This is a genomic window from Actinomycetospora lutea (genome assembly GCF_028737205.1).
Lineage (GTDB): Bacteria > Actinomycetota > Actinomycetes > Mycobacteriales > Pseudonocardiaceae > Actinomycetospora > Actinomycetospora lutea.
Genome location: NZ_JAQZAL010000003.1, coordinates 226,860 through 284,102, shown reverse-complemented (window position 1 = coordinate 284,102; position 57,243 = coordinate 226,860). Strand labels below are relative to the sequence as shown.

Sequence of the window (57,243 nt, the reverse complement as noted above, 5' to 3'; positions counted from 1 at the left end):
GGAGACGTCGGCGCAGTGGTCGGGGTGCAGGTGCGAGAGGACCAGCGCGTCCAGGTCGAACGGGTCCAGGTGGCGCTGGAGCGCCCCGAACGCCCCGTTGCCGAGGTCGAGCACCAGGGACGTGTCGCCCGCGCGCACGAGATAGCCCGAGGCCGGGGAGTGCGGGCCGGCGCCGCTGCCGGAGCACCCCAGGACGATCAGTTCCACGCGCGCACCCTACGGGCCCGACCTCTCCGTTCGCACAGGACCAGCACGACCTCACAAGTCACAGAACGAACACGATGTCCAGGGCTCAGGGGATGGCGGGCGTCCCGGACGGGCCGGCGCGCCGGCGGTCGGCCGCCACGGTGATCCGGGCGGCGAGCACCCCGCCGATCGCGCCGCAGAGGTGGGCCTGCCAGGAGATGCCGGGGTTGCTCGGCAGGACGCCGAGCAGCAGGCCGCCGTAGATCAGGAACAGGACCACGGCCACGACGATCTGCGCCGCGGAGCGCGCGAAGAAGCCGCGGACCAGCAGGAACGCGAACCAGCCGAAGATGATGCCCGACGCGCCGATCGTGGACCCGGGGCTGCCGATCAGCCAGGTGCCGACGCCGCTGACGATCCAGATGACGGCCGTGACCGCGATGAACTGGCCGAGCCCGCCCGCGAGCACGAGGAACCCGAACACCAGCAGGGGCACGGTGTTGCTCGCCAGGTGCTCGAAGCCGCCGTGCAGCATCGGCGCCCAGAGGATGCCGCCGAGCCCCTCGATGCTGCGCGGGACGATGCCGTCGTCGTCGAGGCCCTGCGGCGGGTCGAGCGCGACGACGACCGTGCGGTCGGCCAGCTCGACGAGCCAGAGCAGCGCCACGATCCCGACCATGAGGATCGCCGCGCGCAGGGGACGCTCGGGCAGGATGCGGGGTGACGGTCGCACCGGGCTGGTCACGCCCCCGACACTACGGTCGCCCGCGCCGGATCCCTGTGGGTTCCGACCCCGGAGTTCGCCGGGGTCGGCGACCCCCGGACATCGCGCCGCACGCGGCGCCGGCAGGCGGCAGGCCACGCGACGCTAAGCCCAGAGCTGGCCCTCCAGCGCCTCGGCGGCCTCCTCGAGCGTGCCCGAGTAGGCGCCGGTGGACAGGTACTTCCACCCGCCGTCGCACACCACCATGACGATGTCGGCCTCGTCGTCGGCGCCCGCGGCCTTCTCGGCCTGGGCGAGCGCGGCGTGCAGGATGCCGCCGGTGGAGATGCCCGCGAAGATGCCTTCCTGCTCCACGAGCTGACGGGTGCGGCGCAGCGCGTCGTAGGCGCCGACGGAGTACCGGCCGGTGAGCACGTCGGGGTCGTAGAGCTCGGGCACGAAGCCCTCGGCGATGTTGCGCAGGCCGTACACCAGCTCGCCGTAGCGCGGCTCCGCGGCGATGATCTGGCAGTCCGGCTTGTGCTCGCGCAGGTAGCGCCCGGTGCCGACGAGCGTGCCGGTGGTGCCCAGGCCCGCGACGAAGTGGGTGATCGTCGGCATGTCCCGCAGGATCTCCGGGCCGGTGCCCTCGTAGTGCGCGAGGGCGTTGGCCGGGTTGCCGTACTGGTAGAGCATCACCCAGTCGGTGTGCTGCGCGGCGATCTCCTTGGCCGTCGCCACGGCCTGGTTCGAGCCGCCCGCGGCCGGCGAGAAGATGATCCGCGCGCCGTACATCTCGAGCAGCTGGCGCCGCTCCGCCGAGGTGTTCTCCGGCATGACGCAGACCAGCTCGTAGCCCTTGAGCTTGGCCGCCATCGCGAGCGAGATGCCGGTGTTGCCCGAGGTCGGCTCGAGGATCGTGCAGCCGGGGGTGAGCCGGCCGTCGGCCTCGGCGGCCTCGATCATGCGCAGTGCAGGCCGGTCCTTGATCGACCCGGTCGGGTTGCGGTCCTCGAGCTTCGCCCACAGCCGCACGTGCGGCGCCGGCGAGAAGGACGGCAGGCCGACCATGGGCGTGTCGCCCAGGGCGTGGATCAGGGAGTCGTACCGGGTCATCGGCTCAGGTGCTCAGCGCCCGCCGGCCACGGCCGGCAGGATCGTCACGGTGCCGCCGTCGGGCACCTGCGCGTCGAGGCCGCCGCTGAAGCGCACGTCCTCGTCGTTGACGTACACGTTGACGAACCGGTGCAGCGCGCCGTCGGTGACCAGCCGGTCCTTGATGCCGGGGTGGTTGGCCTCGAGGTCGGTGATGACCTCCTGGAGCGTCGAGCCCTCGGCCTTGACCTGCTTCTCCCCACCGGTGTGGGTGCGCAGGATGGTCGGGATCGAGACGGTGGCGGACACGGATTCCCTCCGGTGCGTGGTGTGTGGAACGTGCTGCGGGTACTGCGACGAACAGCGTGCCACGGGGGCGCGGCATTCCGTGACCCGTCGGACGACGGGGCGGGCCGGCCCGGGCGGTCAGGAGCCGGCGTGGTCCGGGACGTCGGCCTTGTCCGGGACGTCGGGAGTGCCGGTGTGGGCGAACATGTAGTTCTCCACCACCTGCACCTCCTCCTCGGTGACCTCGCCGTCGAGGATGCGGTAGGACCGCAGCTCGTGCCGCTCGGGGTCGCTGGTGCCGACGAGCACGTAGTGCGCGAACGGCTCCTGCGCGAGCGAGATGTCGGTGCGCGACGGGTAGGGCTCGGTCGCGGTGTGGGAGTGGTAGACGACGACGGGGATCTCGTCGTTCGCGTCCATCTCCTTGTAGACCTTCAGCTGCTCCATCGAGTCGAAGCGGTAGAAGGTCGGCGAGCGCTCGGCGTTCTCCATCGGGACGAAGCGCTCCGGGCGGTCGGAGCCGTCGTCGGGGCCGGCGAGGATGCCGCAGGCCTCGTCGGGATGGTCCCGACGGGCGTGCGCGACCATCTGCTCGACGAGGTCGGCCCGGATCACCAGCACACCGCCAGGATACGTGGCGCGCGACGGCTCAGCCCGTCAGCGTCGTCACCCCGTCAAGGTGGTCACGAGGGAGTCCTGCAGCCACGTCAACCAGTGGTAGACGGGCAGGTGGTCGGCGCGGGGGTCGTCGGCGGGGAGCTGCTCGGGCATGTCCTCGGTCACCTCGAGCGCGACACCCAGGGCCAGGCGCACGTCGTTGACCGCCGCCAGCCACTCCTCGGCCTGCGCCGGCGCGAGCTCGACCCGGCCGCCGCCGGCCGGGCAGGTGGCGAGGACGGTGGCGATCGCGTCCAGCTTGGCCTCGATGAGCTCGGGTTCGTTCACCGAGCGCATGGCCGCGGACAGCTCGCCGGCGTCCTCCTCGCCCGACGAGGCGAAGTCGGGCAGCAGGCGGGCCAGCACCGGGTCGTCGGGCGGCGTGGACGGGCCGGTGCGGATGCCGGTGATGGCCGCGAGCTCGTCCTCGGGCGCCGCCTCGTTGCGGCCGGTGAGCATCTGCTCGACCTGGCCCATCAGGCCGCGCAGCACCGACGCCTCGGGGCGTTCGAGCACCGCGACGTAGCGGACGCGCTCGCCGCGCCCCTGCCTCTTCCACGGCTTCAACGGGGAGCCTTCACCCGCGCTAGCCCGCCCGCTGCATCGTCGCCCAGAGCCCCGCCGCGTGCAGGCGCGAGACGTCGCCCTCGACCTTCTCGCGGCTGCCCGACGAGACCGTCGCCCGGCCCTTGTGGTGCACGTCGAGCATCAGCGCGGTGGCTTTGGCCTTGTCGTAGCCGAAGAGCTTCTGGAACACGTAGGTCACGTAGGACATGAGGTTGACCGGGTCGTTCCAGACGATGGTCTGCCACGGGGTGTCGGCGAGGGTCGCCTCGTCGACCTCCGCTTCGGTCCGCTCGTCGACCTCGGGCTCGGCCGGGGCGGACAGGACGACCTCCATGGGGTCCATGGTGCCACCTAGGGTGGTCGCCGTGACGTTCCCGGGGCCGAGCACAGCGCTCCTCACCGACCAGTACGAGCTCACGATGCTCGACGCCGCCCTCGCCGACGGCACGGCGCAGCGCCGGTGCACCTTCGAGGTGTTCGCGCGCAGCCTGCCCCACGGCCGCCGGTACGGCGTGGTCGCGGGCGTGCCGCGGCTGCTCGACGCGATCACGCGGTTCACGTTCGACGAGGCCGAGGTCGCCGTGCTGCGCGACGCCGGCGCGGTGAGCGACCGGGCGGCCGAGTTCCTCACCGGGCACCGCTTCGCCGGCGACGTCAGCGGCTATCCCGAGGGCGAGCTGTACTTCCCGGGCTCGCCGGTGCTGTCGGTGACCGGGACGTTCGCCGAGTGCGTGCTGCTCGAGACCCTCGCGCTCTCGGTGCTCAACCACGACTGCGCGATCGCCTCCGCGGCCGCGCGCATGACCACGGCCGCGAACGGCCGCCCGCTGATCGAGATGGGCTCGCGGCGCACGCACGAGGAGGCCGCGGTCGCGTCGGCGCGCGCGGCGTACCTCGCCGGGTTCCACGCCACGTCGAACCTCGAGGCGCACCGCCGCTTCGGGGTGCCGACCACGGGCACCAGCGCCCACGCCTTCACCCTGCTGCACGACTCCGAGGCCGACGCGTTCCGGGCGCAGATCGAGGCGCTCGGGCCGGGCACGACGCTGCTCGTCGACACCTACGACATCACCCAGGGCATCGCCACCGCGATCGAGGTGGCGGGACCCGAGCTCGGCGCGGTGCGGATCGACTCGGGCGACCTCGGCGTCATGGCCCAGCGCGCCCGCGCCCAGCTCGACTCGCTGGGCGCGACGAGGACGCGCGTGGTGATCTCCGGCGACCTCGACGAGCACTCGATCGCCTCGCTGCGCGCGGAGCCCGTCGACGCCTACGGGGTGGGCACCTCGGTCGTGACCGGGTCCGGCGCCCCGACGGCGGGGATGGTCTACAAGCTCGTCGAGGTCGACGGGCGCCCGGTGGCCAAGCGCAGCTCGTCGAAGGAGTCGCGCGGCGGTGCGAAGTCCGCGCTGCGCCGGCACAAACCCACCGGGACCGCGGTCGAGGAGGTCGTGCACCGGCTCGACGCCGACGTCGAGATCGGCGAGCACGACCGCGTCGTCCCCGTCCCGCTGCTGGTCAAGGGCGACCCGGCCGGCGAGCTGCCGACGCTCGACGAGTCCCGCGAGCACCTGCGCCGCGGCCTCGTCGCCGTGCCCTGGGAAGGCCTCAAGCTCTCGCGCGGCGAACCCGCCGTCCCGACGACCTTCGTCCTCTGAGCCCCGCCCGCTCGTAGGCTCGGGCCCATGACGACCGCACTCATCGTCGTGGACGTGCAGCTCGACTTCTGCGAGGGCGGCTCGATGGGCGTCGACGGCGGCGCGGCGACGGCGTCGGCGATCAGCGCCTTCCTGGGGCGGTCGGCGGACCGGTACGCCCACGTCGTCGCGAGCCGCGACTACCACGAGGACCCGGGCGGCCACTTCTCCTCGACCCCCGACTTCGTCGACACCTGGCCGCCGCACTGCCGCCTCGGCCACCCGGGGGCCGCGTTCCACCCCGACCTCGACGTCCACCGCCTCGAGGAGGTGTTCAGCAAGGGCCGGTTCGAGGCCGCCTACTCGGCCTTCGAGGGCCACGCCACCGACGGGCACCGGCTCGCCCCGTGGCTGCGCGACCGCGGCGTCGACGCCGTGGAGATCGTCGGCATCGCCACCGACCACTGCGTGCGGGCCACCGCGCTCGACGCCGTCCGCGCAGGCTTCGCGACGACCGTGCACCTCGACCTCACCGCCGGCGTCCTGCCCGAGACCACCGCCCGGGCGCGGGCCGAGATGGCCGGGGCCGGCGTCACGCTCACCGGCGCTCCGCGACCCGCGTGAGCCGACAGGGAACCGATCGGGCCGCTCCGTAGTCTGAACCGTCGTGGGAGACGCGAGCACGGACACGATCACCGGGCCACCCCCGGTGGCCGCGCTGCTCGCGGCGGCGGTCTCGGCGCTGGGCGGCAGCGAGCGCGAGGGCCAGCAGCGGATGGCCGCCGCGGTGGAACGCGCGCTGCGCACGGGCGAGCACCTGGCGGTGCAGGCCGGCACGGGCACGGGCAAGTCGCTGGCGTACCTGATCCCCGCGGTGCGCCACGCGCTGGAGGGCGAGCAGGCGGTCATCGTGGCGACGGCGACCATCGCGCTGCAGACCCAGCTGGTCGACCGCGACCTCCCCCGCCTGACCAAGGCCCTCGAGCCCGAGCTCGGCCGGGAGCCGACCTTCGCGATCCTCAAGGGCCGCGCCAACTACCTGTGCCGCCACAAGATCTCCAGCAGCGCCCAGGCCGAGGACCCCGTCGACGAGCAGCTCTTCGACCCGTTCCAGGTCTCGGCGCTGGGCCGGCAGGTCACTCGGCTGCACGAGTGGGCCGAGAAGACCACCACCGGTGACCGCGACGAGCTCGTGCCCGGGGTCCCCGACCGGGCGTGGCGGCAGGTGTCGGTGTCCGCGCGGGAGTGCCTCGGGGCCGCGCGCTGCCCGGTCGCCGAGGACTGCTTCTCCGAGCACGCCCGCCACGCCGCGGGCGCCGCGGACATCGTCGTCACCAACCACGCGATGCTCGCGATCGACGCCATCGAGGGCCGCGCGGTGCTGCCCGACCACGACGTCGTCGTCGTGGACGAGGCCCACAACCTCGTCGACCGCGTGACGTCGGTGGCCACCGGCGAGCTCACGGCGGCCACGGTCACCGCCGCCGCGCGCCGCTGCGGCAAGCTCGTCGACCAGGGGCTCTCCGACGCGCTGCTCGACGCGGGCGAGGGTCTCGGGACGGTGCTGGAGGACGTCGTGCCGGGCCGGTGGGAGCGCCTGCCCGAGCCCGTCGGGCGGATGCTCGCGTCGATCCGCGACCGCGCGTGGGCGTGCCGCCAGGCGCTGGGCCCCGACCGCGAGAGGAGCAGGGACGAATCAGGGGAGCACGCCGATAGGGCGACGTCGCGGAGGTTCGCGCTCGCGCTCGTCGAGGAGGTCCACGACGTCGCCGGGCGCCTGCTCACCGCCTTCGACCGCGAGGACCCGGCGACCCGCCCCGACGTGGTGTGGTGCAGCGATCGCGAGGTCGGGTCGACCACCGTGCGGGCGCTGCACGTCGCGCCGCTGTCGGTGGCCGGGCTGCTCGCCTCGCGGCTCTTCGGCCGGTCCACGGTGGTGCTGACCTCGGCGACCCTCGCGCTCGGCGGCTCGTTCGACGCGCTGGCCCGGCAGTGGGGGCTGCCCGCGGGCGGCTCCGAGCCCGCTCCCCCCGACGACGGGTCCGGGCACGGCAACGACCCGGCGACCAACCTCGTGTGGCACGGCCTCGACGTGGGCTCGCCGTTCGCGCACGGGAAGGCCGGCATCCTCTACGTCGCCCGCCACCTGCCCCCGCCCGGGCGCGACGGCCTCGCCCCCGCGGTGCTCGACGAGATCGAGGGCCTGGTGCGCGCGGCCGGCGGGCGGGCGCTGGGCCTGTTCTCGTCGATGCGGGCGGCCAAGCAGGCGGCCGAGGACCTGCGCGGGCGCTGGGACGGCACCGTGCTCTGCCAGGGCGACGACTCGACGGGCACGCTGGTCACGAAGTTCGCCGCCGACGTGGAGAGCGTGCTGTTCGGCACCCTGTCGCTGTGGCAGGGCGTGGACGTGCCCGGCGAGTCGCTGCAGCTGGTCATGATCGACCGCATCCCGTTCCCGCGCCCGGACGACCCGCTCGTCTCGGCCCGCCAGCGCGCCGTCGACGCCCGCGGCGGCAACGGGTTCCTGACGGTGTCGGCGACGCACGCCGCGCTGCTGCTCGCCCAGGGCGCGGGGCGCCTGCTGCGCGGCACCGGCGACCGCGGGGTCGTCGCCCTGCTCGACTCGCGCGTGGCCACCAAGCAGTACGGCGGCTTCCTGCGCAGCTCGCTGCCGCCGTTCTGGACGACGCAGGACCCGGCCGTCGTGCGGGGCGCGCTGGAGCGGCTGCGGGGCGCCTAGATCGTGTGTGGCCGGGCTACGTCGTGCGGAACACCGGCCGGCCGATCTCGGTGCGCCAGCCGGCCGGGTCGTCGGTGTCGCGCGGGCCGACGAGGTAGGTCTCCTGCACCGGGCCGTCGACGCCCACGGCGTGCGCCACGAGGTGGGCGCCGAGCTCGCCGTAGGTGACGTCGATGTCGTGGTGCGGGCCGAGGTGCACCGCGACGGCGAGCTCGCGCGCGGGCAGCGTCAGCGGGCGGACGCGCCCGGCGGTCGGCGGCGACGCCGTGGGGACGTACACGACGGCCCGCCCGCGCCCGCCGGTGAACAGGGCGTCGTCGTAGAGGCCGCCGGGCGGGCCCGACGCGACGACACCCGCGGCGTCGATCTCCGCCATCGCCCGGCCGTACCAGGTCTCGGCCTGCTCGCCCTCCACGTCGGCGACCACGGCCGCGACGGTGCGCTCGGGCTCGGTGCGCCGCACGACGGGCGTCGGGGGCCGGTCGGGGTCGAGGAGGCGGCGCAGCGCCCCCACGGCGTCGCGGGTGGCGGCGAGCTGGTCCTCGAGCCGGCGCAGGTGCCCGGCGAGCAGGGCGTGGCGCTCGTCGACGTCGGTGGTGGCGACGAGCTCGGCGACCTCGGCCACCGGCAGGTCGAGCGCCCGGAAGCGGCGGATGACCTGGGCCGTCGCGACCTGGTCGGCGGTGTAGTAGCGGTAGCCGGTGTCCGGGTCGACCGTGGCCGGCGCCAGCAGGCCGGCCTCGTGGTAGCGGCGCAGGGTGCGCACCGAGAGGTGGCTCACCCGCGCGAACTCGCCGATCGTCATGCGTCCGGTCACGCAGGACAGCCTGGACCCTCTCCCCGGGAGAGGGTCCACGGTGCCGGTATGGACACCATCGAGCGCTACTTCGCCCTGGCCGCCGCGGACGACGTGGAGGCCTTCGTCGCCCAGTTCACCGACGACGCCGTGGTCGTCGACGACGGGCACCGCCGGGACGACCTGCGGGCCTGGCGCCGCGACACCCCGGACGTGACCTACACCATCGACCACGTCGAGGGGACGCACGCGGACGTCACGATCGCCGGCGACTTCCCCGGCAGCCCCGTCGGCCTGCACGTCGCGTTCGGGCTCGCCGACGACGGACGCATCGCGCGCCTCGACATCGGCCCGCGGTGAATCACCGGCGTGTCGCGCGGCGAGCGTGTGGCGATCCTGGCGTGAGACGCCAGCGATGCCGCATCGCTCGAACTACCCCAGGCGCGCGAGGAGGGCGTCGGCGAGGCGGTCGGGCGCGGCGGCGGCGCGGCGCAGGAAGAGCTCGGGCTCGATGAGCTCGAGCTCCATGACCACCGGCTCGCCGTCCACGCGGACCAGGTCGACGCGCGCGGCCGCGACGTCGCCGGGCGCGCGGGCCAGCGCCGCCTCGGCGACCTCGACCTCGCGGGTGGTCGGGGTGTGGTCCTCCAGGTGCCCGCCGTGCTTCTCGTGCACGAGGAAGCCGCCGGCCGCGGGGAGCTTGCGCACCGCGTGCGACCAGGCGCCGCCCAGGCGGATCAGCGACACCTCGCCGTCGCGCCCGATGCTCTCGACCGCCGGCTGGACGAGGACGTCGCCGCCGCGCAGGAGCTCGCCGACCGTGTCGCGCAGGTCCTCGGGGTGCCCGAGATGCGTGCCGCGCCCGCCGGCGGACACCGCAGGCTTGACCACCACGGGGCCGCGGCCGAGGTCGCCGGGCACCGCGGTGCCGTGCTCGAGCAGGGTCGTCGGCACCGTCGGCACGCCCGCCCCGGCCAGCTCGACGAGGTAGCGCTTGTGGCTGTTCCAGGTCAGCACGGCCAGGGGGTTCACGAGGGTCGTCGCCGCGTCGACCTTCGTCGCCCAGGCGAGGAAGTCGTCGCGGCGCTCGGTGTAGTCCCAGGTCGTGCGCACCACGACGAGGTCGGCGTCGGTCCAGCCGGCGGTGTCGTCGTCCCACGGGGCGTCGGCCGCCTCGACACCACAGGCCGTCAGCGCCGCGACCAGCGGGCGGGTCTCGGCGTCCGAGCGCTCGCTGCGCACCCGGGACCCGGCCACGAGGACGCGCGTCACGGCGTCCCCCGGGCCGCCACGCACGTGACCGTGCCCGGCGCGACCTCGGTGAAGCCCGCGTCGCGCACCGGGACGACGCCGTGGTCCTCCCAGGCCGCCAGGCCCGTGGCGTCGGCATCGAGCACGTCGACCCACCGCGCCCAGTCCTCCCGCGACGCCGGGCGCACCGCCGCGTCGAGCGCGCTCGCCGGGTCGCCGCCGGACGCGGCCAGCACCGTGGCGAGGATCATGCTCGCGTGCCCGACCTGCGCGGCGGCCTTGCCGACGGTCTGCTCGACCTCGGGGCTCAGCCAGATCACCGGCCCGGCGGGAGGGGGGCCGGGCTCGTCGGCGGGGAGGTCGGTGCCCCCGATCTGCAGGCGCCGCACCTCGTGGGGCACGTCGTCGACCGGTCCCGGCACGAGCGCCCGCACCAGCTCGCCGACCGTCACGCCCGGCACCTCCTGCACCGCGCGCCAGTGCGCCGTGCGCGCCCGCCGCGACAGCTTGCGGATGCGTCCGGCGCCCGCCCACGTCGCGACCGCGTCGAACCACTCCCCCTCGGGCGCGGCGCGCTCGTCGAGGCAGAGCGCGAGCGCGGCGGACGCGGCGGCCTCGAGCACGGCGGTGCGCCCGGCCCCGTCGCGTTCGAGGCGCAGGACCAGCGTCATCGCCCGCACGACGCCGTCGTCGGCGTCCCCGTCCCCGGAGCCCCACGGCGCCGGGTCGTCCACCAGCCACGGGCACACCCGCGCCGCCAGCGGAGCGAGCGCACGGAGCTGCGGGGACACCGAGGTCACAGCGGGACCCGACGTAGGAGCCCCTCCGCGGCGTCGGCCACCTCGATCTCGTCGCGGGTCACGCCGAGGATGAACAGCACGGCGTCGAGGTAGGGGTACGACAGCGCCGTGTCGGCGGCCGCCGCGACGACCGGCTTGGCGTTGAAGGCCACCCCGAGCCCGGCGGCCGCGAGCATGTCCAGGTCGTTGGCGCCGTCGCCGACGGCCACGGTCTGGTCGAGCGGGACGCCGGCCTCGTGCGCGAAGCGCTCCAGGGCCACCGCCTTGCCCGCGCGGTCGATGACCGGGCCGAGCACCCTCCCGGTGAGCCGCCCGTCGACGATCTCGAGATCGTTGGCGGCCGAGAAGTCGAGGGACAGGTCGTCGACGAGGCGGTCGATGATCGTGGAGAAGCCGCCGGACACCACGCCGCAGCGGTAGCCCAGGCGCTTGAGCGTCCGGACCGTGGTGCGCGCGCCCGGGGTGAGCTCGAGCTCGTCGGCGACCTCGTCCAGCGCGCTGACGGGCAGGCCCGCGAGGGTCTCGACGCGTTTGTGCAGCGAGTCGGCGAACTCGATCTCGCCGCGCATCGCCGCCTCGGTGATCGCGCGGACCTCGTCCTCGCAGCCCGCGCGGGCGGCGAGCATCTCGATGACCTCGCCCTGGATGAGCGTGGAGTCGACGTCGAAGACGATGAGGCGCTTGGCCCGCTGGGCGAGCCCGACGCGCTGGACGGCGATGTCGCAGCGGGCCCGGCGGCCGGCGGCGGCGAGCGCCTGGCGCAGCGCGGTGTCGTCCGGCGGGTTCACCGACGGCAGGGAGACCCGCAGCTCGAGCCCGGTGACGGGGTAGTCGGCGATGCGCCGCACCCGGTCGATGTTGACGCGCAGCGTCGCGAGCCCGCGGGCGACCTCGGCGAAGTTCGCCGCGGTGATCGGGCGCCCGAGCACCAGCACGACGTGGGTCGAGAACGGGTGCACCGCCGAGGCGTCGCCGCCGGTCTCGACGCTGACCGACAGCCCGAGCGAGGGCATCGTCAGGTCGAGCGCCGCCTGGAGACGGGCCGGGTCGCCGGGCAGCGTGACCAGCGCCGAGAGCGTGATCCGGTGGTGGATCGTCGCCTGCTGGACGTCGAGCATGGCCGCCTCGTGCTCGGCCAGGACCGCGAACAGGGCGGCGTTGACGCCCGGGAAGTCCGGCCCGGTGACGGTCACGAGGACCGGCACCGGGTCGGGACCGGGGTCCGCGTCGGGCGCGACCGGGTCGGCCAGCACGGCGGCCGGCTCAGGCAGGACGCCGTCGGTCGGGTCGTCGGGGACCGCGCGGCTCACTTGTTCCGGGGGTCGGAGCCGGGGAGGTGCTCCTGGCCGGTCTGCCCCGCCGCGGCCTCACCGATGGAGGCGTGCCCGGAACCCACGTGGGCCTCGAGCCGGATGCGCTCGGTGAGGTGCGGGTAGTGCAGCTCGAACGCGGGGCGCTCGGAGCGGATGCGCGGCAGCTCGGTGAAGTTGTGCCGCGGCGGCGGGCACGAGGTGGCCCACTCCAGCGAGTTGCCGTGCCCCCAGGGGTCGTCGACCTCCACCGGGCGCCCGTAGCGCCAGCTGTGGAACGCGTTCCACAGGAACGGCAGCGTGGAGGCCCCGAGGATGAACGCCCCGATGGTGGAGATCGTGTTCAGCGCGGTGAACCCGTCGGTGGCCGCGTAGTCCGCGTAGCGGCGCGGCATGCCCTCGTTGCCCACCCAGTGCTGCACCAGGAACGTCATGTGGAACCCGATGAACGTCAGCCAGAAGTGGAACTTGCCCACGCGCTCGTCCATCATCCGGCCGGTCATCTTCGGGAACCAGAAGTAGATCCCGGCGTAGGTGGCGAACACGATCGTGCCGAACAGCACGTAGTGGAAGTGCGCCACCACGAAGTACGAGTCCGACACGTGGAAGTCCAGCGGCGGGCTGGCCAGCAGCACGCCCGTGAGGCCGCCGAACAGGAACGTCACCAGGAAGCCGACCGAGAACAGCATCGGCGTCTCGAACGTCAGCTGGCCGCGCCACATGGTGCCGATCCAGTTGAAGAACTTGATGCCGGTCGGCACGGCGATGAGGAAGGTGGTGAACGAGAAGAACGGCAGCAGGACCGCGCCCGTCGCGTACATGTGGTGGGCCCACACGGCGACCGACAGGGCCGCGATCGACAGCGTCGCGTAGATCAGCGTCTTGTAGCCGAAGATCGGCTTGCGGCTGAAGACCGGGAAGATCTCGGTGACGATGCCGAAGAACGGCAGCGCGACGATGTAGACCTCGGGGTGCCCGAAGAACCAGAACAGGTGCTGCCAGAGGATCACGCCGCCGTGCTCGGGCGCGAACAGCTGGGCGCCGAGGTGCCGGTCGGCGGCGAGGCCGAGCAGCGCCGCGGTGAGGATCGGGAAGGCGAGCAGCACCAGCACGACCGTCACGAGGATGTTCCAGGTGAAGATCGGCATCCGGAACATGGTCATGCCCGGGGCGCGCATGCAGACGATGGTGGTGACGAAGTTGACGCCGCCGAGGATGGTGCCCAGGCCCGAGACGACCAGGCCGACGATCCAGACGTCGGCGCCGAGGCCCGGCGAGTGCACGACGTCCGACAGCGGCGTGTAGGCGAACCAGCCGAAGGCGGCGGCGCCGTCCGGGGTGAAGAACCCGGAGACGACGATGATGCCGCCGAAGAGGAACAGCCAGTACGAGAAGGCGTTGAGCCGCGGGAACGCGACGTCGGGGGCGCCGATCTGCAGCGGGACGATGTAGTTGGCGAACCCGAACAGGATCGGTGTCGCGTAGAGCAGCAGCATGATCGTGCCGTGCATGGTGAACAGCTGGTTGTACTGGTCCACCGACAGGATCTGCAGACCCGGCTGGGCCAGCTCGGCGCGCATCAGCAGTGCCATGAGCCCGCCGATCAGGAAGAACCCGAACGACGTGATCAGGTACAGGATCGCGATGTCCTTGGGGTCCGTCGTCTTGAGCATGCGCCCGACGAACGAGCCGCGCTTCGCCTCGCGCGCCGGGTACGGCGTGGTCGCGATCGGCTTGGGTGCGACGGCGGTCACGAAGGCCTCCTGCTCACGGTGCGTCTCCTCCACCCCGGCGGCCGTCGGCCGCTCGTGCGGACCCCGGAATCGTAACCGCCGTGCGGTCCCCCGGCTCGCCGGGTGAACCCTCCCACGACGACTCGTCGTAGACCACCGGGGGCCGGGCCCGGGAACGACGAAGGACCGCCGCCCGGTGGGCGACGGTCCTCGCGGTGGGTGGAGCTGAGGGGACTCGAACCCCTGACCCTCACACTGCCAGTGTGATGCGCTACCAGCTGCGCCACAGCCCCAACGCGACGCAACGTTACACGCCGACGGCGCCCGTCCGACGCCGGGGGTGACTAGAAGTCCCGCCGCCCGTGCTCCTGCTCGAGCACCGCGTCGAGGTCCTTGAGACGGTCCATCGTGGCCACGGCGCGGGCCGTGCGCTGGTTGCCCTCGAGCCGGCCGCGGTGCCGGTGCACGAACTGCCAGTAGCCCGCCGTGAACGGGCACGCCCGGTCCCCGACCCGCACCTTCGGGTCGAACGCGCAGTCGCCGCAGTGGTCGGACATCTTGTTGATGTAGGCCCCGCCGGACGCGTAGGGCTTCGTCGCGAGCTTCCCGCCGTCGGCGTGCTGGCTCATGCCGACGACGTTGGGCGGCATCACCCAGGCGAACCCGTCGACGAACGACGTGGTGAACCACTCGGACAGGGCGCTCGGGCGGTACTCGCGCTGCAGGGCGTGGTTGCCCAGCACCATGAGCCGCGGGATGTGGTGCACCCACCCGCGCTCGCGCACCCCGCGCAGCGCCGACGACAGGCACGCCGCGGTCACCCCGTCCGCGTCCAGCTCGGTCCACCACTGCGGGAGCTTCGCGCGGTGCTCCATCTCGTTGCGCTTCGCGTAGCCCTTCCCGAAGTGCCAGTAGAGGTGCCAGATGTACTCGCGCCAGCCGAGGATCTGGCGCACGAAGCCCTCGACGGAGTTCAGCCGGGCGGTCCCGTCGTGGTAGGCCTGCTCGGCGGCGTGCACGGCCTCGAGCGGGTGCAGCACGCCGAGGTTCTGGGGCACCGAGAGCAGCGAGTGCGCCATCCACGGGTCCTGCGCGAGGATGGCGTCCTCGTGGGGCCCGAACGGGTCGAGGCGGTGCTCGACGAACCGCGTCAGGGCCTTGCGGGCCTCGTCGGGCGTGACGGCGAACAGCCGCGGCCCGTCCTCGCCGACGGTCGGCAGGTCCATGGCGTCGAGGTCGCGGCGGACCTGCTCGTCGATCTCGTCCTCGGTCGGCCACCAGGGGTCCGGCACGCCGAGCGTGCGCGCCTTCTTCGGCGGCGGCTCGCGGTTGTCGTGGTCGAGGTTCCACGTCCCGCCGACGGGGCTCTCGCCCTCCATCAGCACGTCGAAGCGCCGCCGCTGGTTGCGGTAGAAGTTCTCCATCGTGAACGAGTTCTCGTCGCCTGCCCAGGCGGTGAACTCGTCGCGCGGGCGCGCGAACGTCGTCGCCGGCAGCACCGCCGCGACGAGCCCGTCCCGGCGCAGCTGCTCCACGAACTCGACGGCGGTGTGCGAGGTCGGCTGGTGCACGACGACCGGGCGCCCGACCTTCTCCAGCGCCTCGCGGTAGGTCTCGGTGCGGTGGTGGGTGCTGCGGTCGCCGAGCTCGGCGTCGAGGTGGCGCATGCCCGAGAGCACGAGGTGCAGCTTCTGGCGGTGGTAGCGGCGCCGGCGCAGCACCGCGGCCGACTCGATCAGCACGACCTCGCGCTCGGCGTGCTGCGGCAGCGCGTGCACGGCCGGGCCGAGCTGGTCGCCGAACACCCACAGCGGCGCGTCCGGGGGCGCGTCGGCCTGCGTGAGCGCGGCGTCGACGCTCTCCGTGTAGATGTCCTCCACGCCTGCGGGGACGGTGCTGCTCATGCGCGGCGGGTGCCCGCGTCCCCTGCCGACGAACCCGGCGAGGGATCCGGCGACCCCGGAGGTGTCCGGGGCAGCCGCTGCCACGCGACCAGGGCGACCAGCGCGATCGCGGCGCTGAGCGCGAAGGCGGCGGGGAACGACGCGCTCTCGGCCAGCGCGCCGGCGGCGATCGGCCCGATGATCGCGCCGACGTCGGCGGCCATCTGGAAGCCCGAGAGCGCGGGCCCGCCGCTGCGCCGCGAGCCGACGAGGTCGGCGACGGCGGCGCCCTGGGCCGGCTGCAGCAGGCCGGCCCCCGCCCCGGCGACCGCGGACGCGCCGAGCAGCACGACCAGGCCCAGGGCCCCGGGCACCTGCGCGAGCGCCATCGCGGCGGTCCCGACGGTGACGAGGGCCAGCCCGGCGATGACCACCGGACGGCGGCCCCGCCGGTCCGACAGCCCGCTGGTCGCCAGGAGCACCAGGCCGTCGCCGACCGCGAACACCGTCAGCGCGACCCCAGCCCACAGCGGCTCGCGGCCGAGCGCCACGGCGACGAACAGCGGCACGAGCGCCACCCGCACGCCCTGCACGGCCCAGCCCGTCGCGAGGCTCGACACCAGGGCCGCGCGGTAGGTGGGCAGCCGGAACGCGGCGCCGAGCGTCAGCGGCGTCTCCTGCGCGCCGTCCCGCCGGACACCGACCTGCCGCGACCGCGCGAGCAGCGCCCCGACCACGATCGTCGCCAGCACGAGCGCGACGGCGTAGACGACGAACGGGGCCCGCAGGTCGACGGCGACGAGCAGGCCGCCGAAGGCCGGCCCGGTGACCCCGCCGAGCAGGAACGCGCCGGTGAACAGCCCGCTCGCCTGGCCCCGGCGCCCCTCGGGGGCCAGCCGGAACATCAGCGAGAACGCCGAGACCGTGAACATCGTCGACCCGATGCCGCCGAGCCCGCGGAACACGAGCAGCTGGACGTAGCTGGTGGCCAGCGCGCACGCGCCGGTGGACGCGGCGACGACCAGCAGCCCGGTGAGGTACATCGTGCGCTCGCCGGTGCGGGCGACGAGCCGGCCCGACACCGGCGCGAACAGCAGCCGCATCACCGGCAGCGCGCTGACCACCGCGGACGCGGCCGTGACCCCCACCCCGAAGCTGCGGGCGAACACCGGCAGGGCCGGTGCCACGATCCCGTAGCCGGCGGCGACGAGGAAGCTGCCCGCGAGCAGCGCCCAGACCTCCCAGGGAAGTGACGTGCGCCGCGACCCGCCGGACGGGTGGTCGGGCGGGCGGTCCCGCTCCGGTGCGGCACCCATCGGTGTCTCGGGGGCTCCTTCGCACTCGGGGTCGGTGGCCCTGGCGGCAGTCTGCTCCCCCGCGGCCCGGTCCGCCCGGCCGGGCACCGGGGTCCGGGGCTCGCGGGGGCGGGGATCAGGGTGCGGCGAGCGTCGCCCCCCGCGCCCCGCCGGGGCGCGTCGTGGTGGTGGCGGTCGTCGGTCCGGTCGGCTCCGTCGGCCCCGTCGTCGGCCCCGTGGTGGGGCCGGTCGGCGCCGTGGTCGGCGCGACGGTCGTCGGCGGGACGGTCGGCGGCGCCGGCGGCAGGACGGGCGCGGGCACCGTCGTCACGTCGCTGGTGATCGGGCTGCGCGTGGTGGTGTCGCGCACCGGGGTGTCGTCACCCTCGTCGCCGTCGCGCTCGACGGTCTCGCCGCTGCTCGACGACGAGCCGGGCGGGGAGACCGCGACCGGCGCGGTGTCCGGCCCCGCGGGCGCGGTGCGGTCGGTGAGGCCCGCCTCGCGGGGCGTGCCCGGGTCCTCGCCGGACCACAGCACGAACCCCGAGGCGGCGGCGACCGCGAGCGCGGCGGCGCCGAGGGTCGCGAGCCGCACGCCGCGACCGGCCAGCCGGCGCCGGCGTCCGCGGGGTGCCCGTGCGACGGCGGGCCCGAGCACGGGCGCGACGACCTCGGTGACCTCGGCCGGCGCCGGCACGGGCGCGGCGACCGGGACGAAGCTCGTCGCGTCCTCGTCGACGTGCCGGAGGGCCTCGGCGACCCGGGCGAGGGATTCGCCGGCTCCGCGGGCGCCGACGCGGCGTTCCGCCATGTCGGCGAGGGCCTGCGCCAGGGCGGGAGCCGCCGGCGCGGCCGGGTCGAGGACGAGGGCGAGCGCGCGCCCGAGGTCGGCGACGTCGTCGTCGGGGCGGGGCGGCGTGGGCGCGGCCGGCTGCGCGTCCTCGTCGGGCGCCACCGCCGGCGCGGGGTGCAGCGCGGCGGTGAAGCCGGTGAGCCAGGCGTAGGGCGCGCCGGGCGTGCCGCCGAGGACCAGGCTCGCGGGCCCGATGTCGCCGTGGACCACGCCGCGGCCGTGGGCGTGCGCCAGCGCGGAGGCGACCTGCGCGCCGACCTCCGCGACCGTGATCGGCGCCCAGCGCCCGAGGTCGGCGCCCGGCTCGAGGACCCGCCCGGCGACGCTCTGCAGCACGAGCGTGCTCTCGGAGCCCTCGGTGAGGCCGTCGACGTCGAACACCTCGACGAGGTGGGCGTGGTGCAGGGCGGCCAGGCGACGGACCTGCTCGGTGCGCACGACGAGGTCCTCGCCGGCCGCCGGCGGCAGCGTGACCATCGCCACCTCGCGCCCCAGCACGGCGTCGAGGCCCCGGGTGGCGGCGTCGACCGCGCCGGGCCAGGACTCCGGCCGCCCCACCGGTCGGAGGCCGCCGTCCGGGGACGCGAGCGGCTCCCCGTCGGGCTCCGTGGCCACCGCGCACCCCCTCACCGCTCGTGCTCCTCCGGACGAGTGAGCACCGGGCGCCCACGGTAGCGTCCGCCCTCACGCTGAGTCGACCGGCCCATCGGACAGAGCCGACCGGCCGAAAGTCGGTGGTCAGCGCGACGAACGACAACGGGCCGACGAACGACGACGGGCCGGAGAGCGTGTGCTCTCCGGCCCGTCGTGCACTCCGGGGGTGGAGGTGCCGGGAATCGAACCCGGGTCCTCCGATCAGCAACCAGGACTTCTCCGTGCGCAGTCCGCGTCGTCTCTGCTCGGATCCACCGGTCCTGCGGACGGGCCGGTGTGACGATCCCAGTCACTGTGAGATGTCCCGACCGGACCCCGTGACCGGGTCCGGCGGTGAGTCACCTAGCTGATGCCGGCGACCGGGTCGGTGACGAACCCGGGCCGACAGACTTCCCTACTCGCTGTCAGGCAGCGAGCTGGAAGTCGCGCTGAGAACTCTCGGCGCTTATTTCTTTGCGACGCATGGTTAACGAGATCATCGTCGCCTTCCTCGGCACGCTTCTCCTGATGAACCACTCGGAGTCGAAACCAGTCACCCCCTCGGTCCCGCGCGGTGCGGGCCATCGATCATAACGCCCGTCCCCGCCCGTTTCATCCAGCCCGGTTCATCCCACCGGGACACCCAGCAGCCGCGCCGGGGCGTCGTGCAGCACCGAGCGCAGGAACGGGACGCCCAACCGGTCGTCGGCGGCCGCCCAGCCCGCGACGGCGGCGAGCTGCTCGTGGTAGCCGTAGGGGATGTTGGGGAAGTCGGTGCCCAGCACCACGCGGTCGGCGACGTCGGCCAGCCGCGCGGGCCAGTCGGCGGGCACCGGCGCGAACGCCTCCGTGTAGGGCGTCCCCACCATCGTCGTGTCGATGTGGACGTTCGGGAACCGGTCGAGCAGCGCGAGGGTCCGCTCGTACTCCGGCAGCCCGGCGTGGGCGATCACCGCGGTCAGGCGCGGGTGGCGCTCGAGCACCTCGACGAACACGTCCATGCCCGTGTAGGTGCCCTGCCGCGGCCCGTCGCCGCAGTGCACGATCGCCGGCACGCCCGCGTCGGCGACGAGGCCCCACGCCGCGTCGAGCCGCGGATCGCGCGGGTCGAAGTCGCCGACCTGGACGTGCACCTTGACCGCCCGCGCCCCGGCCGCGAGCGCGTCGCCGAGGTAGGTGGTCACCGAGTCCTCGGGGTAGAGCGTCGCGGTCGGGACCGCCTCGGGCACCTCGGCCGCCCACTCCAGCGCCCACGACGTCAGCCACGCCGCCATGTCCGGCTTGTGCGGGTAGACCAGCGGCGCGAACGTGCGGACCCCGAACCCGCGCAGCAGGTCGATCCGCGTCTGCTCGGGCTCGCGGTACCGGATCGGCCAGGCCATGCCGTACTTCTGCTCGGCCTGGTCGAAGAACGCCCACACCTTCTGCAGCATCCGGTCGGGCAGGAAGTGCACGTGGATGTCGACCAGGCCGTCGACACCGGTGGCGGCCACCCAGGCCGGGATGTCGGCGTCGTCGACCGGTGGCACGGCCAACGGGTCCCTGTTCATGGTCCGGCTCCGCTGCGCTTCGCGTCCCGGCGCGGGCTCACCACCCCTTGATCCGCCGGCCGACGATCCGCTCCGCCTCGCGCTTGGCGTCGCGCTCGGCCATCGCCTCGCGCTTGTCGTGCTTCGCCTTGCCGCGCGCCAGCGCGAGCTCGACCTTGCACAGCCCGCCGCTGAAGTACAGCGAGAGCGGCACCAGGGTGTGCCCGGTCTCGCGGGTCTTCCCGACGAGCCGCGCGATCTCCGAGCGGTGCAGCAGCAGCTTGCGCACGCGCCGGGGCTCGTGGTTGGTCCAGGAGCCGAAGTCGTACTCCTGGATGTGCAGGCCGCGCAGCCACACCTCGCCGTCGCGCACCTCGGCGTACGCGTCGTTCAGCGACACGTGCCCGGCGCGCAGGCTCTTGACCTCGGTGCCCTGCAGCGCGATGCCCGCCTCGTAGACGTCGACCACCGTGTAGTCGTAGCGGGCCTTGCGGTTGGTGGCGACGACCTTGCGCCGCTCCTCGGGGCGGTTGCTGCTGGCCTTGCTCGGGGCCGTCTTCGTCTTGGCCAACGCGCACCTCCCTCGCCGCTCACTGCCGGACGTACAGCCTCAGGGTGACGTACCCCGTGGCGGTGGCGATCACCGTTCCGACGACCACCAGTACCGGTCCAACGTATCCGAGCACGTCGCTCATCCCGATCGGCGGGATCGTGTTGGCCAGCAGCCGCCCGGAGAGCAGACGGTCGAGGAAGAACGCCTTCGCCGCGACGAGCCCGCCCGTCGCGAGGACGGCCCCGACGACGCCGGTGACCACCGCCTCGATGAGGAACGGCACCTGCGTGTACCAGCGCGTCGCGCCGACCAGCCGCATGATCCCGACCTCGGTGCGCCGCGTGAACGCCGAGAGCTGGATGGTGTTGGAGATCAGCAGCACCGCGGCGAGGGTCTGCACGACCGCCAGGCCGAACGTCGCGTTGCGCACGCTGCCGAGGAACGAGAAGAGGTCGGCGACGGTGCTGCGCTGGTCGACGACGTTGCGCACGCCGGGCCGCCCGGTGAACCGGTCGACGATCTCGGTGCCGCGCAGCGGGTCGGCCATGGTCACCCGCAGGGTCGCGGGCAGGCTCTGCGGGCGCACGAGCTGCAGGATCGACTGGCCCGCGTAGATCCGCTGGAAGCGCGCGAACGCGGCGTCGCGGCTCTCGTACTCGACCGAGGCCACCAGCGGGTCACGCTCGAGCTCGCTGCGCAGGTCGCGGCACACGGGGGTCGTGCAGTCCGGGTCGTCCGCGCTGGTCGGCTCGTCGAGGGCGACCTGGACGGCGATCAGCGAGTAGTACAGGTCCTCGGTGCGGTCGATCGTGCGCACGGCGAGCAGGCCCGCACCGAGCAGCCCGAGCGAGATCGCGGTGGTGATGACCATGGCGATCGACATCGTCAGGTTGCGGCGCAGCCCGACGAGCGCCTCTCTCCAGACGAAGAGCACGTCAGCGCACCGTCCCGTACACGCCGCGGTCGTCGTCGCGCGCGAGCCTGCCGCTCGACAGCTCGACCACCCGGCGCCGCATGCTGTCGACGATCTGGCGGTCGTGGGTGGCCATGAGCACCGTCGTGCCGGTGCGGTTGATCCGCTCGATCAGCGTCATGATGCCGCCGGCGGTCTCCGGGTCGAGGTTGCCGGTGGGCTCGTCGGCGAGCAGCACCAGCGGGCGGTTGACGAACGCCCGCGCGATCGCGACCCGCTGCGCCTCGCCGCCCGAGAGCTCCGAGGGCATCCGGTCGGCCTTGCCGCCGAGGTCGACCATGTCGAGCACCTCGGGCACCACGGTGCGGACCGTGTGCCGCGGCTTGCCGATCACCTCGAGCGCGAACGCCACGTTCTCGCCGACGGTCTTGTTCGGCAGGAGGCGGAAGTCCTGGAAGACGCAGCCCATCCGCTGGCGCAGCCGGGGCACCCGGCGGCGGGCGAGTCGGCCCACGTTCCAGTTGGCGACCCAGACCGTGCCGCCGGTCGGGACGTCCTCGCGCAGCAGCAGCCGCAGCAGCGTCGACTTGCCCGATCCGGACGGTCCGATGAGGAAGACGAACTCGCCCCGCTCGACCGCCACGCTCACGTCGTCGAGGGCCGGCCGGGTGGAGGTCGGATAGACCTTCGAGACGTTCTCCAGCCGGATCACGGACCGTGATGCTACTGACGCGTCGTGATCTCCCAGGGCCCGGCTCGGGGCGGGGTCGTCAGGGCTCGTCCCGGCGACGAGGGGACGGCCCGACGGCGCGCCTTCGTCGCGCGGTCCTGCCGTTCCCGCGCCTAGGCCGCCTCGGTCTGCTTGCGCCACCGGATGCCGGCGTCGAGGAACCCGTCGATGAAGCCGTCGAGCACCTGCGAGGTCTGCGAGGTCTCGTGGTTGGTCCGCAGGTCCTTGACCATCTGGTATGGGTGCAGGACGTAGGACCGCATCTGGTTGCCCCAGCTCGAGCCGGAGTCCTTGAGCGAGTCGAGCAGGGCCTGCTCCTCCTCGCGGCGGCGGGCCAGCAGCTTCGCCGCCAGCACGGCCATCGCGGAGGCCTTGTTCTGCAGCTGCGAGCGCTCGTTCTGGCAGGAGACGACGATGCCGGTGGGCAGGTGGGTCAGGCGCACCGCCGAGTCGGTGGTGTTGACGCCCTGCCCGCCGGGGCCGCTCGAGCGGTAGACGTCGACGCGCAGGTCCTTCTCGTCGATCTCCACGTGGTCGGTGGACTCGACGACCGGCGCGACCTCGACGCCGGCGAAGCTGGTCTGGCGGCGCCCCTGGTTGTCGAACGGCGAGATGCGCACCAGCCGGTGGGTGCCCTGCTCCACGCTGAGGGTGCCGTAGGCGTAGGGCGCCGAGACCTTGAACGTGGCCGACTTGATGCCGGCCTCCTCGGCGTAGGAGGTGTCGTAGACCTCGGTCGGGTAGCCGTGGCGCTCGGCCCAGCGCAGGTACATCCGCATCAGCATCTCGGCGAAGTCGGCGGCGTCGACGCCGCCGGCCTCGGCCCGGACGGTGACCAGCGCGTCGCGCTCGTCGTACTCGCCGGAGAGCAGGGTGCGGACCTCGAACGCGTCGACGTCGCTCTTGAGCGACTCGCGCTCGCCGTCGGCCTCGGCGCGCAGCTCGGTGGCGTCGGACCCCTCGGACTCGTCGGCCATCTCGTAGAGCGTGCCGAGGTCGTCGAGGCGCGAGCGCAGCGACTCGGCACGGCGCAGGTCGGCCTGCTTGTGCGTGAAGTCGCTGGTCAGCTTCTGCGCGGTCTCGACGTCGTCCCACAGGTCCGGGGCGGCGACCTGCTGCTCGAGCTCGGCCACCTCACGCCGCAGACCCTCGAGGTCCATCGCCGCCTCGACGCTGTCCAGGGAGGCGGCGAGGTCCTTCAGCTCGGTCGCGGTCGTGTCGTCCACTCCCCCAGCGTAATCGCCCGCCCTGGCCGGGCCCGCGACCGCAACGAGAGCACTGCTCCCGCCACCCGGTCAGGCGCCGACGACGAACGCCTCCCGCTCCGCCGCCGAGCCCTCGCGCAGCGCCAGCACGGCGGCGAGCGTGATGAGGCAGACCACCACCATGTAGACCGACACCGACAGCGAGGTGCCCGTCGCGCCGATCAGCGCCTGGGCCACCAGCGGCGCGAACCCGCCGCCGAGCACCGCGCCGACGGCGTAGGCGAACGAGGCGCCGCTGTAGCGCACGGCGGCCGGGAAGAGCTCGGCGTACGCCGCGGCCTGCGGGCCGTAGGTCAGCCCGAGCCCCACGCCGAGCACGGCGACCGCGAGCAGCATCCAGGGCAGCGACGCGGTGTCCAGCAGCAGGAAGAACGGGAACGACCAGACGAGCAGCAGGATCGTCCCGACGAGGTAGACGCGGCGCCGGCCGACGCGGTCGGACCACGCGCCGCTCCACATGATCGCGACGCCCCACACGACGGCGCCGACGATCCCGACGGCGAGCATCGTCGCGCTCGACAGCCCGAGCACGCGCGTGCCGTACGACGTGATGAAGGCGATCAGCAGGTAGCCGATCATGTTGTTGGCGATGAACAGCCCGATGGCCACGAGCAGCGCGCGCGGCTGGTCGCGCAGCACGGCGAGCATCGGCGAGGAGCGGCGGGCGCGCTGGTCGCGGAGGTGCTCGAACACCGGGCTCTCGTCGACCTTGAGGCGCACGAAGAACCCCACGCCGACGAGCACGATCGAGAGCAGGAACGGGATGCGCCAGCCCCAGGACAGGAACTGCTCGCGCGTGGTGGTCGTGGACACTGTGAGGAAGACGAGGTTGGCGAGGATCAGCCCGATGGGCACGCCCACCTGCGGATAGGTGCCGAAGAAGCCGCGCCGGCCGGGCGGGGCGTGCTCGACGGCCATCAGCGCCGCGCCGCCCCACTCGCCGCCGGCGGACAGCCCCTGCAGCAGGCGCAGCACGAGCAGCAGGATCGGCGCGGCCACGCCGATCGAGGCGTAGGTGGGCAGCAGGCCGACGCCCGTCGTCGCCAACCCCATGATCAGCAGGGTGGCGACGAGCATGCCCTTGCGCCCCAGCCGGTCGCCGAGGTGGCCCGCGATCACCCCGCCGAGCGGGCGCGCCACAAAGCTGACGCCGATCGTCGCGAACGAGGCGAGCAGCGCGGTGGTCGGGTCGAGCGCGGTGAAGAACAGCTGGCTGAACACCAGCCCCGCCGCGCTGGCGTAGATGAAGAAGTCGTACCACTCGATCGTCGTGCCGACGAGGCTCGCGACGGCGACCCGGCGCACCGCGTCCGGCGACGGCTCGGTCGTGGACGCGGTGGGTGGGGTCTGCGTCATGCGCGGACGGTAGCCATCCGCCCACGCTGCGGGGAAGGGGTCAGCCGCTCGCCACCGGCTCGTAGCGGCTGAAGCGCCGGGTGAAGCTCGCGGTGCCCGAGGTCAGGGCGCGCAGGTCGACGGGGTAGCGCAGCAGCGCCTGCTCCGGCACCTCGGCGCGCACCCGGGTGTGGCCGGGCTCGCCGGGCTCGGTGCCCACGACGCGGCCGTGGCGGGACGCGAGGTCGCCGAGCACGGCACCCAGCTGGCCGTCGTCGACCTCCACCTCGACCTCGTAGAGCCGCTCCATGACCACCGTGCCCGCCGCGGCCACCGCCTCCTTGATCGCGAGGGATCCGGCGGTCTGGAACGCCTGGTCCGAGGAGTCGACGCTGTGGGCCTTGCCGTCCACCAGCGTCACGCGCACGTCCACGACGGGCCGCCCCGGCGTGACGCCCGCCTCGAGCTGGGCGCGCACGCCCTTCTCGACGCCGGGGATGTAGGCCCGCGGGATGACGCCGCCGACGATCTTGTCGACGAACTCGACGCCCGACCCGCGCGGCAGCGGCTCGATCTCGATGCGGCACACCGCGAACTGGCCGTGCCCGCCGGACTGCTTGACGTGGCGTCCGAGCCCGGTGGCGGGCCCCGCGATGGTCTCGCGCTCGGGCACGGCGACGTCGGTGACCTCGACGTTCGCGCCGGAGGCCCGCAGCCGGGCGAGCACGACGTCGGCGTGGGCCTCGCCCGTGCACCACAGCACGATCTGGTGGGTGTCCTCGTTGCGCTCGACGCGCAGCGTGGTCTCGGTGGCCGCGAGGCGCGCCAGGCCGCGGGCCATCGCGTCCTGGGCCGAGCGGTCGGCCGCGGTCACCGCGACCGGCAGCAGCGCCTCGGGGAGCTCCCAGCCGTCGAGCCCCACGGGGTCCTCGGCGGCGCACAGCGTGTCGCCGGTGGCCACCGACCCGAGCCGGGTCAGCGCGCACACGTCGCCCGCGACGCACCACGGCATCTCGCGCAGCGTCGCCCCGAGCGGGGCGTAGACCCGGTTGACCCGCACGGTCTCGCTGCCGCGCGCCGGGGTCTCCGTGCCCGTGGGGTCCTCTCCGTCGCGCGGGGCCGGGATGCGCAGCGGGTCGGCGCACGCGGTGATCGCCGTGTCCGGGCGCAGCCGGCCGGAGAACACGCGCACCAGCGACACCCGGCTGCCCTGGGCATCCGTGCCGGTGTGCACCACCTCGGCGACGAGCGGGCCGTCCGGGTCCGGGTCGACGGGGGCGTGCCCGGCGCCGTCGGGGCCGTGCGCGGGCAGCGGCTGGTGCGCCGTGGGGGGCGGGACGGCGTCGACGACGAGGTCGAGCAGCGCGTCGAGCCCGGCGCCGGCCGGCGCGCACACGCCGGCCACGGGGATGAGCGAGCGGCGGGCCACGGCGGTGGCGAGGTCGGCGCGCAGCGCGTCGAGCGCCACCGGCTCGCCCCCGATCCAGGCGTCGAGCAGCGCCTCGTCCTCGCTCTGCTCGATGAGGGCCTCGACGAGCTCGCGTCGCAGGTCGTCGGGCTCGTCGGCGGTGGGGGCGTCCCCGGCGAGCAGCGGGTGGACGGTGATGGTGCCGTCGGCGCCGCGCTCGGTGCGGGTCACGGGCACGAGCACCTCGCCCGACCCGGCCGCCACCTCGCGGCAGGTCGCCAGCGCGGCGGCCTCGTCGGCGCGCGCGTGGTCGAGGCGGCTGAGCACGAGCATCGCGGGCAGCCCCGCGCGCCGGCACTCGGCGAGCAGGGCGGAGGTGGGCGCGGCGACGCCGTCGGCGGCGTCCGCGGTCCCGACGACGAACAGCACCGCGTCCGCCGCGCGCAGGCCGGCGCGGACCTCGGCGAGGAAGTCGGGGCACCCCGGGGTGTCGACGAGGTTGATCTTCACGTCGCGGTGGGTCAGCGACGCGACGGCCGGCGCCACCGACCGCTGCTGGCGGCGGGCGTCGGGGTCGTGGTCGGTGACCGTGGTGCCGGCCGCGACCGACCCCGCCCGCGGGATCGCGCCGGCGGCGGCCAGCAGCTCCTCGACCAGCGTCGTCTTGCCCGCGGCCATGGGGCCGACGATCGCCACCGAGCGCAGGGCGGCCGGGTCGTCCGGGGCCAGCTCACCCGCCCGCCCGTTGCGTGCTCTCCGGGCGGAGTCGCCCGCCTTCGTCCCACTCATGGCGACCACCTCGCGTGTCCGGGCCCGTCATCGCGCCGACACGCTCAGTCCACCCGAGTGACCGAGATCACGACAAGGGGTCGGGGCCGGTCAGTCGACACCGACTGCGTGCCACCGCCCCTCCGACGCCCCGGGAGCGTCAGACCTGCGCGACGCCGCCGTCGGCGGCGAGCACGGAGCCGTTGACGTAGCTCGACGCGTCCGACGCCAGGAACACGGCGGCGGCGGCGATCTCCTCGGGCGTCCCCATCCGGCCCAGGGGGATCGTGTCCTCGGTCTGCGCCCGGACCTCCGCGGGGACGAGGTCGAGCAGACCCGGTGTCGGCACCATCCCCGGCGAGAGCACGTTGACGCGGAAGCCGTACCGGCGCGAGCTGTGGGCCCAGCCGCGGACCAGGTTGTGCAGCGCGGCCTTGGTCGCCGCGTAGACCTCGAGGCCCGGCTGCGGCCGTGTCGCGGCGGTCGAGCCGGTCACGATGACCGAGGCCCCGCGCCGCAGCAGCGGCAGCGCCCCCTGGACGGTGAAGATCGTTCCCTTGACGTTGGTGGCGAACTGGGCGTCGACCTGCTCCTCGGTCACCTCTCCGAACGGGGCGTCGATGCCGATCCCGGCGTTGGCGACCACGACGTCGACGTGCCCCGCCTGCTCCCGGACGGTCCCGTAGAGGGCGTCCAGATCGGCGGGCACCGCGGCGTCGCCGACGACGGCGGTCACGTCCTCGCCGAGCTCGGCGACCGCCGTGTCGAGCGACTCCTGGCGCCGGCCGGTGATGAACACCCGGGCGCCCTCGTCGCGGAGGGCGCGCGCGATCGCGAGCCCGATCCCGCTGCTGCCGCCGGTGACCACCGCGACCTTGTCCGTGAGGACGGCCATGCCGTCCACCTCCTCGGAGTTCTTGACCATGCCGTCCAGAACACCGTGCCCGATCTGGACCGGTCGGTCAATATCTCGTCGACGGGTTCTGGCCTGTCGGGTCCAGAACTCGTACCGTCGAGGTGTGCCCCGCCCCCGGGAGTTCGACGAGGACCGCGTCGTCCTGGCCGTCCGCGACGAGTTCTGGGACAAGGGCTACGCGGCGACGTCGATGGACGACCTGCTGCGCGTGAGCGGGCTGGGCAAGGGCAGCCTCTACGGCGCCTTCGGGGACAAGCACCGGCTGTTCCTGCGCGTGCTGCGCGACTACGACGATGCGAACCTGCGGGGGCTGCGCGAGCGTCTGGACGCCGCGCCACGCGGGGTCGACGTGGTGCGCGAGTTCGTGCTCGGCGTGGCCGGCGACCCGACCGGGGCCGCCGCGCGGCGGGGCTGCCTGCTGGCCAACAGCACCGCCGAGCTCGCCACCAGCACCCCGGACGTCGCCGCCGAGGCCCGCCGCAGCTACGACGCGATCACCGCGATCCTCACCGAGGCGCTCGCGCGGGCGCAGCGCGAGGGCGACGTCGACCCCGGCGCCGATCCCGCCGGGATCGCTCGCGCGGTCCTCGCCGCCCAGCTCGGGGTCATGGCGCTGGGCCGGACCGGGATGGACGTGGCGGAGCTCGACGCGGTGGCGCGGTCCGCCCTGACGCGGTTGCTGCCCACACCGTCGCGGTAGGGCGCCGGGGCCCGTTCAGTCCATGGTCAGCGCCGCGAGCCGCTCGCGGTGCTCGTCCGCGGACCCGAACAGCGGGGCCCGCCGGCGGGCGCGCTTGTAGAAGAAGTGCGCCTCGTGCTCCCAGGTGAAGCCGATGCCGCCGAAGAACTGGATCATCGCGCCGGTCGCGGCCCACGCGGCGTCGGCCGCCTTGGCCTTGGCCACCGCCACCGCGATGGCGGCGCCCGGGTCGTCGGTGTCGAGCGCGTGGGCGGCGAAGAGCACCGCGTGCTCGGCCATCGTCACGCCGACGTGCAGGTCGGCCATCGTGTGCTTGATGGCCTGGAACGACCCGACGGGCACGCCGAACTGCTTGCGGTCGCGGTCGTAGTCGATCGTGCGGGTGAGGGCCTCGCGGGCGCCGCCGACGAGGTCCGCCGCGGTCAGCACCGCACCGCGCGCCATGAGCGCGTCCACGGCCCGGCCGCCCGACAGCGTGCCGCCGGTGAGGAGCTCGCCCGGGGTGTCGGCGAGCTCGACCGCCCCGACGCGCGCCGTGCCGTCGTAGGTCCGCTGATCACGGATCGCCAGGCCCTGCGCGCCCTCCCCCGTGGTCGAGCTCCGCTCCGCTGCGTCTCCCGCCTCCACGAGGTACAGCCCCGGGGCGCCCTCGGCGTCGGTCGCGGCGACCACGAACAGGCCCGCGACCGCGGGGTAGTCGACGGGCGAGGCCGTGCCCGACAGCCGCTCGCCCGACGCGTCCACGGTGATGCCGCGGCCGTCCCACGACCCGGCCTCGCCGCGCAGCGCGACGGTGCCGACGGTCTCGCCCGCGGCCAGGGCCGGCAGCCAGGCGGCCTGCTGCTCGGGCGACCCGGCGAGGCGCAGGGCCTCGGCCGCGAGCACGGACGTCGTCCACGGGCCGGGAGCGACCGCGCGCCCGAGCTCGCGGGCGATCACCTGGGCGTCGAGCAGCCCGAGGCCGAGCCCGTCGTGCTCCTCGGGCACGAGGACGGCGAGCGCGCCCTGGTCGGCGAGGCCCTTCCACAGCGTCAGCGGGTGGCCGTCACCGTCGGGGTCCTCGACGACCGCACGCACGGCGTCGAGGTCGAAGCGGTCGGCGACGAAGTCGCGGACCGTCTCCGCGAACGCCTGCTGCTCGTCGGTCAGCGCGAAGAACACGGGCTGGGGCTCCTCTACCGCGGCAGGCCGAGCACGCGCTCGGCGACGATGTTGCGCTGGACCTGGGACGAGCCGCCCCAGATGGTCACCGACCGCGACCACATGGCCTGGGCCTGGAACGGGGCGAGGTCGACGTCGGGGCGGGGGCGCTCCAGCGAGGCCTCGGGGCCGAGGACGTCGTCGAAGGCCTCCCACAGGTCCTGGAACGTCTCCGACCACTGCAGCTTGGTCATCGACGACTCCGAGCCCAGGTCACGGCCCTGCTCGACCTGGGTGAGGATGTGCATCGCGTGGTAGCGCAGGCACTCGAGCTCGACCAGGCAGTTCGCCAGCTTCTGACGCGCCACCGGGTCGTCCGAGCGCCCGAAGCGCCGGGCCTGCTCGACGATCTCGTCGTACTGGCGGCGGAACTCGGTGTACTGGCCGACGCCCGAGGCGCCGCGCTCGAAGGAGAGCAGCAGCATCGCGGTACGCCAGCCCTGGCCGATCTCGCCGAGGCAGTCGGCGACGGGGACGCGGGCGTCGGTGAAGAACACCTCGCCGAACTCGCTGGCCCCGCTCATCTGCTTGAGCGGCCGGGCCTCGACGCCCGGCTGGTTCATGTCGATCAGCATCATCGACAGGCCCTTGTGCCGCTCCGAGCCCGCCTCGGTGCGCACGATCGTGAAGATCTTGTCGCCGTGCATGGCGTTGGTGGTCCAGATCTTCTGGCCGTTGACGACGTAGTCGTCGCCGTCGCGGACCCCGCGGGTCGCCACCGCGGCGAGGTCGGAGCCGGCGCCGGGCTCGGAGAAGCCCTGGCACCAGATCACCTCGTTGCGCAGCATCGGCCCGATGATCTCGGCCTTCTGCTCCGGGGTGCCGATGGCCATGACCGTCGGCGCGAGGAAGGTCAGCCCGAGGGTGTTGACGGTCTGCGGCGCGTGGGCGCGGACCATCTCCTCGTCGTAGATCGCCTTCATGCCCGGCGTCCCGCCGCGGCCGCCGTACTCGGTCGGCCACTGGATGCCGGAGAAGCCGGCGGCCGTCTTGGACGCCTCCCACTCCCGGCGCAGCCGGAACGACTCGGCGTCGTCGAGCGAGCGCCAGAAGCCGGGCTCGGCCCACTCGGGCGGGATGTTCGCCGAGAGCCAGTCCCGCAGCTCGGTGCGGAACTGCTCCTCCTCCGCGGTGTAGCTCAGATCCACGGCGCCACTCTGGCAGATGCTCCCGGTCCCTGCGCGACAGCGGTTACCGGCTGGTATCGCTCGCCCGGCGAGCGATACCAGCCAGTGACCGTGCTACGGGGCGCAGCGCAGCACGCCGCGCCCGGCCTTCAGGGCCAGGATGCGGCGCGCGCTCTCGGTGACGCGCGCGGCGAACGCGGGCTCGTCGGCCGCCTCGACCAGCGCGTCGACCATCGGCTCGACGTCGCCCGGCTCGATCGTCAGCACCTGGTCGCCGCCGGCCGCCACGAAGCGCACGGCCCGCTGCCCGACCGGGACGTCGGCCACCGCGCGGGCCGCGCCGACGTCGTCGGTGGTGACGACGCCGGTGAACCCGAGGCGCCCGCGCAGCAGGTCGGTGATCACGTCGCGGGAGAACAGGGCGCGGTTCTCGGGGTCGATCCGCTCGTAGACCGCCGAGGACATCATCACCACGGGCGCACCGGCGGCGATGCCGGCGCGGAAGGACGCGAGGCCCGGGTCGTCGACGCCGGTGCGGCTGTCGGCGGCGCCGGCGAAGTCGGTGTTCTCGCGCACCCGCCCCAGGCCCGGGAAGTGTTTGAGGGTGGCGTCGACACCGCCCGCGTCCAGCCCCTCGACGAACGCGGTGACCGCCTGGCCGACCCGGCGCGGGTCGGTGCCGAAGCCGCGGTCGAGGGCGCCGACGGGCTCGTTGGCCTTGCCGAGGGCGGGGTCGACGACGTCGGCGACCGGCGCGAGGTCCAGCGTCACCCCGGCCTCCGACATCTCGCGGCCCCAGCCCTCGGCCTCCTCGCGCAGGCCGGCGACGTCGCGTCCCTGCGCGGTCGCCGACGGGATGCGCGTGAAGCCGGCGCCCTTGAGGTCCTGGACCTTGCCGCCCTCCTGGTCGGTGGCGACCGTCACCGGCAGGCGCGCGGCCTGCTGCACCGCGCGCGTCGTCGCCGCCACCTGGGCGGCGGAGGCCTCGCCGCCCGCGGCGTCTGTGAGGATCACCCCGCCGGCCCCCGCGGCGAGCGCGGCGCGCCCGGCGCCGGTCAGGCCGTCGGCGGGCACCCCGGCCATGATCAGCTGCGCGGCGCGCCCGCGGGTGTCGAGGCCGTCCAGGGCCTGCTGGACGCACGCCGCGGCGGGGTCGGCGGGCGCGGGCGCCGCGCTCGGTGCCGCGGCGCGGGCGCTCGGCGTGTCCGCGGGGGCGGGCGCGGCCGGTGGGGCGGGCTGCCCCCCGCACGCGGCGAGCACGGCGGTCAGGACGGCGACCAGCACGGGGGCGCGGCGGGCTCCGGACATCGTGTCGGGATTGTGCCGGAAGGCCTCCGGGCACCTTGACGCCCGTCGGCGCCGAGAGGGACAGGATGATCATCGATGACCGCTACGCGCCGGACCCGCACCCTGCACGGCCAGCAGATGTCGTACGTCGAGGCGTGCCCGGAGGTCGTCGGTGACGACGATCCGGAGGTCGTCGTCCTCGTGCACGGCATCGCGGGCAGCGCCGAGACCTGGACGCCGGTGCTCGAGGCCTTCGAGCGCTCGGGCTGCGACCGCCTGCTGCTCGCCCCCGAGCTGCTCGGCCACGGCGAGTCGGCCGGGGTCGGCGGCGACTACTCGCTCGGCGCCTACGCCAACGGGCTGCGCGACCTGCTCGCGGTGCTCGGCCACCGGCGCGTCACCGTCGTCGGGCACTCGCTGGGCGGCGGGGTGGCGATGCAGTTCGCCTACCAGTTCCCGGAGATGTGCTCGCGGCTCGTCCTGGTCTCGTCCGGTGGCCTCGGACGCGGGGTGAGCCCGGTGCTGCGCCTGGCCGCCCTGCCCGGCGCGGAGTGGGTGCTGCCCGTGCTCGCCTCGACGGGCCTGCTCGACCTGGGCGTCCGGGGGCTGCGCCTGGCCGCGGCGCTGCCCTCCCTGGGCGCCGAGGCGGTGTCGCTGCGCGAGATCGCGCGGCACGCCGCGTCGCTCACCGAACGGGCGCACCTCGACGCGTTCGTCGACACCGTCCGCGCCGTGATCGGGCCGGGGGGCCAGCGGGTCAGCGGCACCGAGCGGCTCTACCTCACCGAGGGTCTGCCCACCATGATCGTCTGGGGCGACCGCGACCCCGTGATCCCCGTCGGGCACGCGCGTCGCGCGGCCGCGCTGGTCCCGCACGGGCGTCTCGAGCTCTTCGGCGGCGCCGGTCACTTCCCGCACTGTGACGAACCCGACCGCTTCGCGGCGCTGCTCACCGACTTCTGCGACGCCACGGTGCCCGCCGACCTCTCGGTCGCGGGCATCGGGCCGCGGGTGGCGGCCCGGTCGACCGGTTAGTCCCGCTCCCGGGGGTGCCGGCACTGGTAGGCCAGCGCCGGCGGCAGGTTGCGCCACACGGTCGGCGTGACGGTGACCTCGCTGAACGCCTCCTCGAGCACCCCGCGGAAGCGGCGCTGGGTGGGGAGGCGCGTGACGTGGCTGTAGGCGAACGTGGTGAACGCCGCGCCGGGGGCGAGCACCTTGGTGACCTGGTCGATGATCCCCCGCTGCGCCGACTCCGGGAACAGCGTCCACGGCAGGCCGCTGATGACCGCGTCGACCTGGTGGACCCCCGCGTCGGCGAGCAGTTTCTGCAGGTCGGCGGCGTCGCCCTGCACGACCTCGAGCCACGGGCGCGTCCGCCGCAGGTGCTCGACCATGCCCGGGTCGATCTCGACGGCGATGTGGCGGGCGCCCTCGGGCAGGCGGCGGCGCAGGGCGACGCTGACGACGCCGGTACCCGGGCCGAGCTCGACGACGACGGGCCGGCCCTCGGCGGGGGCGACCGAGGCGAGCAGGTCGGAGAGCGCGCGGCCGCTGGGGGCGACGGCGCCGATGACGGCCGGCGAGCGGACGGCCGAGGAGACGAACGTGACGAGGTCGCGCACGGGGCTCACGGGGGACACAGTGGCAGCTCCGGTGGTGGGGCGCCCGCTCGGGACGTCCGGGGTGGAGGGCAGCCGCCGAGGATGTTCAGCAGGCGTCCGGTGAGTATTCAGCGGGGGTCGACGACCCGCATGAGGATGAACGTCACCAGCAGCAGGATCATGATCGACAGATCGAGGCTGATGTTGCCGATGCGCACGGCCGGGATGAGGCGGCGCAGCAGCTTCACCGGCGGGTCGGTCACCATGAAGAGCACCTCGAGGCCCGCCGCGGTGCCGCCCGCGGGGTGCCAGTCGCGCGCGAAGCTGCGGACGATCTCGACCACGAGCCGGCCCACGATGAACAGCCACAGCACGAACAGCGCGTAGTACACCAGCATGCGGGCGAGCTCCATGTCTCCAGAGTGCCTGATCCGTCCGGGTCGCCGGCCACGGCCCGGGTGGTGGCTCCCCCGGCCGCCCCGCCGGACACCATGGGTGCGCTCCCGCCCGCCACCCGCATTGGCTACGGTCGAGCGTCGCTGTCGGTTGTTGTGATGTGAACGGCTGGAGGTCCGGTGGTCGTCCTGGTGCCCGTCGACGAACGACTGACGGAGCCCGGAGCCCCAGGCCTGGCCGAGCTCCGCACCGTCGGTGTCGAGCCGCTCGTGGAGGCGGTGCTGCGCAGCGAGAGCGGCGACGGCGCCTCGTTCGGCGCACCGGCCGCGTGCGACACCCCCGCGGGCGGCATCCCGGCCGTCATGCATCCGCGGACGTTCCTGGCGATCGATCCCCGGGACCACCAGGTGGTCGGCACCTGCGGGTTCAGCGGACCCCTGCGCAACGGGCGGCTCGAGATCGCGTTCTGGACCTTCCCGCCCTTCGAGGGCCGGGGCTGGGCGACGGCCATGACGCGCGCGCTGGTCGCCCGCGCGTTCTCCGACCCGGCGGTCCAGACGATCGTCGCCCACACGCTGCCCGAGCGGGCGCCCGCGGCCAGCGTGCTGACCGCCAACGGCCTGGTCCGCGTGCAGTCGCGCCGTCGCGACGAGAGCGGTCCGAACGGGGCGCGCCGGGTGAAGGTGTGGCGCTGGGAGGCCCACCGGCCGACCCGCGTGAACGCGCCGACGGGCTGACGTCGGGGATCCTGGGCGCCGTGATCCTCCATCTCTGCACGCGCGCCGAGCTCGATGCGGCGCGCGCCGAGGGCGCCCGGTGTCCGCCGTCGCTCGACGACGTGGGCTTCGTGCACTGCTCCGACCCCGGCACCGTCCACCTGCCCGCGACGCGCCTGTTCGCGGGCCGGTCCGACGTGGTCGTGCTCGTGGTCGACCCCGCGCGCCTCGACGTGCCGGTGCGCTGGGAACCGGGCGTCGGTGCCGGCGGCGGCGAGGACCCCCGCGGCCCGTGGTTCCCGCACGTGTACGGCCCGCTGTCCCTCGACGCAGTGGTCGCGGTGCACGACCTGACGCCCGGAGCCGACGGCACCTTCCGCCCACCGCCGGGGGTCGCGGACCCGGGCGCGCCGCGCTGACCGAAGGGCACCTTCGCTCGCACAGACGGGCGACGGGCGCCCACCGCCCGAACCTCGCCGGGGGGCGTCGCGCGGTTCGCCGAGCCCCCGGAGAGATCAGGAGCACCTCAGGGTCCCGCCACGACGCCCGGGGCGCACCGAGTGCTCGTGATCACCGGGCCATCCCCGCACGACGAGAACCCCGCGAACGACGAAGGCCCCCGACCGGGTGACCGGTCGGGGGCCTTGGTGCCGCGTAGCGGGGACAGGATTCGAACCTGTGACCTCTGGGTTATGAGCCCAGCGAGCTACCGAGCTGCTCCACCCCGCGTCGGGTGGCCCGTCGCCCTGGGCCGGGGGATCCCGGCGGCCGGAGAGCACTCCGACGCCGGTGTCGTAGCGGGGACAGGATTCGAACCTGTGACCTCTGGGTTATGAGCCCAGCGAGCTACCGAGCTGCTCCACCCCGCGCTGCGTTGTGATGACCACGGTACACCGGCACCCACCCCGCTCCGGGGAGGGGGGTGGGTGCCGGGCGACCTCAGCCGCCGGCGTTCGCCGGTGTCGTCGGCGTGGCGCCGGTGGCCGAGCGGAACTGGGCGATCGCGCTGTCCAGCGCCGCCTCGGCGTCACCGATGCCCCGGAAGTCCCGGGCGGCCTGCGCCTGGGCCAGGCGGTCCAGGGCGTCGTTCATCGCCGTCACGGCCTGCGTGAGCTGCGGGCTCAGCGCCTGCCCCGGAGCCCCGCCGGGGAGGGGGCCCGCGCCGGTGTTGGCGCCGGGTGCCGGCGTGGGCGACTGGGAGGTCGCGCCCAGCCCCGGGACGTTGAGCCCCGGCGGCAGCGGCACGCCCTGGAACGCCGCCTGCAGGGCGCCCTGCAAGGTGGGCGCGTAGCCGATGTCGCCGTTGTTGAACCGGGCGATGACACCGAACAGCTGCGGGAACGAGGTCTGGGCGTTGCGCTCGACGTAGATCGGTTCCACGTAGAGCAGCCCGCCCGCCACCGGCAGTGTCAGCAGGTTGCCGTACTGCACCTGGACCGGGGTGCCCGACTGCCGCAGCGGGAACAGGCCCTGGTTCACCGAGTTGCTCGTCAGCAGCTCGGCCTGCACCTGCTGGGGGCCCTGCGGTCCGCGCTGGTCGCCGGTGAGCTGCGCCGGGAGCTCCAGCACGGTCATGCGCCCGTAGCTCTCCGGTTCCGAGCTCACCGACAGGTAGGCCGACAGGTTGGGCCGTGAGAGCGCGAGCAGCGTGCTCGACATCTGGAACTGGGTGTCCGGCGCCGCCCCCGGCCGCGGGTCGCCCGCGAGCAGGTAGTACGGCGGGATCGACGCGTTGCTCTCGCGCGTCGGGTCCTCGGGCACCGTCCAGAAATTCTGGGTCGAGAAGAAGTCGCGCGGGTTCTCCACGTGGTACCGCGTGAGCAGGTCGCGCTGGACCTTGAAGATGTCCTCCGGGTAGCGGAAGTGCGCCCGCAGGGCGTCCGGCACCTCCGCCTCGGGGCGGACCACGTCGGGGAAGACGTTCATCCAGGTCCGCAGCACCGGGTCCTGGTCGTCGACCTGGTAGAGCCGCACCTCGCCGCTGTAGGCGTCGACGGTGGCCTTCACCGAGTTGCGCATGTAGCCCGCGGACCCGGGCGAGCCGGCGGGCCGCAGCGAGTCGGCGGTGGCCTCCCCGAGGCCCACCTGCTGGGCGTACGGGTAGCGCGGCAGCGTCGTGTAGCCGTCGACGATCCACTGCATCCGGCCGTCGACGACCGCCGGGTACGGGTCGACGTCGGTGCGCAGCCACGGCGCGACCTTCTGGACGCGCTCGATCGGCGTGCGGTTGTAGAGGATGCGCGAGTCGGAGCCGATCGATCCGTTGAACAGGATGTTCCGCTCGCCGTAGGCCGCGGCGAAGATCAGGCGCGACGCCCAGTTGCCCAGCGGCACGCCGCCCGGGCCGGTGTAGGCGGTGGCCGGCCGCCCGGGGCCGTCGAACTCCCGCGGCGCGGAGCCGGGGTTGCCGCCGACGATCGCGTAGTCGTCGGTGCCGCCGACGAACTCGCCGTAGTAGATGCGGGCGCCGTCGGGGCTCAAGCCGAACGGGCCGGGGTTGGACGAGTCGCTGACCTCGAACTGCGGCAGACCACCCTGGCTGGCCTCGGCGTTGCTGGGGACGTTCACGCGGTCCGCCGGGGCCGAGACGAGGCCCTGCCCGTGCGTGTAGACGAGGTGGCGGTTGATCCAGTCCTGCTGGTTGCCGATGAGGGCGTCGGGGTTGATCTCGCGGGCGGCGAGCACGAAGTCCTGGCGCTGCCCGTTGACCGTGTAGCGGTCGATGTCCAGGTCCGGCGAGAAGCTGTAGAAGTTCGTCAGCTGCTGCTGCACCGCGAAGGTGCGGTTGAGCCGCGACGGGTCCTGGATGCGGATGTTGTCGAGCGTCGCCTGGCTGTTGGCGATGTCCTGCGGCGGCGCGGCCGCGGAGCCGTTCGCCGACGCGACCTGCGGGGCGTACGGGATGACGCTGACGTCGGTGAGCCCGAACGCCTGGCGGGTCGCGGCGATGTTCCAGGAGATCGACTGCGCCTCGCGGTCGATCGCGTTCGGGCGCACCGAGACCTGCTCGAGCACCGCGGGCCACGCCGCGCCGACGAGCACGCTCGACAGCACCAGCAGGGCCAGCGCGATCGCCGGGATCTGGAGGTTGCGCAGCACGACCGCCGAGAAGAAGGCGGCGGCGCAGATCACCGCGATGATCAGCAGGATGAGCTTGGCCGGCATCGCGGCGTTGAGGTCGGTGTAGGTGGCACCGAAGAAGTTGGCGCCGCCCTCGGCCGCCTTGCGGTCGCTGAACAGCAGCTCGTAGCGGTCGAAGAAGTACGCGACCGCCTTGAGCAGCACGAACACCCCGGCGAGGACGGCGAGGTGCGCGCGGGCGGCCGGCGCGACCGCGCCGTTGCGCCCGGCCAGGCGGATGCCGCCGAAGAGGTAGTGGGCGACGAGCGCGGCGATGAAGCTGACCGCGACCGCGACGAACAGCCAGCTCAGCATCGAGCGGTAGAACGGCAGCGCGAAGACGTAGAACGAGACGTCGTGCCCGAAGACCGGGTCGGGGATGCCGAACGGCGTGGCGTTGAGGAAGAGCTGGAAGGTCTGCCAGTCGGCCTGCGCCGAGAGCCCGGCGATGAGGGCCACGACCGCGGGGATGCCGACCGCGAACCAGAGCGGCCGCGCGAGCACCACGGTGCGGTAGCGGGCCACCGGGTCCTCCGCGGTGCCGGCGGCCGCGACGGGGACGAACACCGGGCGCACCCGGTAGGCGATGACGAGGTTGAGCGCGAGCAGGCCGCCCATCAGCGCGGCGGCGAACACGAACTGCAGCACGCGGGTCCACAGGATCGTCGTGAAGACCCCGCGGAACCCGACCTCGCCGAACCAGGCCCAGTCGACGTAGACATCGACCAGGCGGGCCCCGCCCAGCAGCACGACGAGCGCCACCACGCCGACGATCAGCAGCGTCTTCGTGCGTCGCGACAGCTGGGGGGTCGCCGTCGGAGGCCGGTTGGCCACGGGGTCACACTCCTGAGAAAGGGGGTCGTCCACGCGCGGGCGGACCCGGGCGTGCGGTGGCCACTCTACGAACACGGTGTGGGGTTGACGTGGCCCGGCATGTCCGGATCCCTCCCGCCCTGCTCGGAGACGGAGCGGAGCGGAGCTCGACCATCGGGCCCGGCGCTCACCAGGGACGTCACGGGTGCGGCGCCGGATCCGGCACGCGCGTCAGCACGGGGCCGGCGTGCGCCCGGCCCGGACCGCCTCCAGGGCCGCGATCCCCTCGCCCAGCGTCCCGACGCGGGCGAGCGTCAGCCCCTCCGGCGCCTCGGCCACGGCCTCGGCGCAGTTGCCCGCCGGCACGAGGAAGACCTCTGCGCCGTCGTGGCGCGCGGCGTCCATCTTGAAGCGGATGCCGCCGATGTCCCCGACGCGGCCGAGCGCGTCGATCGTCCCGGTGCCCGCGACGACGTGGCCGCCGGTGATGTCGCCGGGCGTGAGCTTGTCGACGATCGCCGACGCGAACACCAGCCCGGCCGAGGGCCCGCCGATGTCGCCGAGGCTGATCCGCACGTCGACCGGGGAGTCGACGATGTTCGTCGGCGTGACGCCGAGGAAGCCGCGCGGGTCGCCGTCCGGGCGGGCGGCCGCGACGACGGTGACGTCGGTGCGCGGGCCGGGGGCGCCGAGCGGGCCGCGCTGGACGGTCACGGTGACCGCCTGCCCCGGCCGCGTGGGCGCCAGCGCGTCGACGACCTCCTGCGGGGTCGTCACCGGGCGCCCGTTGACGGCGACGATCCGGTCGCCGGGAGCGAGCAGGCCCGCCGACGGCGAGTTGTCGAGCACCGAGCCGACCTGCACCGCCGTCGGGTAGCCGAGGTAGCGCAGCGCCGCGGCCTCGGCGTCGGTCTCCGACTGCGCGAACTGACGCGTGTTCTCCTGGTCGACCTGCTCGCTGGAGCGCCCGGGCGGGTAGACCGACTCGCGCGGCAGCACCTGCTCGTTGCCCGAGGCCCACATCGCCATCGCGCCGAACAGCGTGACCTGCGTCGTCACCGCGACCGTGGTCATCCGCAGCTGCCCGCTCGTCGGGTAGACCGGCGCCGGGCCGGAGATGTCCACGACCGTGCGGCCGTCCTGCCCGGTGCCCAGCACGTCGAACGTGGGGCCGTCCCCGAGCGCCACGAACGGCACCCGCACCGTCGCGCCGAGGAGTCCCAGCACCCCGGCCAGCACGAGTCCGAGCGCCAAGGTCGCGCGCAACCGGGTCACGGCCGGACAGGGTAGTGACCGGGGGTGTGCCCGCCGTGCGGGGACGTCGGCCGTCCGCTCCGGGCCGGTTCCTGCGGCGTCCCTGGGAGCTTCCTGGGTGTTCGCCGTGAGCGTGCCCCGGGAGCGTGCTCGGGCCCCCGATCAGCCGCGGGGCCGCGTACCGTCGACACCATGAGTGACCTGCCCTTCGGTTTCGGGCCGTCCGACCCTGACGACGAGTCCCGCCGCTCCGGATCCGGTGGCGGTCAGGGAGGCGGTGGCTTCGGCTTCGGTCCCGGGATGGGCCTGCCCGGCGGTGCGGGCGGGCCCGGCGGCTTCGACATGGGTCAGCTCGGCCAGATGCTCACCCAGCTCGGGCAGATGCTGTCCCAGTCGTCCGGGCCGGGCGCCGAGGGACCGGTGAACTACAAGCTCGCGGCCCAGATGGCGCACCAGCAGCTCGGCGCGGAGGGCAAGAAGGCGCCGACCGGCGAGCAGCAGCGCGCCGCCGAGGAGTCCGTGCGCCTCGCCGAGCTGTGGCTCGAGGACGCCACGACGCTGCCCTCGGGCGCCTCGCAGGTCGTCGTGTGGTCGCCCGCGCAGTGGATCGACACGACGATGCCCACCTGGCAGCGCCTGTGCGACCCGGTGGCGCAGCGCGTCGCCGGCGCATGGGTCGAGGGCCTGCCCGAGGAGGCCCGCCAGATGGCGGGCCCGATGCTCGGGATGATCTCGCAGGTCGGCGGCATGGCCTTCGGCTCGCAGCTCGGCCAGGGGCTCGCCCAGCTGGCCAAGGAGGTGCTGACCTCGAGCGACGTCGGCCTCCCCCTCGGCCCCGAGGGCACCGCGGCGCTGCTGCCCGCCGCCATCGCGACCTTCACCGAGGGCCTCGACCGCCCGGCCGGCGAGGTGCTCGTCTTCCTCGCCGCGCGCGAGGCCGCCCACCAGCGCCTGTTCGGGCACGTGCCGTGGCTGCGCCAGCGGCTGCTCGCCACCGTCGAGGAGTTCGCGCACGGCATCTCGATCGACACCTCGCGCATGGAGGAGCTCGCCCGCGAGGTCGACCCCACCAACCCCGCCTCGCTCCAGGAGCTCATGAGCTCGGGGATGTTCGAGCCGCAGACCACCGAGTCGCAGAAGGCGGCGCTGCGGCGCCTCGAGACGCTGCTCGCGCTGGTCGAGGGCTGGGTCGACGTCGTCGTCGCCGACGCGGTGGGCGACCGCCTGCCCGGTGCCGTCGCGCTCGGCGAGACGCTGCGCCGCCGCCGCGCCTCCGGCGGGCCCGCCGAGCAGACGTTCGCGACGCTGGTCGGGCTCGAGCTGCGCCCGCGGCGCCTGCGCGACGCGGCCACCCTGTGGCGCCGCCTCACCGACGAGCGCGGCATCGAGGGCCGCGACGCGGTGTGGGCCCACCCGGACCTCATGCCCACCGCCGACGACCTCGACGACCCCTCGTCGTTCGTCGGCGAGCGCCGCTCTGTCGCGCCCTCGGAGGAGGGCGCCGCCCCGAAGAGCGGCGAGAGCTTCTCCGACCTCGACGACCCGCTGGCCCGCCTCGAGGCCGAGATGAAGGCCGAGCAGGAGGCGAAGGAGCGGCCCGACGACGAGGGCAAGGGCGGCTAGTCGGAGTCCTCGTCGGCGTCCCCGCCGTCGGTGTCGGTGATCGGCAGGCCGGCGCCGGCCGCGAGGCCCTCGAGGTAGCCGATCGCGCGCTCGCTGCGCGGGTAGGCCGCCTCGGCGGCCCGGAACGCGGGGCCGTGGTGCGGCTCGCGCAGGTGCACGAGCTCGTGCACCAGGACGTGGTCGAGCACCCACCCGGGGACCTCGCGGAGCCGCTCGCCGATCCGGATCGTCGCGTCCGCCGGCGTGCACGACGCCCAGCGGGTGCGCATCGGCTTCGTCCAGCGCACCGACGCCGGGCGCGGCCACGCACCGTCGGGCGCGATCGGGTCGAGGTGCGCGGCCGCCAGCGCGTCGGCCCGCGCGGCGAGGTCCGCGTCGCCCGCCCGGCGCCCGGGCCGGCGGCGGGCGTCGGCGCGCTCCAGGCGGCGCAGCATCTCCTCGACCCACTGCCGTTCCTGGGCCCGGGACATCGACGCCGGGATGTTGACGACCACCGTCGACCCCTCGCGGTGGGCGTCGACGGTGCGCTTCCGGCGCCGGCTGCGGCGGACCTCCACCTCGGGACGCGGATCGACCACACCGGGAGCGTAGAAGGCGGATCCGGAGGGCCTGCCGGTGCGTCGAACCAGGTGTGCTCCTCACTCCCCCCGCCCCGCTCCCCGACCGCCCCCGCCTCCGCCTCCCGGCGCTGCACCGGGCCCCCGACGTCCTGCAGTTCGGCGCCGGGCCGTCCGACGTGCTCGTCGTGGACGGCCTGACCCCGCCGCTCGTCCGCATGGTCGAGACCCTCGACGGCACCCGCCCGCCCGCGCGGGTGCTGGCCGACGCCGTGGCCGCCGGCGCCTCGCCGACCGCCGCCCGCGACCTCCTCGACCGCCTGCACGCCGCCGGCCTGCTCGCCGCCCCGGCGGCCCCGCCGTCGCGGCGGCGGGTGCTGGTCCGGGGCGCCGGGCGCATCGCGGTGTCGGTGGCCTGCCTGCTCGCGGCGGCCGGGGTCGGCCGGGTCCTCGTCGAGGCCGCGGGCACGGTGTCGCGCGACGACGTCGGCACCGGGCTGCTCGCCGGGGACGTGGGCCGCCCCGCGGAGCGGGCCGCGCAGGACGCCGTGGCGCGGGCCGGCGCGCCGTCGCCCGGACCGCCCGCGGCGCGGCGGTGGCTGTCCGCGCGGGCCGATCTCGTCGTCCTCGCGGACGGCGCCCGGCCCGACCCGCTGGCCGCCCAGCGGCTCGTCCTGGACGGGCGCGCGCACCTGCCCGTCGCCGCGCTCGACGGCGTCGGCACCGTCGGGCCCCTCGTCGTGCCGGGGACGACGCCCTGCCTGCGCTGCGACGACCTCGCCCGCGCCGACGCGGACCACGCGTGGCCCCGGGTGGCGGCCGAGCTGGTGGGTCGGCGCGATGCCGTGCCGGTGGCCCTGGCCGCGGCCACGGCCGCGCTGGGGGCCGGCGAGGTCCTCGCGGCCCTCGACGGCGGCGTCCCCGCGTCCCGGGGTGCGGTGCTCGTGCTCGCCGCCGGCGGCACGCGCCGGGTCCGGCCCGTCCGGCGCCACCCCGACTGCGGCTGCGGCGGGCTCGCGGGCCGCCGGGGGCGCGGCACGGGTGGGGCCGAGGTCACGCCGGGCACGACCGTCCTGGTCAGGGCCACGCCGGGCACCACGACGGCGGGAGCGGCGTGACCTGATCGCGCCGTCACGCTCGGCACGGGGGAGAATCGGGGGCGTGACCGATGACATCCCCCGCCGGTCGGTCCAGCGGTCGGCGCGGCTGGCCTCGCTCCCGCTGGGCTTCGCGTCCCGCACCGCGGCGGGCTGGGGCCGTCGGCTCGCCGGGGGCGACCAGGGTCAGATCTCCGCCGACGTCGCGCGCCGCGGCGCCGAGCAGCTCTTCGCCGTGCTCGGGGAGCTCAAGGGCGGGGCCATGAAGTTCGGCCAGGCCCTGTCGGTGTTCGAGGCGGCGGTGCCCGACGAGCTCGCCGAGCCCTACCGCGAGGCCCTGACCCGCCTGCAGACCGCGGCGCCGCCGATGCCGGCCGCGCGTACCCACCGGGTGCTCGCCGAGCAGTTCGGGCGCGGGTGGCGCGACCGCTTCCTCGAGTTCGACGACACCCCGGCCGCCGCGGCGAGCATCGGGCAGGTGCACCGCGCGGTGTGGCACGACGGGCGCGACGTGGCCGTCAAGGTGCAGTACCCGGGCGCGCAGGAGGCCGTGATGGCCGACCTGCGCCAGCTGCAGCGCTTCAGCCGCATGGTGCAGCCGCTCGTGCCGGGCATGGAGATCAAGCCCCTGCTCTCCGAGCTGCGCGACCGCATGGCCGAGGAGCTCGACTACCGCGACGAGGCCGACGCCCAGCGCGCCTTCGCCGCCGCCTACGAGGGCGACGCCGACGTGGTCGTCCCGCGCGTGGTGGCGTCGGCGCCGAAGGCGATGGTCTCGGAGTGGGTCACCGGCACGCCGCTGTCGGCGATCATCCGCGCCGGCGAGCCCGAGGAGCGCGACCGCGTCGGCCTGCTGCTCTCGCGGTTCCACTTCTCCTCGCCCGCGCGGGTGGGGCTGCTGCACGCCGACCCGCACCCGGGGAACTTCCAGATCCTGCCCGACGGGCGCCTGTGCGTCATCGACTTCGGCGCGGTCGCGCGCCTGCCCGACGGCCTGCCCCGCGAGCTCGGCGCCATGCTGCGCCTGGCTGTCGAGGACCGCTCCGACGAGCTCCTCGAGCTCCTGCGCGAGCTGAACTTCGTGCTGCCCGGCGTGGACATGGGCCCCGAGGAGGCCATCGCCTACCTGGGGCCGCTGACCGACCCCCTGCGCACCGAGAAGTTCCACTTCACGCGCGCGTGGCTGCGGGGCCAGGCCGACCGGCTCGGCGACCTGCGCCGCCCGGAGTTCACCACCGGGCGCGGGCTGAACCTGCCCCCGCAATACCTGCTCGTGCACCGCGTGACGCTCGCGTCGGTCGCGGTGCTGTGCCAGCTCGATGCGGAGATCCCGCTGCGCGGCGTCTTCGAGGAGTGGCAGCCGGGCTTCGCCTAGCCGCCCGGTCCTCAGGGGCCCGGTGCGCACGCCGGCATCGACCAGGGCGCACCGGCCCCCCTCTCCCCCTCGCGAGGGGGTCCGGGGCCGGGTCCCCGGGTGCGTGCAGCGAGGGACTCCCTCGCTGCGTGGCACGCAGCGAGGGTGACCCTCGCTCCCCCCGGGACCCGGCGGACCGGGCCTCAGGCGACCCCGGCGGCCGCCCGGGCCGCGGCGAGCTCGGCGTCGCGGGCGAGGTCGGCCTTCGACGGCCGGCCCCGGGGCCGCTTCCGGGCGATCACGGCACCCCGGTCGAAGATCTCGCCGCCCCACACGCCGCAGTACTCCCGCCGCTCCATCGCCCCGGCCAGGCAGGTGCGCCGGATGGGGCAGTCCACGCAGAGGGCCTTCGCCCGCTCGAGGTCGGCGGGTCGGTCGGAGAACCACAGGTCCTCGCCGGAGATCCGGCACGGGAGGTCGTCGACGATGGTCAGGGCGTCGAACAGGTCGACGTCGGGGGTCTCGATTCCGGTCTCGGGGGCGGTCGGACGAACGGCGAGTCCGGCGGGGGACACGGTCTACCTCCGGTGGGCGGGTCGGCGGGGGCCGGGACCGCGGGGGAGTCGTGTCCTGGAGAGACGACGAAGGCCGCGGTCCCTGATGCGGGTCCGCGGCCTCGTGGGTCGTGTCGGTGGCGCTCCTGGGCTCAGGGGCTCCACCGCGAGGCTGCGGACGGTCGCTGCGGGACGAAGGTCGGGAGGTACTGATCGCGCTCGGCGACGCGGGGGCGCTGCGTCTTCGGCATCCCCTGCGGCTCGCACGCCACGACGGCGTCGATCAACGACGCCGTGCCCGTGACGGCACGCCAGCTCGCGACGTGGCGACCGGTGCCCGCGAGAGTCACGTTGTCCATCGTCACGAGCCCCCTTCCTGGGTCACCACGCGGCGGAGAACCGCCCGACCGGCAGCCTCGTGCGCCGGTGTGTGATCGACGGTAGGGCGGCCCCGGGAACCGGGCAACGCATTTTCGGAAACTTTCCCGGAGATCCTCGGACCGGACACGGACGGTCCCGCACGGGTCGGGCCGCGCTCTCCTGAGCTACGACGCGTGCTCGCGCACGAGGGAGAGGACGTCGTCGCCGTAGCGTTCGAGCTTCGACGAGCCGATGCCCGGGATGGCGACGAGGCCCGAGGGGTCGTGCGGGCGCTGCTCGGCGAGCGCGATGAGCGTCGCGTCGGTGAACACGACGTACGCGGGCACCGAGCGGGACTTCGCCTCCGCCGAGCGCCAGACCTTGAGGGCCTCGAGCAGCGTCTCGTCGATGTCCGAGGGGTGCGTGCTGCAGCGGCCGAGCTTCGCCGACGCCGCGTCGGGCAGCGGCTTCCCGCACACGCGGCACGCCGGCTTGCCCCGGGAGCCGCCGTTGTCGCGGCCGGTGGGCACGCGCGCCGCGGGGTGCTCCTCGGGCACGAGGCCGTAGAGGAAGCGGCTGCGGCGCCGCGAGCGACGCCCGCCGGCGTTGCGCGACAGCGCCCACGACAGCCGCAGGTGCACGCGGGCGCGGGTGACGCCGACGTAGAACAGGCGCCGCTCCTCCTCGATCGCGTCGTCGTCGCCGTCGGCGTGCTGGATGGGCAGCGTGCCGTCGGTGAGGCCGACGAGGAACACCGCGTCCCACTCCAGGCCCTTGGCGGCGTGCAGCGAGGAGAGCGTGACGCCCTGCACGGTCGGCGGGTGCTGGGCCTGCGCGCGGGTCTGCAGCTCGGCGAGGAACGCCGCGAGGTCGGCGTCGGGCACGGCGGCGACGAGCTCCTCGGCGAGCTCGGTGAGGGCCCGCAGCGACTCCCAGCGCTGGCGCGCGGCGCCCTGCCCGGCCGCGCCCGCCGGCGGCTCGTCGGTGAGCCCCTGCTCGCCGAGCACCGCCCGCACCAGCGTGACCATCCCGGCGCCGGTGGCCTCCTCGGGCGCGCGCGACGCGGCGGTGCGCAGGGCGGCGATCGCGGTGCGGACCTCGGTGCGCTGGAAGAACCGCTCGCCGCCGCGCACCTGGTAGGCGATGCCGGCGTCACCGAGCGCGGTCTCGTAGACCTCGGACTGCGCGTTGACGCGGTAGAGCACGGCGATCTCGGCGGGCGGCACCCCGTCGTCGACCAGCTCGCGGATCGCCGCCGCGACGGCCGCGGCCTCGGCGGGCTCGTCGTCGTGCTCGGCGAAGTCGGGGTCGGGGCCGGGCGGGCGCTGGCCCTCGAGGCGCAGCCGCGACCCGGCCGCGCGCCCGCGCGCCGCGCCGATCACCGTGTTCGCGGCCGAGACGACCTGCGGGGTGGAGCGGTAGTCGCGCACCAGGCGCACGACCGTCGCCTCGGGGAAGACCCGGGGGAACTCGAGCAGGTACGACGGGCTCGCCCCGGCGAACGAGTAGATCGTCTGGTTGGCGTCGCCGACGACGGTGAGGTCGTCGCGCCCGCCGAGCCAGGCCCGCAGCAGGCGGTGCTGGGCCGGCGTGACGTCCTGGAACTCGTCGACGACGAAGCAGCGGTAGCGCTCGTGGAACTCATGGGCGACCTCGGGGTGCTCCTCGAGCGCGGCGGCGGTGTGCAGCAGGAGGTCGTCGAAGTCGAGCACCTCGGCGCGGTTCTTGAGCGCCTCGTAGGTCTCGTACACGGCGGTGACCTGCTCGACCGGCGCCGGCACGTCGCGGGCGGCCTTGCCCGCCGCGGCCGCGTAGTCCGACGCCGGGACGAGCGAGGCCTTGGCCCACTCGATCTCGCTCGCGAGGTCGCGCAACGACTCGCGGGTGGTGGGCGCCCCGGCGCGCTGGGCGGCCTGCCCGACGAGGCGCAGCTTGCCCTCGAGCACCTCCCACGGCGCGCCGCCGACCACGCGCGGCCAGAAGTAGCGCAGCTGGCGCAGCGCCGCGGCGTGGAACGTGCGCGCCTGGACCGGCGGCTGCCCGGGCCCGCCGCCGACCCCGAGGTCGCGCAGCCGGGTACGCATCTCCCCCGCGGCCCGCGCGGTGAACGTGACGGCCAGGACCTGCCCGGACTGCACGTGACCGGCGGAGACGAGGTGGGCGATCCGTCGCGTGATCGTGCGGGTCTTGCCGGTGCCCGCGCCGGCCAGGACGCACACCGGACCGCGCGGGGCGAGGACGGCCTGGGACTGCTCGGGATCGAGTCCGGACGTCGCCCTGTCTCCGTCGCTGCCGCCCACGGCCCCATGGTCTCAACCGGGGCCGACAGCCGTGGGCGGGACGGTCCGAAATCTCCATGACGCTGTCGGACCCCTCTGGAACTGTGGAGAGCGTGCCACCTGCCATCGAGGCCGACGGTCTCGTCAAGCGCTTCGGCGCCACCACGGCGCTCGCGGGCGCCAGCTTCTCCGCCACCGAGGGCACCGTCCTCGGCGTGCTCGGGCCCAACGGCGCCGGCAAGACCACCGCGACGCGGGTGCTCGCGACCCTGCTCGCCCCGGACGAGGGCCGGGGGCTGGTCGGCGGGTACGACGTTGTGGCCGAGCCCCACCGCGTGCGCACCCTCATCGGGCTCACCGGCCAGTACGCGGGCGTCGACGAGGCGCTCACGGGCACCGAGAACCTCGTGCTCATCGCCCGCCTGCTCGGCCAGGGCCGGGCGGCGTCCCGGCGGCGCGCGGCGGAGCTGCTCGCCCAGTTCGGGCTCACCGACGCCGCGGGCCGCGCCGCGCGCACCTACTCCGGGGGCATGCGCCGCCGGCTCGACCTCGCGGCGTCGCTGGTCGGGCGCCCGCGCATCCTGTTCCTCGACGAGCCGACCACCGGGCTCGACCCGGCGAGCCGCAACGAGCTGTGGGACATGGTCCGCACGCTCACCGACGACGGCGTCACCGTGCTGCTCACCACGCAGTACCTCGAGGAGGCCGACCAGCTGGCCGACGACATCGTCGTCATCGACCGGGGCACGGTGGTCGCGACGGGCACGCCCCGCGACCTCAAGGCGCGGGCCGGCGCCGCGGTGCTGCAGATGCGCCCGACGCAGCCCGAGCAGCTCGACGCGGTGCGCCGCGTCGCCGCCGAGCTGGCGGGCACGGAGCCGACCGTCGAGCAGGGCACGGTCGCGGTGCCCGCCGTCGACGACGCGCTGATGCCGGCGGTGGTGCGCCGCCTCGACGACGTCGGGGTCAGCCTCGCCGAGCTGACGCTGCGGCGCGCGACCCTCGACGAGGTCTTCCTGGCCCTCACCGGGCACCGGGCCGTCGAGGACGACCAGGACACCGAGATCCTCAAGGAGACGGCGTGACCCTCGACCGCACGACGACGGTGCGGCCCGCCGTCACCACCGATCCCGGGCCACGGCCGCCGTCGCGGCGGGTCTCGCCGGGGCAGTGGGCGAGCCAGTCGCTGACCATGGCGTGGCGCAGCATCGTCCAGATCAAGCACAACCCGTCCGAGCTGCTCGACCTGTCCATCCAGCCGATCATGTTCGTGCTGCTGTTCACGTTCGTGTTCGGCGGCGCGATCGGCGGGTCCACCGACGCCTACCTGCAGTTCGCGCTGGGCGGGCTCATCGCGCAGAACGCGCTGTTCCTCACCATCTACACCGCCACCGGGCTCGCGACCGACCTGCAGAAGGGCACGTTCGACCGCTTCCGCAGCCTGCCGATCGCCCGCTCCGCCCCGCTGTCCGGACGGATCCTCGGCGACGTGCTGCGCCAGCTGTGGTCGCTGGTGGTGCTGCTCGCGGTCGGCGTGCTGCTCGGCTTCCGGATCACGACGAGCCCGCTGGCCGTGGTCGCCGCGTTCGGCCTCCTGGTCGCGTTCACGCTGGCGTTCTCGTGGACGTCGGTGCTGCTCGGGGTGCTCGCCCGCGACCCGGAGAAGGTCCAGATCTACGGGTTCACGGTGCTCTTCCCCCTGACCTTCGCGAGCAACGCCTTCGCCCCGACCCAGACGATGCCCGGCTGGTTGCAGGCCTGGGTGTCGATCAACCCGGTGACGCGGATGGCCGACGCGCTGCGCGGACTGCTGGTCGGCGGGCCGGTCGCCGCCAACGCGGTCGCCACGCTGCTCTGGGGCGTCGCGTTCGCCGCGGTGTTCGGGCCGCTCGCGGTGTGGGCGCTGCGCACGCGCACCTGACCGGCGTCAGCGCGCCCGGCGCCGGTACTGGCCAGGTGTCTCGCCGGCGAGCCGGGCGAACTGGCGGGTGAACGCCGGCTGGTCGTGGAAGCCGCACGCCGTGGCGATCTCGGCCAGCGGGAGGTCGGAGCCGGTGAGGAGCGCGCGGGCGTGGTCGATCCGCGTCCGCAGCACGAACTGGGTGGGCGCGAGCCCGAACACCCGCCGCACACGGCGCTCGAGCGCCGAGGTGGAGCAGCCGGCGGCCGCGACCATCTCCTCCACGCGCGGCGGGCGGTCGGGGCGGGCGGCGACCAGGTCGACGACCGCGCGCAGCGCCGGGAGCGCGGGGTCGGAGTCCTCCGGGCTGCGCAGGTCCTCGGACACGCTGACCACGCCGGCGACGGTGCCGTCGCCGGCGCGCACCGGGAGCTTGGTCGTGACGTACCAGCCCGCGGCCCCGCGCCCGCGCCGGATCAGTTCGAGCTCGTGGCGCAGCGGCCGGCCGTCGGCGAGGACTGCGGCGTCCTGCTCCTCGTAGCGCTCGGCGAGCGCCGGGACGAACAGGTCGCCGGCCCGGCGGCCGATCACCGCGGCGCGGCTGCGCTCCCGGGTCCGGCGCACGAAGGCGTCGTTGACCTCGGTGTACCGCCCGGCCGCGTCCTTCGCGCAGAACATCACGTCGGTCAGCTCGCCGAACAGCTCGAGGAGGGCCTCGGCGGGCGGCCTGGTCGGGTCCGGCATCCGGCGAGGATGCCTGGTCCGGATCCGCCGCGCCCGGCGCCGGATCGGGACAAGACCGGCGCGCCGAACGGGGCCACGATGGGGGCATGACCGAGCAGCTCGTGCCCGCCGCGCTCGAGGCCGGCGGGATCCCCGACGACCTCGTCGAGCGCGCGGTGATCCGCGCCGACCAGTGGGCCCGGGCCGGGTCGGCGGGCACCGCGGAAGGGCCGTCCGCGCAGCTGGCCGCGCTGGTGCACGACCCGGCCGGGATCGACTTCACGCTGCGGTTCGTCGACCGCGTCGCCCGCCCCGCCGACGACGATGTCGCCGCCCGCGAGCTGGCGCGGCTGGCGGGTCGCCGCTCGCCGCTGCCCGCGTTCGTCGGCCGGCGCGACGCGGCGCTGCTGCGGGCCGGGGCGCTGGCCGGGCCGCGCCTGCCGCGCGTCGTGGTGCCGCTCGCCCGCCGGCGCCTCAAGGCCATGGTCGGCCACCTCATCGTCGACGCGGACGGGCGTGCGCTGGGCCGGCGCCTCGCCGAGGCCCGCGACGAGGGCTTCCGGCTCAACCTCAACCTGCTCGGCGAGGCGGTGCTCGGCGAGGACGAGGCCGACCGGCGCCTCGCGCGCACGATGGACCTGCTGCGCCGCGAGGACGTCGACTACGTGTCGGTGAAGGCGTCGTCGGTGGCGAGCCAGCTGGTGCCCTGGGACCTCGAGGGCAGCCGCGACCGGCTCGTCGAGCGCCTCACCCCGCTGTTCGAGCTGGCGCGCGAGACCGGGTCGTTCGTGAACCTCGACATGGAGGAGTACAAGGACCTCGACCTCACCATCGCGGTGTTCATCGCGCTGCTCGACCGTCCCGGGTTCGCGGACCTGCCCGCCGGGATCGTGCTGCAGGCCTACCTCCCCGACGCGCTCGGCGCGCTCACCGAGCTCGCGGCCTTCGCACGCCGCCGGGTCGCCGCCGGCGGGGCGCCGATCAAGGTGCGGCTGGTGAAGGGCGCGAACCTCGCGATGGAGAAGGTCGACGCCGCGCTGCACGACTGGCCGCAGGCGCCCTACACCACCAAGGCCGAGGTGGACGCCAACTACGTGCGACTGCTCGACCGCGCGGTCGGCGGGGACCTCGTCGACGCGCTGCGCCTGGGTGTCGCGAGCCACCACCTGCACCACGTGGCGCTCGCCGTCGAGCTGGCGGCCGCGCGCGGCGCCGAGCGCCAGCTCGACGTCGAGATGCTGCAGGGCATGGCGCCGGCGCAGGCGCGCGTCGTCGCCCGGGACGTCCGCGAGCAGCTGGTGCTCTACACGCCGGTGGTGCACCGCGGCGACTTCGACGCGGCCGTCTCGTACCTCGTGCGCCGGCTCGAGGAGAACGCGTCGCCGGAGAACTACCTGTACGCGCTGTTCTCCGACGCCGGGCCCACGTCGTACGTCGACCGGTTCCGGGCGTCGGTGCGCGACCGCGACACGATGCGGGCGACGCCGCGACGGACGCAGGACCGCGCCGACGAGACTCCGGCGATCCCCGACCCCGTTGGTCCGGCTCCGCTCCGCTCCGCGTCCGGCAGCTTCCGCAACGAGCCCGACACCGACCCGTCGCTGCACGCCAACCGCGCCTGGGCGCTGAAGGCGATCACCACGCCCGCCCCGCCCGTGCACGAGCCCGAGATCACCGACCCGGCCGGCGTCGACGCCGTCGTCGAGCGCGCCGCCGCCTCGGCGTGGGCCGGCCGGCCGGCGCGCGAGCGCGCGGCCGTGCTCCGCGACGCGGCCCGGGCGCTGGCGGCGGCGCGCGGGGACCTGCTCACGGTGATGGTCGGCGAGGCCGGCAAGACGATCGCCGAGGCCGACCCCGAGATCTCCGAGGCGATCGACTTCGCGGCGTACTACGCGGACCGCGCACAGGAGCTCGAGGGCGCCCCGTTCACCCCGGACCGGGTCGTCGTCGTGACCCCGCCCTGGAACTTCCCGATCGCGATCCCCCTCGGCGGCTGCGTGGCGGCGCTGGCGGCCGGGGCCTCGGTGGTGATCAAGCCGGCGCCGCAGGTGCGGGCGTGCGCGGAGGTCGGGGTCGCCGCCCTGCACCGCGGCGGCATCCCGGCCGACGCGCTGCAGCTCGTGCACACCGACGAGGGCTCCACCGACGACACCGCGGGCCGGCGCCTCGTGACCCACCCCGCGGTCGACCACGTGGTGCTCACCGGGGCGTCGCAGACCGCGGAGCTCTTCCGGTCGTGGCGGCCCGACCTGCGCCTCGTCGCCGAGACCAGCGGCAAGAACGCGCTGGTGATCACCCCGAGCGCCGATCCCGACCTCGCCGTCGCCGACCTCGTGCGCTCGGCGTTCGGGCACGCCGGCCAGAAGTGCTCGGCGGCGTCGCTGGCGATCCTGGTCGGGTCGACGGCCTCGACGCGCACGGCGGCCGGGGCGCGATTCCACCGCCAGCTCGCCGACGCCGTCCGCACCCTGCGCGTCGGGCACAGCAGCGACCCGTCCACGACGATGGGGCCGCTCATCGCCCCGCCGGACGAGAAGCTCGAGCGGGCGCTGACCCGCCTCGACGCGGGCGAGCGCTGGCTCGTGGAGCCGCGGCGGCTGGGCCCGACGCTGTGGACGCCGGGGGTGAAGGAGCCGGTGGCGCCGGGGTCGTGGTTCCACCTCACCGAGTGCTTCGGACCGGTCCTGGGGCTGATGCACGCGGCGGACCTCGACGAGGCGATCGCGCTGCAGAACGCGACCGGGTTCGGGCTCACCGGCGGCCTGCACGCGCTCGAGCCGGACGAGATCGATCACTGGATGGAGCGGGTCGAGGTCGGCAACGCCTACGTCAACCGCCACATCACCGGCGCGATCGTGCAGCGGCAGTCGTTCGGGGGGTGGAAGGGCTCGGTCGTGGGCCCGGGCGCCAAGCCCGGCGGGCCGAACTACGTCGCCCAGTTCGGGACGTGGCACGACGGCGACCTCGAGGCGCTGGCCACCGCGCCCCTGTCCCCCGCGGTCGCCGCGCTGCTCGCGGGCGCCGCGCGGGACCTGCCGGCCGACGACCTCGCGTGGCTGCGCACCGCGGCCGGCTCGGACGCCGCGGCGTGGCGCGACGAGTTCTCCGTCGAGCACGACCCGACGGGCCTGGCCGCGGAGGCCAACATCTTCCGCTACCGCCCGCTGCCCGCGCTGCGGCTCGTGACCGGGCCGGACGCCGCCGAGCGCGACGTCCTGCGGGTGCGGCTCGCGGCCGCCTGCGCCGGGGTGCCGGTGAGCGGGTTCACGGGCGCACCGCAGCCCGGCGAGCGCCTCCGGGTGGTCGGGACCGCGCCCGAGGAGCTGCGCCGGGCGGCGGCGTCGGCCGGGGCGTCGCTGGTCGACGCGCCGGTGGTGGCGGACGGCCGGCGGGAGATGCTCACCGTGCTGCGCGAGCAGGCAGTCAGTGTGACCCGTCACCGCTTCGGTCACGTGGAAGCCTGAGCGATCTCGTCGCGTTGCACCCGGTGTGGCACAGATGACGATGTACACGACCGCCTGGTGCGGCTTCTGCCGTCGACTCAAGACGCAGCTCGACCGCGAGGGCATCGGCTACGACGAGGTGGACATCGAGCGCGAGCCCGACGCCGCCGAGATCGTCACCCAGGTGAACGGTGGCAACCGCACCGTGCCCACCGTCGTCTACCCCGACGGCAGCGCGGCCACCAACCCCAGCTTCGCCGAGGTCAAGGAGACCCTGGCGCGCGTGGAGGCCGCGTCCTGACCCGCTGTCCGGCGGACCTCAGCCCGCGGCCGCCCACGCCTCGAGCATCGCGCGGGCGATGGACACGCCGCCGGGCAGGATGAGCTCGCGCCCGCTGCCCGCCTCGAAGTTCGTGCCGCCGACGCCGGCCACGCCGTGTCGTCGCCCGTCCGACCCCGCGCCGTCGCGGTGCGACCAGGCGCCGGCGTCGAGGGCGGTCCGCAGCTCGGCGCGGGTCACCCAGCGGGCGTTCTCGATCTCGCCCTCCTGCAGCTTCAGCGGCTGGGAAGGGTCGGCGACGGCCGCGAACCCGATCATCAGCGACCGCGGGAACGGCCACGGCTGCGACCCGAGGTACGAGATCGTGTGGACGTCGACGCCGACCTCCTCGGCGCACTCGCGGGCCACGCACGCCTCGAGCGACTCGCCGGCCTCGACGAAGCCGGCGAGCACCGAGTAGCGGCCCGCGGGCCAGATCGGCTGGCGCGCGAGCAGCACCTGATCGGCGCCGTCGTGCACCAGGCAGATCATCGACGCGTCGGTGCGCGGGTACTCCTCGTGCCCGTGCGCGCGGCACAGCTGCGCCCAGCCCGCCTTGATCGCGTCCATCGCCGAGCCGTCGCGGGCGCAGAACCGGGCGCGGTCGTGCCAGTTCAGCAGCGACACCGCGGTGGTCAGCAGGCCGGCGCTGCGCGCGTCGAGGTCGGCCCCGGAGCTGCGCAGGTCGGTCCAGTTCCTGTGGTCCGGACTGCCGCCCGCGCGGGCCCACTGGTCGGCGGTCATGAACCCCGAGCCGGCGTCGTTCGCTTCCGCCTCGGCCGGGTCCGGGACGCGCACCGCCCAGAACGCGGTGCCGCGCTCCTCGCCGAGCAGGACCGCCCCAGCGGGGATGTCCCCGGGGATGTCACCGCCGAGGGCGTCGGTCGGCGCGAACGCCAGCGACAGCGTCCCGTCGGCCCCGCGGTCGACCGGCGTCCGGCCGTGCGGGTCGACGAGCACCACCCGCGCGTCGGGCCAGAGCGCGCGGGCGTGGTCGGGGTCGATGCGCAGCTGCTCGCGGCGGTCGACCGTCGAGCGCGACAGCGACGGGAGATCGTCGAGGTGGAACGCGGCGCGTAGGTCGGGACCCGCCGTGCTCACGGACCCACCTCCACCCCGCCGAGCGACCGCAGCCCGTCCGCGGTCCGGGCGGCGTCGGCGACGACGACCCCGGTGAACCGCGTCGGCGCGAAGAACTCCGCCGCCGCGGCCGCGACCTCGTCGACCGTGACGGCCTCGACGCGCGCGGGGTGCTCGCGGATCCAGCCGGCGGAGAGCCCGTGCGCGGCCAGCGAGGCGACGGTGGACGCGTAGCCCGCCTGGGTCGTCATCGAGATCAGCAGGGAGCCGACGAGGTAGCGCCGCGCCGACTCCACCTCGTCCGCCGAGGGCGGCACCACCGCGAGGCGCCCGAGCTCGTAGCGCGCCTCGAGCAGGGCGGGCGCGGTGACCTCGGAGGCGACGTCGGTCTCGACGAGCAGGGCGGCGCCGTGCGGGTCGAGCTCCAGGCTCGACGACGCGTGGTAGGTGTAGCCCTTGTCCTCGCGCAGGTTCTCCACCAGGCGCGACGAGAAGTAGCCGCCCAGCGACAGGTTGGCGAGCTGCAGCGCGGCGTAGCGCGGATCGGTGCGCCCCACCGCCGGCGCCGAGAGGCGCAGCTGCGACTGCACCGCGCCCGGGCGGTCGACCAGCAGCAGGTCGCGGGCGCTCAGCGCGGGCAGGGCGGGCAGCCCCGCCGCGTCCCCGCCGGTCCAGCCGGCGAGCGCCGTGTCGACCCGCCGGACCGCGTCGATCGGGTCGAGGTCGCCGACGAGGACGAGCACCGAGCCGCCCGGGCGCAGGGCCGCGGCCTGCAGGGCGCGCACCGCGTCGGCCGAGACGGCGGCGACCTCCTCCGGGCGCGGCATCTCCCGGGTCACCGGGTGGGTGCCGTAGCGCCGCTCCTGCAGCGCGCGGCGCGCGATGATCGAGGGCTGCGCGGAGGCCATCTCAATGCGCTCGACGAGCCGGTCGCGCTCACGGGACAGCTCGTCGGGGGGATGCGTGGCGTCCAGCAGGAGGTCGGCGAGCACCTCGAGCAGCGTGTCCAGGCCCTCGGCGAGCGCGTGCCCGGAGACCGCGAGGCGCTCGGGGTCGACCGCGAACCCGATCTCCCCGCCGACACCGGCCAGGTCGTCGTCGATGCCGACGCGGCTGCGGCGCCGCGTGCCGGACAGGATCGTCGTGGCGAGCAGCTCGGCGACCGCGGCGTGGTCGGAGCCCTGCCCGTCGGACCGGTCGGCCCCGAGGTCGGCGAACGGCACCCGCAGGCGCACCTCGACCATGGGGACCTCGGCGCGGCGTACGGCGATCACCCGCAGCCCGGAGTCGAGGACGGTGTCGACCTCGTCGGGGGCGGGCACGGCGCGCTGCGTGCGCAGGGGCGGCAGCGGGCGGGGTCCGACGGACGTGCTGCCGATCTCCTCGGCACTGCGCCGGGTGGGAGCGCTCATGCCGCACCCCCCGGCGTGACCGTGAGGACCGCGCGGGCGTCGGGGCGCAGCGCCCCGGCGGCCGCGGCGACGGCGGCGGGCGAGACGGCCGCGATCCGCGCGGGCAACTCGTCGGCGAGCTCGGCGCGGCCCTGGACCAGCTCGGCCGACCCGAGGGCGAGCATGCGGCTCATCAGGCGGTCGTGCTCCCGGTGCAGGGAGGAGGCCCACCGCGCGGTGACGCGGCGCAGCTCCTCGGGATCGGGGCCGTCGGCGGCGAGCGTGGCGAGCTCGTCGTCGACGGCGGCGATGACACGGTCCGGGTCGACCGAGGCCGGGTGCACCGCGGTGACGGTGAAGGTGTCGGGGTCGCGGGCGTCCAGCGGAGCGCCCATCAGCCCGCAGGAGGCCGAGACGTCGGTGACGAGCGCGTCGCCGTAGACGAGGCGCTGGGTCAGCCGGGCGGCCTCGCCGTCGGTGAGCAGGCTCGCGAGCACCGCGT

The 57,243-nt window shown here is 74.8% G+C and carries 53 protein-coding genes, 3 tRNA genes and 1 other RNA gene (2 of these 57 running past the window's edge); 15 read left to right on the top strand and 42 right to left on the bottom strand.

All coding sequences use genetic code 11. The features are described 5' to 3' along the window. The 7 genes from PHK61_RS05600 to clpS form a co-directional block, all read right to left on the bottom strand. Positions 1-207 carry the beginning of an MBL fold metallo-hydrolase gene (locus tag PHK61_RS05600; protein WP_274279969.1) on the bottom strand. It extends 552 nt beyond the left edge of the window, so 207 of the gene's 759 nt are visible here — the first part of the coding sequence; it begins with the start codon at positions 205-207; the stop codon falls past the left edge of the window. Between the two features lie 85 nt (positions 208-292). Then, on the bottom strand, positions 293-931 hold the full coding sequence (locus PHK61_RS05595; protein ID WP_274279968.1) for a rhomboid family intramembrane serine protease: 639 nt from the start codon (positions 929-931) through the stop codon (positions 293-295). Between the two features lie 123 nt (positions 932-1,054). Further along, positions 1,055-2,005, bottom strand: coding sequence for a PLP-dependent cysteine synthase family protein (locus PHK61_RS05590; RefSeq protein ID WP_274279967.1), 951 nt, complete (start codon positions 2,003-2,005; stop codon positions 1,055-1,057). 12 nt (positions 2,006-2,017) lie between these two features. Continuing rightward, positions 2,018-2,293: a MoaD/ThiS family protein gene (locus tag PHK61_RS05585; RefSeq protein WP_274279966.1), complete on the bottom strand. Its 276-nt coding sequence runs from the start codon at positions 2,291-2,293 to the stop codon at positions 2,018-2,020. A gap of 117 nt (positions 2,294-2,410) precedes the next feature. Further along, entirely contained in the window at positions 2,411-2,893 is a 483-nt protein-coding gene (locus PHK61_RS05580; RefSeq protein WP_274279965.1) for a M67 family metallopeptidase, read from the bottom strand. A 45-nt stretch (positions 2,894-2,938) separates the two neighbouring features. Continuing rightward, positions 2,939-3,496, bottom strand: a complete 558-nt coding sequence (locus PHK61_RS05575; protein WP_274279964.1) for a DUF2017 domain-containing protein — start codon at positions 3,494-3,496, stop codon at positions 2,939-2,941. Positions 3,497-3,515: 19 nt separating this feature from the next. Continuing rightward, entirely contained in the window at positions 3,516-3,830 is a 315-nt protein-coding gene (gene clpS / locus PHK61_RS05570) for an ATP-dependent Clp protease adapter ClpS (protein ID WP_274279963.1), read from the bottom strand. Between the two features lie 7 nt (positions 3,831-3,837). On the opposite strand from clpS, the gene PHK61_RS05565 reads away from it, so the two are divergent. Genes PHK61_RS05565 through PHK61_RS05555 form a run of 3 tightly spaced genes read left to right on the top strand, consistent with a single transcriptional unit; the run spans position 3,838 to position 7,873 of the window. Then, positions 3,838-5,154, top strand: coding sequence for a nicotinate phosphoribosyltransferase (locus PHK61_RS05565; RefSeq protein ID WP_274279962.1), 1,317 nt, complete (start codon positions 3,838-3,840; stop codon positions 5,152-5,154). A 27-nt stretch (positions 5,155-5,181) separates the two neighbouring features. Further along, positions 5,182-5,757 (top strand): isochorismatase family protein, encoded by a 576-nt coding sequence (locus tag PHK61_RS05560; protein WP_274279961.1) that lies wholly within the window; start codon positions 5,182-5,184, stop codon positions 5,755-5,757. A gap of 43 nt (positions 5,758-5,800) precedes the next feature. Continuing rightward, entirely contained in the window at positions 5,801-7,873 is a 2,073-nt protein-coding gene (locus PHK61_RS05555; RefSeq protein ID WP_420791353.1) for an ATP-dependent DNA helicase, read from the top strand. Positions 7,874-7,889: 16 nt separating this feature from the next. Here PHK61_RS05555 and PHK61_RS05550 read toward each other — a convergent pair whose 3' ends face one another. Beyond that, the gene (locus tag PHK61_RS05550) at positions 7,890-8,690 is read right to left on the bottom strand and encodes a MerR family transcriptional regulator (RefSeq protein ID WP_274279960.1); all 801 of its coding nucleotides are present in this window, start codon (positions 8,688-8,690) and stop codon (positions 7,890-7,892) included. 48 nt (positions 8,691-8,738) lie between these two features. Between PHK61_RS05550 and PHK61_RS05545 the strand changes: the two genes are divergently transcribed. Then, a complete protein-coding gene (locus PHK61_RS05545; protein ID WP_274279959.1) occupies positions 8,739-9,029 on the top strand; it encodes a nuclear transport factor 2 family protein in 291 nt (96 codons plus the stop codon). 72 nt (positions 9,030-9,101) lie between these two features. On the opposite strand, the gene PHK61_RS05540 is transcribed toward PHK61_RS05545, so the two are convergent. From PHK61_RS05540 to PHK61_RS05460, 17 genes are all read right to left on the bottom strand, one after another. Then, positions 9,102-9,941 (bottom strand): ATP-grasp domain-containing protein, encoded by an 840-nt coding sequence (locus PHK61_RS05540; protein ID WP_274279958.1) that lies wholly within the window; start codon positions 9,939-9,941, stop codon positions 9,102-9,104. Then, positions 9,938-10,720, bottom strand: a complete 783-nt coding sequence (locus tag PHK61_RS05535; RefSeq protein ID WP_274279957.1) for an aminoacyl-tRNA hydrolase — start codon at positions 10,718-10,720, stop codon at positions 9,938-9,940. The genes PHK61_RS05540 and PHK61_RS05535 overlap by 4 nt, the downstream gene beginning before the upstream one ends. Next, entirely contained in the window at positions 10,717-11,925 is a 1,209-nt protein-coding gene (gene serB / locus PHK61_RS05530) for a phosphoserine phosphatase SerB (RefSeq protein WP_274280035.1), read from the bottom strand. The genes PHK61_RS05535 and serB overlap by 4 nt, the downstream gene beginning before the upstream one ends. A 101-nt stretch (positions 11,926-12,026) precedes the next feature. After that, positions 12,027-13,784, bottom strand: coding sequence for an aa3-type cytochrome oxidase subunit I (gene ctaD / locus PHK61_RS05525; RefSeq protein ID WP_274279956.1), 1,758 nt, complete (start codon positions 13,782-13,784; stop codon positions 12,027-12,029). A gap of 199 nt (positions 13,785-13,983) precedes the next feature. After that, positions 13,984-14,056, bottom strand: a tRNA-Ala gene (locus PHK61_RS05520). 51 nt (positions 14,057-14,107) lie between these two features. Then, positions 14,108-15,667, bottom strand: a complete 1,560-nt coding sequence (locus PHK61_RS05515; protein WP_274279955.1) for a cryptochrome/photolyase family protein — start codon at positions 15,665-15,667, stop codon at positions 14,108-14,110. Then, entirely contained in the window at positions 15,664-16,962 is a 1,299-nt protein-coding gene (locus PHK61_RS05510; protein WP_274279954.1) for an MFS transporter, read from the bottom strand. Before PHK61_RS05510 ends, PHK61_RS05515 begins: the two co-directional genes overlap by 4 nt. Before the next feature lie 115 nt (positions 16,963-17,077). Beyond that, positions 17,078-18,409, bottom strand: coding sequence for a protein kinase family protein (locus PHK61_RS05505; protein WP_274279953.1), 1,332 nt, complete (start codon positions 18,407-18,409; stop codon positions 17,078-17,080). 203 nt (positions 18,410-18,612) lie between these two features. Further along, positions 18,613-18,988, bottom strand: a transfer-messenger RNA (tmRNA) gene (gene ssrA, locus PHK61_RS05500). Positions 18,989-19,053: 65 nt separating this feature from the next. Then, a complete protein-coding gene (locus PHK61_RS05495) occupies positions 19,054-19,977 on the bottom strand; it encodes an amidohydrolase family protein (protein ID WP_274279952.1) in 924 nt (307 codons plus the stop codon). Positions 19,978-20,014: 37 nt separating this feature from the next. Then, complete coding sequence (gene smpB / locus PHK61_RS05490; protein WP_274279951.1) at positions 20,015-20,527, bottom strand: SsrA-binding protein SmpB; 513 nt, start codon at positions 20,525-20,527, stop codon at positions 20,015-20,017. 19 nt (positions 20,528-20,546) lie between these two features. Next, entirely contained in the window at positions 20,547-21,443 is an 897-nt protein-coding gene (gene ftsX / locus PHK61_RS05485) for a permease-like cell division protein FtsX (protein WP_274279950.1), read from the bottom strand. A gap of 1 nt (position 21,444) precedes the next feature. After that, entirely contained in the window at positions 21,445-22,134 is a 690-nt protein-coding gene (gene ftsE / locus PHK61_RS05480) for a cell division ATP-binding protein FtsE (RefSeq protein WP_274279949.1), read from the bottom strand. Between the two features lie 131 nt (positions 22,135-22,265). After that, entirely contained in the window at positions 22,266-23,378 is a 1,113-nt protein-coding gene (prfB, locus tag PHK61_RS05475; RefSeq protein ID WP_274279948.1) for a peptide chain release factor 2, read from the bottom strand. Between the two features lie 69 nt (positions 23,379-23,447). Beyond that, entirely contained in the window at positions 23,448-24,773 is a 1,326-nt protein-coding gene (locus PHK61_RS05470; protein ID WP_274279947.1) for an MFS transporter, read from the bottom strand. A 40-nt stretch (positions 24,774-24,813) separates the two neighbouring features. Then, positions 24,814-26,949 carry an elongation factor G gene (locus PHK61_RS05465; protein ID WP_274279946.1) on the bottom strand — a complete coding sequence of 712 codons (2,136 nt, stop codon included), beginning with the start codon at positions 26,947-26,949 and terminating at the stop codon, positions 24,814-24,816. Positions 26,950-27,088: 139 nt separating this feature from the next. Next, entirely contained in the window at positions 27,089-27,823 is a 735-nt protein-coding gene (locus PHK61_RS05460) for an SDR family NAD(P)-dependent oxidoreductase (RefSeq protein ID WP_274279945.1), read from the bottom strand. Positions 27,824-27,947: 124 nt separating this feature from the next. On the opposite strand from PHK61_RS05460, the gene PHK61_RS05455 reads away from it, so the two are divergent. Further along, complete coding sequence (locus PHK61_RS05455; RefSeq protein ID WP_274279944.1) at positions 27,948-28,544, top strand: TetR/AcrR family transcriptional regulator; 597 nt, start codon at positions 27,948-27,950, stop codon at positions 28,542-28,544. A gap of 15 nt (positions 28,545-28,559) precedes the next feature. On the opposite strand, the gene PHK61_RS05450 is transcribed toward PHK61_RS05455, so the two are convergent. The 3 genes from PHK61_RS05450 to PHK61_RS05440 all read right to left on the bottom strand — a co-directional run bounded on the left by PHK61_RS05450 (position 28,560) and on the right by PHK61_RS05440 (position 32,179). Further along, complete coding sequence (locus tag PHK61_RS05450; protein ID WP_274279943.1) at positions 28,560-29,705, bottom strand: acyl-CoA dehydrogenase family protein; 1,146 nt, start codon at positions 29,703-29,705, stop codon at positions 28,560-28,562. A gap of 14 nt (positions 29,706-29,719) precedes the next feature. Then, positions 29,720-30,892 carry an acyl-CoA dehydrogenase family protein gene (locus tag PHK61_RS05445; protein ID WP_274279942.1) on the bottom strand — a complete coding sequence of 391 codons (1,173 nt, stop codon included), beginning with the start codon at positions 30,890-30,892 and terminating at the stop codon, positions 29,720-29,722. Positions 30,893-30,985: 93 nt separating this feature from the next. Beyond that, positions 30,986-32,179 (bottom strand): glycoside hydrolase family 3 N-terminal domain-containing protein, encoded by a 1,194-nt coding sequence (locus PHK61_RS05440; protein WP_274279941.1) that lies wholly within the window; start codon positions 32,177-32,179, stop codon positions 30,986-30,988. Between the two features lie 75 nt (positions 32,180-32,254). Between PHK61_RS05440 and PHK61_RS05435 the strand changes: the two genes are divergently transcribed. Further along, on the top strand, positions 32,255-33,193 hold the full coding sequence (locus PHK61_RS05435; RefSeq protein ID WP_274279940.1) for an alpha/beta fold hydrolase: 939 nt from the start codon (positions 32,255-32,257) through the stop codon (positions 33,191-33,193). On the opposite strand, the gene PHK61_RS05430 is transcribed toward PHK61_RS05435, so the two are convergent. Beyond that, positions 33,190-33,792 carry a class I SAM-dependent methyltransferase gene (locus PHK61_RS05430; protein WP_274279939.1) on the bottom strand — a complete coding sequence of 201 codons (603 nt, stop codon included), beginning with the start codon at positions 33,790-33,792 and terminating at the stop codon, positions 33,190-33,192. The two genes, PHK61_RS05435 and PHK61_RS05430, sit on opposite strands and share 4 nt — an antisense overlap. Before the next feature lie 98 nt (positions 33,793-33,890). Next, a complete protein-coding gene (locus tag PHK61_RS05425) occupies positions 33,891-34,175 on the bottom strand; it encodes a YggT family protein (RefSeq protein ID WP_133827388.1) in 285 nt (94 codons plus the stop codon). A 162-nt stretch (positions 34,176-34,337) separates the two neighbouring features. Between PHK61_RS05425 and PHK61_RS05420 the strand changes: the two genes are divergently transcribed. Then, positions 34,338-34,895 carry a GNAT family N-acetyltransferase gene (locus tag PHK61_RS05420; protein WP_274279938.1) on the top strand — a complete coding sequence of 186 codons (558 nt, stop codon included), beginning with the start codon at positions 34,338-34,340 and terminating at the stop codon, positions 34,893-34,895. 20 nt (positions 34,896-34,915) lie between these two features. Further along, positions 34,916-35,293 carry a DUF952 domain-containing protein gene (locus PHK61_RS05415; protein ID WP_274279937.1) on the top strand — a complete coding sequence of 126 codons (378 nt, stop codon included), beginning with the start codon at positions 34,916-34,918 and terminating at the stop codon, positions 35,291-35,293. A gap of 236 nt (positions 35,294-35,529) precedes the next feature. Here PHK61_RS05415 and PHK61_RS05410 read toward each other — a convergent pair. From PHK61_RS05410 to PHK61_RS05395, 4 genes are all read right to left on the bottom strand, one after another. After that, positions 35,530-35,603 (bottom strand) — tRNA-Met (locus PHK61_RS05410). A 66-nt stretch (positions 35,604-35,669) separates the two neighbouring features. Further along, positions 35,670-35,743, bottom strand: a tRNA-Met gene (locus PHK61_RS05405). A 70-nt stretch (positions 35,744-35,813) separates the two neighbouring features. Beyond that, entirely contained in the window at positions 35,814-38,828 is a 3,015-nt protein-coding gene (locus PHK61_RS05400; protein ID WP_274279936.1) for a UPF0182 family membrane protein, read from the bottom strand. A 210-nt stretch (positions 38,829-39,038) separates the two neighbouring features. Further along, complete coding sequence (locus PHK61_RS05395; RefSeq protein WP_274279935.1) at positions 39,039-40,082, bottom strand: YlbL family protein; 1,044 nt, start codon at positions 40,080-40,082, stop codon at positions 39,039-39,041. Between the two features lie 171 nt (positions 40,083-40,253). Here PHK61_RS05395 and PHK61_RS05390 point away from each other — a divergent pair, with 171 nt between their 5' ends. Further along, complete coding sequence (locus PHK61_RS05390; RefSeq protein ID WP_274279934.1) at positions 40,254-41,684, top strand: zinc-dependent metalloprotease; 1,431 nt, start codon at positions 40,254-40,256, stop codon at positions 41,682-41,684. On the opposite strand, the gene PHK61_RS05385 is transcribed toward PHK61_RS05390, so the two are convergent. Beyond that, positions 41,681-42,262, bottom strand: coding sequence for a M48 metallopeptidase family protein (locus PHK61_RS05385; RefSeq protein ID WP_274279933.1), 582 nt, complete (start codon positions 42,260-42,262; stop codon positions 41,681-41,683). The genes PHK61_RS05390 and PHK61_RS05385 overlap by 4 nt on opposite strands. Before the next feature lie 53 nt (positions 42,263-42,315). On the opposite strand from PHK61_RS05385, the gene PHK61_RS05380 reads away from it, so the two are divergent. Together PHK61_RS05380 and PHK61_RS05375 are read left to right on the top strand one after the other, a co-directional pair. Beyond that, positions 42,316-43,359 (top strand): hypothetical protein, encoded by a 1,044-nt coding sequence (locus tag PHK61_RS05380; RefSeq protein WP_274279932.1) that lies wholly within the window; start codon positions 42,316-42,318, stop codon positions 43,357-43,359. Between the two features lie 43 nt (positions 43,360-43,402). Next, positions 43,403-44,713: an ABC1 kinase family protein gene (locus tag PHK61_RS05375; protein ID WP_274279931.1), complete on the top strand. Its 1,311-nt coding sequence runs from the start codon at positions 43,403-43,405 to the stop codon at positions 44,711-44,713. A 182-nt stretch (positions 44,714-44,895) separates the two neighbouring features. On the opposite strand, the gene PHK61_RS05370 is transcribed toward PHK61_RS05375, so the two are convergent. The 3 genes from PHK61_RS05370 to PHK61_RS05360 form a co-directional block, all read right to left on the bottom strand. Continuing rightward, on the bottom strand, positions 44,896-45,219 hold the full coding sequence (locus tag PHK61_RS05370) for a WhiB family transcriptional regulator (protein ID WP_274280034.1): 324 nt from the start codon (positions 45,217-45,219) through the stop codon (positions 44,896-44,898). 179 nt (positions 45,220-45,398) lie between these two features. Then, on the bottom strand, positions 45,399-45,605 hold the full coding sequence (locus tag PHK61_RS05365; RefSeq protein ID WP_274279930.1) for a hypothetical protein: 207 nt from the start codon (positions 45,603-45,605) through the stop codon (positions 45,399-45,401). 186 nt (positions 45,606-45,791) lie between these two features. After that, entirely contained in the window at positions 45,792-47,906 is a 2,115-nt protein-coding gene (locus tag PHK61_RS05360) for an ATP-dependent helicase (RefSeq protein ID WP_274279929.1), read from the bottom strand. A 92-nt stretch (positions 47,907-47,998) separates the two neighbouring features. Here PHK61_RS05360 and PHK61_RS05355 point away from each other — a divergent pair, with 92 nt between their 5' ends. Both PHK61_RS05355 and PHK61_RS05350 read left to right on the top strand, forming a co-directional pair. Further along, positions 47,999-48,970 carry an ATP-binding cassette domain-containing protein gene (locus PHK61_RS05355; RefSeq protein ID WP_274279928.1) on the top strand — a complete coding sequence of 324 codons (972 nt, stop codon included), beginning with the start codon at positions 47,999-48,001 and terminating at the stop codon, positions 48,968-48,970. Further along, positions 48,967-49,806 (top strand): ABC transporter permease, encoded by an 840-nt coding sequence (locus PHK61_RS05350; protein WP_274279927.1) that lies wholly within the window; start codon positions 48,967-48,969, stop codon positions 49,804-49,806. The genes PHK61_RS05355 and PHK61_RS05350 overlap by 4 nt, the downstream gene beginning before the upstream one ends. 6 nt (positions 49,807-49,812) lie before the next feature. On the opposite strand, the gene PHK61_RS05345 is transcribed toward PHK61_RS05350, so the two are convergent. Then, positions 49,813-50,529 carry an AraC family transcriptional regulator gene (locus PHK61_RS05345; RefSeq protein WP_274279926.1) on the bottom strand — a complete coding sequence of 239 codons (717 nt, stop codon included), beginning with the start codon at positions 50,527-50,529 and terminating at the stop codon, positions 49,813-49,815. A gap of 86 nt (positions 50,530-50,615) precedes the next feature. Between PHK61_RS05345 and PHK61_RS05340 the strand changes: the two genes are divergently transcribed. Continuing rightward, positions 50,616-53,972 carry a proline dehydrogenase family protein gene (locus PHK61_RS05340; RefSeq protein ID WP_274279925.1) on the top strand — a complete coding sequence of 1,119 codons (3,357 nt, stop codon included), beginning with the start codon at positions 50,616-50,618 and terminating at the stop codon, positions 53,970-53,972. Between the two features lie 34 nt (positions 53,973-54,006). Further along, positions 54,007-54,252: a mycoredoxin gene (locus tag PHK61_RS05335; RefSeq protein ID WP_274279924.1), complete on the top strand. Its 246-nt coding sequence runs from the start codon at positions 54,007-54,009 to the stop codon at positions 54,250-54,252. Between the two features lie 18 nt (positions 54,253-54,270). On the opposite strand, the gene nudC is transcribed toward PHK61_RS05335, so the two are convergent. The 3 genes in view from nudC to PHK61_RS05320 are tightly spaced (each overlapping or abutting the next) and all read right to left on the bottom strand, a layout consistent with a single transcriptional unit that may run on beyond the window. Further along, the gene (nudC, locus tag PHK61_RS05330; protein ID WP_274279923.1) at positions 54,271-55,371 is read right to left on the bottom strand and encodes an NAD(+) diphosphatase; all 1,101 of its coding nucleotides are present in this window, start codon (positions 55,369-55,371) and stop codon (positions 54,271-54,273) included. After that, complete coding sequence (locus PHK61_RS05325; protein ID WP_274279922.1) at positions 55,368-56,762, bottom strand: M16 family metallopeptidase; 1,395 nt, start codon at positions 56,760-56,762, stop codon at positions 55,368-55,370. Before PHK61_RS05325 ends, nudC begins: the two co-directional genes overlap by 4 nt. After that, on the bottom strand, positions 56,759-57,243 hold the 3' portion of the coding sequence (locus PHK61_RS05320) for a M16 family metallopeptidase (protein WP_420791352.1). Its footprint extends 826 nt past the window's final position; 485 of the gene's 1,311 nt are visible here — the last part of the coding sequence; its start codon lies off the right edge, out of view; it ends in the stop codon at positions 56,759-56,761. The genes PHK61_RS05325 and PHK61_RS05320 overlap by 4 nt, the downstream gene beginning before the upstream one ends.

Bases quoted from the DNA above. Each gene is read 5' to 3' on its own strand.
- PHK61_RS05590 (WP_274279967.1), bottom strand. From the start codon at position 2,005: ATGACCCGGTACGACTCCCTGATCCACGCCCTGGGCGACACGCCCATG.
- clpS (WP_274279963.1), bottom strand. From the start codon at position 3,830: ATGGAGGTCGTCCTGTCCGCCCCGGCCGAGCCCGAGGTCGACGAGCGG.
- PHK61_RS05565 (WP_274279962.1), top strand. From the start codon at position 3,838: ATGGTGCCACCTAGGGTGGTCGCCGTGACGTTCCCGGGGCCGAGCACA.
- PHK61_RS05560 (WP_274279961.1), top strand. From the start codon at position 5,182: ATGACGACCGCACTCATCGTCGTGGACGTGCAGCTCGACTTCTGCGAG.
- PHK61_RS05545 (WP_274279959.1), top strand. From the start codon at position 8,739: ATGGACACCATCGAGCGCTACTTCGCCCTGGCCGCCGCGGACGACGTG.
- PHK61_RS05515 (WP_274279955.1), bottom strand. From the start codon at position 15,667: ATGAGCAGCACCGTCCCCGCAGGCGTGGAGGACATCTACACGGAGAGC.
- PHK61_RS05510 (WP_274279954.1), bottom strand. From the start codon at position 16,962: ATGGGTGCCGCACCGGAGCGGGACCGCCCGCCCGACCACCCGTCCGGC.
- PHK61_RS05495 (WP_274279952.1), bottom strand. From the start codon at position 19,977: ATGAACAGGGACCCGTTGGCCGTGCCACCGGTCGACGACGCCGACATC.
- PHK61_RS05470 (WP_274279947.1), bottom strand. From the start codon at position 24,773: ATGACGCAGACCCCACCCACCGCGTCCACGACCGAGCCGTCGCCGGAC.
- PHK61_RS05465 (WP_274279946.1), bottom strand. From the start codon at position 26,949: ATGAGTGGGACGAAGGCGGGCGACTCCGCCCGGAGAGCACGCAACGGG.
- PHK61_RS05460 (WP_274279945.1), bottom strand. From the start codon at position 27,823: ATGGCCGTCCTCACGGACAAGGTCGCGGTGGTCACCGGCGGCAGCAGC.
- PHK61_RS05440 (WP_274279941.1), bottom strand. From the start codon at position 32,179: ATGTCCGGAGCCCGCCGCGCCCCCGTGCTGGTCGCCGTCCTGACCGCC.
- PHK61_RS05435 (WP_274279940.1), top strand. From the start codon at position 32,255: ATGACCGCTACGCGCCGGACCCGCACCCTGCACGGCCAGCAGATGTCG.
- PHK61_RS05425 (WP_133827388.1), bottom strand. From the start codon at position 34,175: ATGGAGCTCGCCCGCATGCTGGTGTACTACGCGCTGTTCGTGCTGTGG.
- PHK61_RS05390 (WP_274279934.1), top strand. From the start codon at position 40,254: ATGAGTGACCTGCCCTTCGGTTTCGGGCCGTCCGACCCTGACGACGAG.
- PHK61_RS05365 (WP_274279930.1), bottom strand. From the start codon at position 45,605: ATGGACAACGTGACTCTCGCGGGCACCGGTCGCCACGTCGCGAGCTGG.
- PHK61_RS05345 (WP_274279926.1), bottom strand. From the start codon at position 50,529: ATGCCGGACCCGACCAGGCCGCCCGCCGAGGCCCTCCTCGAGCTGTTC.
- PHK61_RS05340 (WP_274279925.1), top strand. From the start codon at position 50,616: ATGACCGAGCAGCTCGTGCCCGCCGCGCTCGAGGCCGGCGGGATCCCC.
- PHK61_RS05335 (WP_274279924.1), top strand. From the start codon at position 54,007: ATGACGATGTACACGACCGCCTGGTGCGGCTTCTGCCGTCGACTCAAG.
- PHK61_RS05325 (WP_274279922.1), bottom strand. From the start codon at position 56,762: ATGAGCGCTCCCACCCGGCGCAGTGCCGAGGAGATCGGCAGCACGTCC.